The 57,204-nt window shown below is 43.7% G+C and carries 65 protein-coding genes (1 of these 65 only partly in view); 63 read left to right on the top strand and 2 right to left on the bottom strand.

The genetic code is table 11. The annotated features are described in order from the left end of the window. From MOB98_RS17695 to fni, 9 genes are all read left to right on the top strand, one after another. A protein-coding gene (locus MOB98_RS17695; protein ID WP_268359844.1) for a YpdA family putative bacillithiol disulfide reductase crosses the window boundary here: on the top strand, nt 1–379 show its final stretch. The gene continues 596 nt to the left of window position 1, outside the view; only the last 379 of its 975 coding nucleotides appear in the window; the start codon falls outside the window, past its left edge; the stop codon is at nt 377–379. 119 nt (nt 380–498) lie between these two features. Then, nucleotides 499–1,155 carry a glutamic-type intramembrane protease PrsW gene (gene prsW, locus MOB98_RS17690; RefSeq protein WP_014114228.1) on the top strand — a complete coding sequence of 219 codons (657 nt, stop codon included), beginning with the start codon at nt 499–501 and terminating at the stop codon, nt 1,153–1,155. A 150-nt stretch (nt 1,156–1,305) separates the two neighbouring features. After that, nucleotides 1,306–2,217, top strand: a complete 912-nt coding sequence (gene sleB, locus MOB98_RS17685) for a spore cortex-lytic enzyme (protein ID WP_268359846.1) — start codon at nt 1,306–1,308, stop codon at nt 2,215–2,217. Nucleotides 2,218–2,252: 35 nt separating this feature from the next. Continuing rightward, nucleotides 2,253–3,605, top strand: coding sequence for a germination protein YpeB (gene ypeB / locus MOB98_RS17680; RefSeq protein WP_268359848.1), 1,353 nt, complete (start codon nt 2,253–2,255; stop codon nt 3,603–3,605). Nucleotides 3,606–3,701: 96 nt separating this feature from the next. Next, nucleotides 3,702–4,355 carry a flagellar brake domain-containing protein gene (locus MOB98_RS17675; RefSeq protein ID WP_268359849.1) on the top strand — a complete coding sequence of 218 codons (654 nt, stop codon included), beginning with the start codon at nt 3,702–3,704 and terminating at the stop codon, nt 4,353–4,355. Between the two features lie 44 nt (nt 4,356–4,399). Next, nucleotides 4,400–4,576, top strand: coding sequence for a YpfB family protein (locus MOB98_RS17670; RefSeq protein ID WP_268359850.1), 177 nt, complete (start codon nt 4,400–4,402; stop codon nt 4,574–4,576). 78 nt (nt 4,577–4,654) lie between these two features. After that, the gene (gene cmk / locus MOB98_RS17665; protein WP_268359851.1) at nt 4,655–5,329 is read left to right on the top strand and encodes a (d)CMP kinase; all 675 of its coding nucleotides are present in this window, start codon (nt 4,655–4,657) and stop codon (nt 5,327–5,329) included. A gap of 231 nt (nt 5,330–5,560) precedes the next feature. Next, nucleotides 5,561–6,709, top strand: a complete 1,149-nt coding sequence (gene rpsA / locus MOB98_RS17660; protein WP_268359853.1) for a 30S ribosomal protein S1 — start codon at nt 5,561–5,563, stop codon at nt 6,707–6,709. Nucleotides 6,710–6,721: 12 nt separating this feature from the next. Next, nucleotides 6,722–7,771, top strand: coding sequence for a type 2 isopentenyl-diphosphate Delta-isomerase (gene fni, locus MOB98_RS17655; RefSeq protein ID WP_268359854.1), 1,050 nt, complete (start codon nt 6,722–6,724; stop codon nt 7,769–7,771). A 41-nt stretch (nt 7,772–7,812) separates the two neighbouring features. Here fni and MOB98_RS17650 read toward each other — a convergent pair whose 3' ends face one another. Further along, complete coding sequence (locus MOB98_RS17650) at nt 7,813–7,944, bottom strand: YpzI family protein (RefSeq protein ID WP_268359855.1); 132 nt, start codon at nt 7,942–7,944, stop codon at nt 7,813–7,815. Between the two features lie 77 nt (nt 7,945–8,021). Here MOB98_RS17650 and MOB98_RS17645 point away from each other — a divergent pair, with 77 nt between their 5' ends. From MOB98_RS17645 to ypjB, 36 genes are all read left to right on the top strand, one after another. Further along, complete coding sequence (locus MOB98_RS17645) at nt 8,022–8,621, top strand: hypothetical protein (RefSeq protein ID WP_268359856.1); 600 nt, start codon at nt 8,022–8,024, stop codon at nt 8,619–8,621. Next, nucleotides 8,618–9,511 (top strand): YIEGIA family protein, encoded by an 894-nt coding sequence (locus MOB98_RS17640; RefSeq protein ID WP_268359857.1) that lies wholly within the window; start codon nt 8,618–8,620, stop codon nt 9,509–9,511. Before MOB98_RS17645 ends, MOB98_RS17640 begins: the two co-directional genes overlap by 4 nt. Beyond that, nucleotides 9,508–9,702, top strand: coding sequence for a capping complex subunit for YIEGIA (locus MOB98_RS17635; RefSeq protein ID WP_268359858.1), 195 nt, complete (start codon nt 9,508–9,510; stop codon nt 9,700–9,702). Before MOB98_RS17640 ends, MOB98_RS17635 begins: the two co-directional genes overlap by 4 nt. A 154-nt stretch (nt 9,703–9,856) precedes the next feature. Then, complete coding sequence (der, locus tag MOB98_RS17630) at nt 9,857–11,167, top strand: ribosome biogenesis GTPase Der (RefSeq protein ID WP_268359859.1); 1,311 nt, start codon at nt 9,857–9,859, stop codon at nt 11,165–11,167. Nucleotides 11,168–11,184: 17 nt separating this feature from the next. Next, nucleotides 11,185–12,222, top strand: a complete 1,038-nt coding sequence (locus MOB98_RS17625; RefSeq protein WP_268359860.1) for an NAD(P)H-dependent glycerol-3-phosphate dehydrogenase — start codon at nt 11,185–11,187, stop codon at nt 12,220–12,222. A 336-nt stretch (nt 12,223–12,558) separates the two neighbouring features. Next, entirely contained in the window at nt 12,559–12,762 is a 204-nt protein-coding gene (locus MOB98_RS17620; protein WP_268359861.1) for a DUF2768 domain-containing protein, read from the top strand. Between the two features lie 21 nt (nt 12,763–12,783). Beyond that, complete coding sequence (locus tag MOB98_RS17615) at nt 12,784–13,518, top strand: hypothetical protein (RefSeq protein ID WP_268359862.1); 735 nt, start codon at nt 12,784–12,786, stop codon at nt 13,516–13,518. A 182-nt stretch (nt 13,519–13,700) separates the two neighbouring features. Further along, nucleotides 13,701–15,179, top strand: coding sequence for a stage IV sporulation protein A (gene spoIVA, locus MOB98_RS17610; RefSeq protein ID WP_010330503.1), 1,479 nt, complete (start codon nt 13,701–13,703; stop codon nt 15,177–15,179). Between the two features lie 373 nt (nt 15,180–15,552). After that, nucleotides 15,553–15,831 carry a non-specific DNA-binding protein Hbs gene (gene hbs / locus MOB98_RS17605; RefSeq protein WP_003153447.1) on the top strand — a complete coding sequence of 93 codons (279 nt, stop codon included), beginning with the start codon at nt 15,553–15,555 and terminating at the stop codon, nt 15,829–15,831. Between the two features lie 188 nt (nt 15,832–16,019). Further along, complete coding sequence (gene folE / locus MOB98_RS17600) at nt 16,020–16,592, top strand: GTP cyclohydrolase I FolE (RefSeq protein ID WP_173614163.1); 573 nt, start codon at nt 16,020–16,022, stop codon at nt 16,590–16,592. Nucleotides 16,593–16,613: 21 nt separating this feature from the next. Then, nucleotides 16,614–16,841, top strand: coding sequence for a trp RNA-binding attenuation protein MtrB (mtrB, locus tag MOB98_RS17595; protein ID WP_003225517.1), 228 nt, complete (start codon nt 16,614–16,616; stop codon nt 16,839–16,841). A 163-nt stretch (nt 16,842–17,004) separates the two neighbouring features. Continuing rightward, nucleotides 17,005–17,760: a heptaprenyl diphosphate synthase component 1 gene (gene hepS / locus MOB98_RS17590; RefSeq protein ID WP_268359864.1), complete on the top strand. Its 756-nt coding sequence runs from the start codon at nt 17,005–17,007 to the stop codon at nt 17,758–17,760. Nucleotides 17,761–17,766: 6 nt separating this feature from the next. Further along, complete coding sequence (gene menG / locus MOB98_RS17585) at nt 17,767–18,468, top strand: demethylmenaquinone methyltransferase (protein ID WP_268359865.1); 702 nt, start codon at nt 17,767–17,769, stop codon at nt 18,466–18,468. Nucleotides 18,469–18,493: 25 nt separating this feature from the next. Next, entirely contained in the window at nt 18,494–19,456 is a 963-nt protein-coding gene (gene hepT, locus MOB98_RS17580; protein ID WP_003246013.1) for a heptaprenyl diphosphate synthase component II, read from the top strand. Nucleotides 19,457–19,571: 115 nt separating this feature from the next. Next, complete coding sequence (gene ndk / locus MOB98_RS17575) at nt 19,572–20,021, top strand: nucleoside-diphosphate kinase (protein WP_079287909.1); 450 nt, start codon at nt 19,572–19,574, stop codon at nt 20,019–20,021. 235 nt (nt 20,022–20,256) lie between these two features. Continuing rightward, nucleotides 20,257–21,027: a protein-glutamate O-methyltransferase CheR gene (gene cheR / locus MOB98_RS17570; RefSeq protein ID WP_268362826.1), complete on the top strand. Its 771-nt coding sequence runs from the start codon at nt 20,257–20,259 to the stop codon at nt 21,025–21,027. Nucleotides 21,028–21,101: 74 nt separating this feature from the next. Continuing rightward, nucleotides 21,102–22,274, top strand: coding sequence for a chorismate synthase (gene aroC / locus MOB98_RS17565; protein ID WP_268362825.1), 1,173 nt, complete (start codon nt 21,102–21,104; stop codon nt 22,272–22,274). Then, nucleotides 22,274–23,362: a 3-dehydroquinate synthase gene (aroB, locus tag MOB98_RS17560; RefSeq protein WP_268362823.1), complete on the top strand. Its 1,089-nt coding sequence runs from the start codon at nt 22,274–22,276 to the stop codon at nt 23,360–23,362. The genes aroC and aroB overlap by 1 nt, the downstream gene beginning before the upstream one ends. Then, on the top strand, nt 23,359–23,742 hold the full coding sequence (aroH, locus tag MOB98_RS17555) for a chorismate mutase (RefSeq protein ID WP_268362822.1): 384 nt from the start codon (nt 23,359–23,361) through the stop codon (nt 23,740–23,742). Before aroB ends, aroH begins: the two co-directional genes overlap by 4 nt. A gap of 212 nt (nt 23,743–23,954) precedes the next feature. Continuing rightward, nucleotides 23,955–25,502 carry an anthranilate synthase component I gene (gene trpE / locus MOB98_RS17550; RefSeq protein ID WP_268360312.1) on the top strand — a complete coding sequence of 516 codons (1,548 nt, stop codon included), beginning with the start codon at nt 23,955–23,957 and terminating at the stop codon, nt 25,500–25,502. Then, nucleotides 25,474–26,490 (top strand): anthranilate phosphoribosyltransferase, encoded by a 1,017-nt coding sequence (gene trpD, locus MOB98_RS17545; protein WP_268360313.1) that lies wholly within the window; start codon nt 25,474–25,476, stop codon nt 26,488–26,490. The genes trpE and trpD overlap by 29 nt, the downstream gene beginning before the upstream one ends. Further along, entirely contained in the window at nt 26,483–27,235 is a 753-nt protein-coding gene (trpC, locus tag MOB98_RS17540; protein WP_268360314.1) for an indole-3-glycerol phosphate synthase TrpC, read from the top strand. Before trpD ends, trpC begins: the two co-directional genes overlap by 8 nt. 4 nt (nt 27,236–27,239) lie before the next feature. Beyond that, on the top strand, nt 27,240–27,887 hold the full coding sequence (locus MOB98_RS17535) for a phosphoribosylanthranilate isomerase (protein ID WP_268360315.1): 648 nt from the start codon (nt 27,240–27,242) through the stop codon (nt 27,885–27,887). Further along, nucleotides 27,868–29,070: a tryptophan synthase subunit beta gene (trpB, locus tag MOB98_RS17530; RefSeq protein WP_268360316.1), complete on the top strand. Its 1,203-nt coding sequence runs from the start codon at nt 27,868–27,870 to the stop codon at nt 29,068–29,070. The genes MOB98_RS17535 and trpB overlap by 20 nt, the downstream gene beginning before the upstream one ends. Beyond that, nucleotides 29,063–29,866, top strand: coding sequence for a tryptophan synthase subunit alpha (trpA, locus tag MOB98_RS17525; protein WP_268360317.1), 804 nt, complete (start codon nt 29,063–29,065; stop codon nt 29,864–29,866). Before trpB ends, trpA begins: the two co-directional genes overlap by 8 nt. 10 nt (nt 29,867–29,876) lie before the next feature. After that, the gene (gene hisC / locus MOB98_RS17520; RefSeq protein ID WP_268360318.1) at nt 29,877–30,959 is read left to right on the top strand and encodes a histidinol-phosphate transaminase; all 1,083 of its coding nucleotides are present in this window, start codon (nt 29,877–29,879) and stop codon (nt 30,957–30,959) included. Nucleotides 30,960–31,007: 48 nt separating this feature from the next. Further along, nucleotides 31,008–32,123, top strand: coding sequence for a prephenate dehydrogenase (locus tag MOB98_RS17515; protein WP_268360319.1), 1,116 nt, complete (start codon nt 31,008–31,010; stop codon nt 32,121–32,123). Nucleotides 32,124–32,134: 11 nt separating this feature from the next. Then, complete coding sequence (gene aroA, locus MOB98_RS17510) at nt 32,135–33,421, top strand: 3-phosphoshikimate 1-carboxyvinyltransferase (RefSeq protein ID WP_268360320.1); 1,287 nt, start codon at nt 32,135–32,137, stop codon at nt 33,419–33,421. A 349-nt stretch (nt 33,422–33,770) separates the two neighbouring features. Next, nucleotides 33,771–35,042 (top strand): tetratricopeptide repeat protein, encoded by a 1,272-nt coding sequence (locus MOB98_RS17505; RefSeq protein WP_268360321.1) that lies wholly within the window; start codon nt 33,771–33,773, stop codon nt 35,040–35,042. A gap of 71 nt (nt 35,043–35,113) precedes the next feature. After that, complete coding sequence (locus MOB98_RS17500) at nt 35,114–35,653, top strand: ReoY family proteolytic degradation factor (protein ID WP_003225551.1); 540 nt, start codon at nt 35,114–35,116, stop codon at nt 35,651–35,653. Between the two features lie 54 nt (nt 35,654–35,707). Continuing rightward, nucleotides 35,708–36,154, top strand: coding sequence for a YpiF family protein (locus MOB98_RS17495; protein WP_268360322.1), 447 nt, complete (start codon nt 35,708–35,710; stop codon nt 36,152–36,154). Between the two features lie 142 nt (nt 36,155–36,296). Then, the gene (locus MOB98_RS17490; RefSeq protein ID WP_004398062.1) at nt 36,297–36,800 is read left to right on the top strand and encodes a ubiquinol-cytochrome c reductase iron-sulfur subunit; all 504 of its coding nucleotides are present in this window, start codon (nt 36,297–36,299) and stop codon (nt 36,798–36,800) included. Nucleotide 36,801: 1 nt separating this feature from the next. Continuing rightward, nucleotides 36,802–37,476, top strand: coding sequence for a menaquinol-cytochrome c reductase cytochrome b subunit (gene qcrB / locus MOB98_RS17485; RefSeq protein ID WP_003225560.1), 675 nt, complete (start codon nt 36,802–36,804; stop codon nt 37,474–37,476). 34 nt (nt 37,477–37,510) lie between these two features. Next, nucleotides 37,511–38,278 carry a c-type cytochrome gene (locus tag MOB98_RS17480; protein WP_268360323.1) on the top strand — a complete coding sequence of 256 codons (768 nt, stop codon included), beginning with the start codon at nt 37,511–37,513 and terminating at the stop codon, nt 38,276–38,278. Nucleotides 38,279–38,389: 111 nt separating this feature from the next. After that, on the top strand, nt 38,390–38,983 hold the full coding sequence (locus tag MOB98_RS17475) for a DUF1405 domain-containing protein (protein ID WP_268360324.1): 594 nt from the start codon (nt 38,390–38,392) through the stop codon (nt 38,981–38,983). Between the two features lie 68 nt (nt 38,984–39,051). Then, nucleotides 39,052–39,846, top strand: a complete 795-nt coding sequence (ypjB, locus tag MOB98_RS17470; protein WP_268367307.1) for a sporulation protein YpjB — start codon at nt 39,052–39,054, stop codon at nt 39,844–39,846. Between the two features lie 36 nt (nt 39,847–39,882). Here ypjB and MOB98_RS17465 read toward each other — a convergent pair whose 3' ends face one another. Then, nucleotides 39,883–40,755, bottom strand: coding sequence for a YitT family protein (locus MOB98_RS17465; RefSeq protein WP_268360325.1), 873 nt, complete (start codon nt 40,753–40,755; stop codon nt 39,883–39,885). A 139-nt stretch (nt 40,756–40,894) separates the two neighbouring features. On the opposite strand from MOB98_RS17465, the gene MOB98_RS17460 reads away from it, so the two are divergent. From MOB98_RS17460 to MOB98_RS17375, 18 genes are all read left to right on the top strand, one after another. Beyond that, on the top strand, nt 40,895–41,230 hold the full coding sequence (locus MOB98_RS17460) for a nucleotide pyrophosphohydrolase (RefSeq protein ID WP_004398044.1): 336 nt from the start codon (nt 40,895–40,897) through the stop codon (nt 41,228–41,230). An 11-nt stretch (nt 41,231–41,241) separates the two neighbouring features. Next, on the top strand, nt 41,242–42,045 hold the full coding sequence (gene dapB / locus MOB98_RS17455; protein ID WP_268360326.1) for a 4-hydroxy-tetrahydrodipicolinate reductase: 804 nt from the start codon (nt 41,242–41,244) through the stop codon (nt 42,043–42,045). A gap of 20 nt (nt 42,046–42,065) precedes the next feature. Beyond that, complete coding sequence (gene mgsA / locus MOB98_RS17450; RefSeq protein WP_268360327.1) at nt 42,066–42,479, top strand: methylglyoxal synthase; 414 nt, start codon at nt 42,066–42,068, stop codon at nt 42,477–42,479. After that, nucleotides 42,472–43,182, top strand: coding sequence for a bacillithiol biosynthesis deacetylase BshB1 (gene bshB1 / locus MOB98_RS17445; RefSeq protein WP_268360328.1), 711 nt, complete (start codon nt 42,472–42,474; stop codon nt 43,180–43,182). The genes mgsA and bshB1 overlap by 8 nt, the downstream gene beginning before the upstream one ends. Then, nucleotides 43,179–44,312, top strand: a complete 1,134-nt coding sequence (bshA, locus tag MOB98_RS17440; protein WP_268360329.1) for an N-acetyl-alpha-D-glucosaminyl L-malate synthase BshA — start codon at nt 43,179–43,181, stop codon at nt 44,310–44,312. Before bshB1 ends, bshA begins: the two co-directional genes overlap by 4 nt. A 4-nt stretch (nt 44,313–44,316) precedes the next feature. Next, a complete protein-coding gene (locus MOB98_RS17435) occupies nt 44,317–45,510 on the top strand; it encodes a CCA tRNA nucleotidyltransferase (protein ID WP_268360330.1) in 1,194 nt (397 codons plus the stop codon). Continuing rightward, the gene (locus MOB98_RS17430; RefSeq protein WP_268360331.1) at nt 45,495–46,472 is read left to right on the top strand and encodes a biotin--[acetyl-CoA-carboxylase] ligase; all 978 of its coding nucleotides are present in this window, start codon (nt 45,495–45,497) and stop codon (nt 46,470–46,472) included. The genes MOB98_RS17435 and MOB98_RS17430 overlap by 16 nt, the downstream gene beginning before the upstream one ends. Nucleotides 46,473–46,716: 244 nt before the next feature. Further along, complete coding sequence (panB, locus tag MOB98_RS17425; protein ID WP_268360332.1) at nt 46,717–47,550, top strand: 3-methyl-2-oxobutanoate hydroxymethyltransferase; 834 nt, start codon at nt 46,717–46,719, stop codon at nt 47,548–47,550. A gap of 1 nt (nt 47,551) precedes the next feature. Next, nucleotides 47,552–48,409 carry a pantoate--beta-alanine ligase gene (gene panC / locus MOB98_RS17420; protein WP_268360333.1) on the top strand — a complete coding sequence of 286 codons (858 nt, stop codon included), beginning with the start codon at nt 47,552–47,554 and terminating at the stop codon, nt 48,407–48,409. A gap of 1 nt (nt 48,410) precedes the next feature. After that, nucleotides 48,411–48,794, top strand: a complete 384-nt coding sequence (panD, locus tag MOB98_RS17415; RefSeq protein WP_268360334.1) for an aspartate 1-decarboxylase — start codon at nt 48,411–48,413, stop codon at nt 48,792–48,794. A 125-nt stretch (nt 48,795–48,919) separates the two neighbouring features. Then, nucleotides 48,920–51,715, top strand: coding sequence for an ATP-dependent DNA helicase DinG (gene dinG / locus MOB98_RS17410; protein ID WP_268367308.1), 2,796 nt, complete (start codon nt 48,920–48,922; stop codon nt 51,713–51,715). A 143-nt stretch (nt 51,716–51,858) separates the two neighbouring features. Next, entirely contained in the window at nt 51,859–52,029 is a 171-nt protein-coding gene (locus tag MOB98_RS17405) for a YpmA family protein (RefSeq protein ID WP_003225588.1), read from the top strand. An 8-nt stretch (nt 52,030–52,037) separates the two neighbouring features. After that, the gene (gene tseB / locus MOB98_RS17400) at nt 52,038–52,523 is read left to right on the top strand and encodes a cell wall elongation/penicillin-binding protein regulator TseB (protein ID WP_268360337.1); all 486 of its coding nucleotides are present in this window, start codon (nt 52,038–52,040) and stop codon (nt 52,521–52,523) included. 22 nt (nt 52,524–52,545) lie between these two features. Continuing rightward, nucleotides 52,546–53,727 carry an aspartate transaminase AspB gene (aspB, locus tag MOB98_RS17395; protein ID WP_268360338.1) on the top strand — a complete coding sequence of 394 codons (1,182 nt, stop codon included), beginning with the start codon at nt 52,546–52,548 and terminating at the stop codon, nt 53,725–53,727. A gap of 143 nt (nt 53,728–53,870) precedes the next feature. Beyond that, entirely contained in the window at nt 53,871–55,163 is a 1,293-nt protein-coding gene (gene asnS / locus MOB98_RS17390; protein ID WP_268360339.1) for an asparagine--tRNA ligase, read from the top strand. 94 nt (nt 55,164–55,257) lie between these two features. Further along, entirely contained in the window at nt 55,258–55,956 is a 699-nt protein-coding gene (dnaD, locus tag MOB98_RS17385) for a DNA replication protein DnaD (protein WP_268367309.1), read from the top strand. 18 nt (nt 55,957–55,974) lie between these two features. Beyond that, nucleotides 55,975–56,634 carry an endonuclease III gene (gene nth, locus MOB98_RS17380; protein WP_003225594.1) on the top strand — a complete coding sequence of 220 codons (660 nt, stop codon included), beginning with the start codon at nt 55,975–55,977 and terminating at the stop codon, nt 56,632–56,634. Continuing rightward, a complete protein-coding gene (locus MOB98_RS17375) occupies nt 56,631–57,125 on the top strand; it encodes a YpoC family protein (protein WP_268360341.1) in 495 nt (164 codons plus the stop codon). The genes nth and MOB98_RS17375 overlap by 4 nt, the downstream gene beginning before the upstream one ends. Nucleotides 57,126–57,204 lie beyond the last annotated feature (79 nt).

Genomic DNA, 57,204 nt, shown 5'->3' with positions numbered 1-57,204 from the left:
GATTTTGCCGGAATTTGAATCGCTCGTCAGAAACGGAACAATCCGTATGGAATTTGGCGCTTGTGTCGAAAAAATCACCGAGGATGAGGTTGTCTTCCGCTCAGGCGAGAAGGAGCTCATCACCATTAAAAATGATTTTGTATTTGCCATGACAGGCTATCATCCTGACCATCAATTTCTTGAAAAAATAGGAGTTAAAATTGATAAAGCAACAGGGCGTCCGTTTTTCAATGAAGAAACGATGGAAACGAACGTTGAAGGTGTTTTTATCGCCGGGGTTATTGCGGCGGGGAACAATGCAAATGAGATATTTATTGAAAACGGCAGATTTCACGGGGGACATATCGCAGCGGAAATCGCAAAAAGAGAAAATCATTGAAGAAGGAGAGCATATGATGAATTCGTATGCTCTTTCTGTTTTTTTAAGTGCAGACAGATGTAAAATCATAAACAACATGGTAGGATAGACTTAGGAATATAAAGGAAAGAGGTTGCCTGATGTTTGCAATCATCTCTGCAGGAATTGCTCCCGGCATCGCGCTGTTAAGCTATTTTTATTTAAAAGATCAGTATGACAATGAACCTGTACATATGGTGCTTCGCTCGTTTTTTCTAGGGGTTGTTCTTGTATTTCCCACGATGTTTATCCAGTACGTGCTTGAAAAAGAGAATGTGGGAGGCGGAAGCTTTTTCGTTTCTTTTTTATCGTCAGGGTTTTTGGAGGAATCGTTAAAATGGTTTATTCTGATGGTCAGTGTATATCCGCACGCCCATTTTGATGAGCATTATGACGGGATTGTGTACGGGGCAAGTGTATCCCTCGGTTTCGCAACCCTTGAGAATATTTTATACTTAATCGGCCACGGTGTGGAGCATGCGTTCGTCAGAGCTCTGCTGCCTGTTTCATGTCATGCTTTGATAGGCGTTATTATGGGATTTTATCTTGGGAAAGCCCGTTTTTCCGCTGATAAGGCGCGTGTGAAGTGGCTTATTCTTTCTTTAGCTCTCCCGTCACTTTTGCATGGATCGTATGATTTTATTCTGACAGCCCTCAGCAATTGGATTTATTATATGTTTCCATTTATGTTATTTTTATGGTGGTTTGGTTTACGTAAAGCGAAAAAAGCCCGTTCCGTTAATATGATGCAAGTCTAGAAGCCGCACAGAAACCGTGCGGCTTTTTTGTGCTGATTTTTCATATGAGATTTTATGCTCTGAGGGATAACAAGGAAAGAGTGTATAAAAATAACCTCGTTACAGAAAATACGATTACACTTAAAAATTTGCAGTAGGAGGCTTGAAAAGATGAAGTCCAAAGGATCGATTATGGCATGTCTCATCCTTTTTTCCTTTACAATAACGACGTTTATCAATACTGAAACCATTTCTGCCTTTTCGAATCAAGTCATTCAAAGAGGGGCAACAGGGGATGATGTGGTCGAACTTCAGGCGCGTCTTCAATACAACGGATATTATAACGGAAAAATTGACGGGGTTTATGGATGGGGAACGTACTGGGCAGTTCGAAATTTTCAGGATCAATTCGGGTTAAAAGAGGTTGACGGCCTTGTAGGAGCTAAAACAAAGCAAACCTTAATATCTAAATCAAAATACTATCGTGAATATGTCATGGAACAGCTCAATAAAGGGAATACATTCACGCATTACGGAAAAATTCCGCTGAAGTATCAGACGAAACCGTCAAAAGCAGCAACACAAAAAGCTAGGCAGCAAGCGGAAGCGCGGCAGAAACAGCCTGCAGAAAAAACAACGCAGCAGCCTAAAGCAAATCAACAGCAAAACAATACACCTGCAAAAGCGAGAAAGCAGGATGCGGTAGCAGCTAACATGCCCGGCGGATTTTCCAACAATGATATCAGGCTGCTTTCTCAGGCGGTTTATGGCGAAGCCCGGGGCGAACCGTACGAGGGCCAGGTTGCGATTGCAGCAGTCATTTTGAACCGTTTGAACAGCCCTTTATTTCCAAATTCAGTGGCGGGAGTTATTTTTGAGCCGCTTGCCTTCACAGCAGTAGCAGACGGGCAAATTTACATGCAGCCGAATGAAACGGCCAGAGAAGCAGTGATGGATGCCATCAATGGCTGGGACCCATCAGAGGAAGCGCTGTACTACTTTAACCCGGATACAGCTACAAGTCCATGGATTTGGGGGCGTCCGCAGATTAAAAGAATCGGTAAACACATTTTCTGTGAGTAGCAGGACATGAGAAAGCATAAAAAGAGGTGTGATAAATGATCAGAGGAATTTTAATCGCCGTGCTCGGTATTGCAATTGTCGGTACAAGCTACTGGGGATACAAAGAGCACCAGGAAAAAGACGCAGTTCTTCTGCATGCTGAAAATAACTATCAGCGGGCGTTTCATGAACTTACCTATCAGATGGATCAGCTTCATGATAAAATCGGAACAACACTTGCTATGAACAGCCAAAAATCACTGTCACCTGCATTGATTGATGTGTGGAGGATTACATCTGAAGCACATAACAGTGTCAGTCAGCTGCCGCTTACATTAATGCCGTTTAACAAAACTGAGGAGCTCTTATCTAAGATCGGAGATTTCAGTTATAAAACGTCAGTCAGAGATTTAGACCAAAAGCCGCTTGATAAACAAGAGTATACATCATTAAATAAGCTATATCAGCAATCCGAAGATATACAAAATGAACTGCGTCATGTTCAGCACCTTGTCATGAGCAAAAACCTTCGCTGGATGGATGTAGAAATGGCGCTGGCTTCTGACGAAAAACAAAGTGATAATACGATTATCAACAGCTTTAAAACGGTCGAAAAAAATGTCGGTGCATTCTCCACTGGAACAGATCTCGGCCCGAGTTTCACCAGCACCAAAAAAGAAGAGAAAGGCTTCGGCCACCTGAAAGGAAAAGAAATTTCTGAACAGGAAGCCAAACAAATTGCTGAGCGCTTTGCTCCGGATGACAATTATTCAATTAAAGTGGTAAAGAGCGGTAAAAAAACCAATCGCGATGTATATAGCATCAGCATGAAAGACCCGGACCATAAAGCAGCAATTTATATGGATATCACCAAAAAGGGCGGGCATCCGGTATATTTGATCCAAAACAGAGAAGTGAAAAATCAGAAAATCAGTTTGAATGACGGATCGAACCGCGCACTCGCCTTTTTAAAGAAAAATGGATTTGAAACAGAGGATTTGGAAATTGATGAAAGTGCCCAATATGATAAAATCGGCGTCTTTTCATATGTTCCTGTTGAAAATAATATCCGGATGTACCCAGAGGCGATTCGCATGAAAGTGGCCTTAGATGACGGGGAGGTTGTCGGTTTTTCAGCAAGAGACTTTCTAACATCCCACAGAAAAAGAAACATAGCTAAGCCAGCCATTAGGGAAGAAGAAGCAAAATCTAAATTAAATAAAAATGTGCAAGTGAGAGAAACAAGGCTCGCTTTAATTACAAATGAAGTTGGCCAAGAAGTGTTGTGCTATGAAATGCTCGGCACCATTGAAAATGACACATTCAGAATGTATATAAATGCCAAAGATGGATCGGAAGAAAAGGTTGAAAAACTAAAAAATGCCGAACCTATATATAAAGACCTATAAAAAACGGGAGGAAAGGACTAAATGTCTTTTCCTTTTTTTCATTACATGATTTAATAAAAATGTGAGTTGTATATTGAATACGAAAGAGTGAAGTCAATGATAGAGATTGGGGAAAATGTACATTTAGAATATATAGAAGATCATGAAATAAAAAAGACAAAGAGTAAGGCAGTAAGCATCGAGAACAATGAGCTTTTGATTGCGTACCCTGTAGATGTACTTACGGGGCGTACTGTGATTTTACATAATGATATGGAAGTAACAGTAGAGTTTGTGGGCAAAGACGAAGTTCCTTACCGCTTTACAAGCCGCGTAAAAGGCAAAGTGAAGGACAAACTTCAAATGGTCTGTCTTGAAGTGCCTCCCCGTGAAAAAATGAAACGAATCCAGCGCCGCCAGTATGTAAGAATTGATGCGGTATTGGATGTGAAAATTCAGCCGGAAAATGAACAAGAGTTCCGCACACTTTCTTATAACATCAGTGCAGGCGGCATTGCCGTGATTTTAGCTGATCAACGTTCTTTTCAACCTGGGGAGTCATTGCGCCTTATCATCAGTCTTTCTGAAGAGGAAAACACTCGTCAAGTAGAAGCCCAAGCCGTTATCAGACGAGTCTTTGATGATCCGAAATCAGGGAAACGAAAAATGACTCTCGAGTATACTGGAATTGCAGCAGGTGACCAGCAGTTCCTGCTGCAATATTGCATCCGTCGCCAATTAAATAAGAGAAGAAAGGCACGTATGGAATAAACATCGGCAAACACTTCCATACTATTTGTGATGGAGGTGCTCCGATGAAAACATTTGAAAGGCTGTTGATCAAATTATTGTTCATCCAGGCCATCATTTTACTTGGTGTCCAGTTTCTTTTTCACTACCAGCATATTGAACCTTATGTATCAAAGGTGATTCAATACGAAGGGGTGGATAAAATGAAGGGGAACGATAGAATTGAAACCTTCAAGCATTAATTATTCATCAATTTTTCACCCTTTTTCATAAAGTTCGTGATACAATCCATAGAGGAGAAAAGAGCAAGGAGAGGAATTATGGAAAAGAAATTATCGATTGCAATCGACGGCCCGGCAGCCGCGGGGAAAAGCACTGTTGCCAAAATTGTGGCTGAGAAAAAATCGTACATATATATTGATACAGGAGCGATGTATCGGGCGATAACGTACGCGGCTTTGCAAGAAAACGTTGATCTGACAAATGAAGAAAAACTGGCTGAACTGCTAAAGCGAACAGACATTGAACTGATTACAACAAAAGAAGGACAAAAAGTGCTCGTTAACGGTACTGATGTTACCGAAGCTATTAGAACTGATGAAGTCAGCAACCAAGTTTCAATAGCGGCTAAGCACAGAAGCGTCAGAGAAGAAATGGTGAAGCGCCAGCAACAGCTTGGGGAAAAAGGCGGCGTCGTCATGGATGGACGTGATATCGGGACTCACGTGCTGCCGAATGCGGAAGTGAAAATTTTTCTTTTGGCATCTGTTGAGGAGAGAGCGAAACGCCGTTATGAAGAAAATGTGAAAAAAGGCTACGATGTCAACTATGAAACATTGATTGAGGAAATTGCAAGAAGAGACAAGCTTGATTCAGAGCGCGAAGTATCTCCGCTGCGCAAGGCAGAAGACGCTCTTGAAATCGACACAACATCTCTTTCAATTCAAGAGGTGGCTGAAAAAATCCTCGAGGCTGTGGAGCAAAAGTCCCGCTGATATGGCGAATGCCACTTTTTTTGAATTTTTCAACGAAGAAAGAATGTTATTGCTTGACAAACCTGTCCTTTTATTAGAAGTTAATACTAATAAAACTTTTTATTGATCATTCAAAAAACTTTTTTGGATGATTCTTTAATACATATTCGGCTAAAAGCGGGCATGTTATATGTTCAGCTTTCAAACCGTTTTAATTAAGCTGTGTAGGTTTGGACCAAGGAGGTTATTCAAATGACAGAGGAAATGAATCAAATTGATGTTCAAGTGCCAGAGGTTGGAGATGTGGTAAAAGGGATTGTGACAAAGGTAGAGGACAAGCATGTGGATGTTGAAATTATCAATGTCAAACAGTCCGGCATTATTCCAATCAGTGAATTATCTAGTCTTCATGTAGAGAAAGCATCGGATGTCGTAAAAGTAGACGATGAGCTTGACCTGAAAGTAACGAAAGTGGAAGACGATGCTTTGATTTTATCTAAACGTGCTGTTGATGCAGACCGCGCTTGGGAAGACCTTGAGAAAAAGTTTGAAACAAAAGAAGTGTTTGAAGCTGAAGTGAAAGATGTCGTGAAAGGCGGGCTTGTCGTTGATATCGGCGTTCGCGGCTTTATTCCGGCATCACTTGTTGAAGCGCATTTCGTTGAAGATTTCACTGACTATAAAGGAAAAACACTGTCTCTGCTCGTTGTAGAGCTTGACCGTGATAAAAACCGCGTGATCCTTTCACACCGTGCCGTTGTTGAAAGTGAACAAGCGAATAAAAAACAAGAACTTCTTCAGTCTCTTGAAGTTGGAAGTGTGCTTGATGGAAAAGTACAGCGTTTGACTGACTTTGGCGCGTTTGTTGATATCGGCGGTATCGACGGTCTTGTGCACATTTCACAGCTTTCCCACTCCCATGTAGAGAAACCGTCTGACGTTGTCGAAGAGGGACAGGAAGTGAAAGTGAAAGTATTATCGGTTGACCGTGATAATGAACGTATTTCATTATCAATCAAAGATACACTGCCTGGGCCATGGAGCCAAATCGGCGAGAAAGTGAAACCTGGCGATGTGCTTGAAGGAACCGTGCAGCGTCTTGTGAGCTTCGGGGCTTTTGTTGAAATCTTTCCAGGTGTTGAAGGTCTCGTTCATATTTCTCAAATTTCCAATAAACACATCGGCACGCCGCATGAAGTCCTTGAAGAAGGACAGACTGTAAAAGTGAAGGTTCTTGATGTGAATGAAAATGAGGAGCGCATTTCGTTAAGCATGCGTGAACTTGAAGAAGCGCCTAAAGCCGATCAGGAAGATTACCGTCAATATCAGGCGAAGGAAGAAACAAGCACTGGCTTCCAGCTTGGAGATCTGATTGGAGATAAGCTGAATAAACTAAAATAATTGGTGATAAACGTGACTCGAGCAGAACGGAAAAGACAACACATCAATCATGCCCTTTCCACCGGCCAAAAGCGGGAAACGGGGCTTGATGATATTACGTTTGTTCATGTCAGTCTGCCCGATCTTGCATTAGAACAAGTAGATATATCCACAAAAATCGGCGAACTTTCAAGCAGTTCGCCGATTTTTATCAATGCAATGACAGGCGGCGGCGGACAACTTACATATGAAATTAATAAATCGCTTGCGCGGGCGGCTTGTCAGGCTGGAATACCTCTTGCTGTCGGATCCCAAATGTCAGCGTTAAAAGATCCCTCAGAGCGTTTTTCGTACGAAATCGTTCGAAAGGAAAATCCTAACGGGCTGATTTTTGCCAACCTGGGAAGCGAGGCGACAGCTGATCAGGCAAAGGAAGCCGTTGAGATGATTGGAGCAGATGCGCTGCAAATTCATTTGAATGTAATTCAGGAAATTGTGATGCCTGAAGGGGACAGAAGCTTTAGCGGCGCTCTGAACCGCATTGAACAAATTTGCAGCCAAATCAGTGTGCCGGTCATTGTGAAAGAAGTCGGCTTCGGGATGAGCAAAGAGTCAGCAGGGAAGCTGTATGAAGCTGGTGCTGCAGCTGTTGATATTGGCGGTTACGGGGGGACAAATTTCTCGAAAATCGAAAATCTCCGAAGACAGCGGCAAATCACCTTTTTTAATTCATGGGGCATCTCGACAGCTGCAAGTTTGGCGGAAATCCGCTCTGCATTTCCCGCAAGCACAATGATTGCGTCCGGCGGCCTGCAGGATGCGCTTGACGTGGCAAAGGCAATTGCGCTAGGAGCATCCTGCACCGGAATGGCAGGACATTTTTTAAAAGCCCTGACTGACAGCGGGGAGGAAGGACTGTTTGAGGAGATTCAGTTCATTCTTGAGGAATTAAAAATGATTATGACCGTGCTGGGCGCCAGAACCATTGCTGATTTGCAAAAAGCGCCTCTCGTGATCAAAGGTGAAACCCATCACTGGCTTACAGAGAGAAGGATCGATACGTCCGGCTATAGTGTGCGATAAATGAAAAAGCCCAAAACCTTATGCGTTTTGGGCTTTTTGTTTTATGATTTTCGCTTTTTGAATCTTCCGTTTTGTTCAAGACTTGTCGCTCCGTCATAGTGAATAGACTGGTCACGGTCTGATTCGACTCTGCCAGAAGCTCTGAGTTTTTTCTCCTGTCTGTCTTTTCCCATAATCATGCTCCTTAATGTAAGATGAATTGTTTAAAAAAAGCGCTCGGGCTCCATACTGGGAGTATGGAGGAAGCAAAATGGAACAATTTTATTACTATTGGTCAATGTGGTTTCTGTGGATTCTGACAACCTTTATTTTTGAAAAGACGAAAAGGCGATTTGCCGTTTCTGTCTTTATTTTGACTAATATGATCCTAAGCATACATGACATCACTTTATCTTTTTCATTGAATGCTGCTTATATGATGTTTTTCATCTGCGGGTGTATTTATGCCGGGCATTTGGGGATGTATCGTTTTCGTTATCTCATGGTCTTTCTGACGCTAGTTGCCGGGTATGCGTTTGTTTATCTTTTTGCATTATATGATCCGGTTTGGTTCATTATAAAACCTGAGTGGGTTGCCGTTATATTAATAGTGCTTTTGACAGCTTCAGTTGAAAGGGATTTTGAGAAGCAGCTTACCTTGTTTGTGCTGGGGATGTGCCAAGGCGAACTGGTATATTCGTTTGTGATTCAGAAGTTGGCCGGGACTTTGGCTGTCGGCGGCTTTCAATGGTTGAGTGCGTGTTCTGCAGGCATGATATTGCTGTTTGGCATATTCAAATACGAACAGCTTGCAAGCCAGATTGGTCAAAAAAGCAAAAGATCAAACAAAGGAGCTACCAAAATGTCATGAGTGATTACATCTATCCGATTATTGCTGGGGTCATTGCCGGTGTCGCAACACGGCTTTATATGCTGAAAACGGACTATCGCCAGTACCCGACCTATGTTCATGGGAAAGTCATTCATATCGCACTAGGGCTGATAGCAGCCGGTTTAGGGGCGATTATTATGCCGGCGCTTTTGCAGGAGGAATTTACGGCCATCACATTTTTAACGTTGGCTGCGACGCAATTTAGAGATGTCCGAAACATGGAGCGGAACACGCTGACGCAAATGGATTCGTATGAGCTTGTCTCAAGAGGAAGCACATATATTGAGGGAATTGCCATTGCGTTTGAAAGCAGAAATTATATCGTGATCTTTACAGCGCTTTTGACAACCTCTGCGTATGTGTTTTTATCCATTTGGGCCGCAGTTGTAGCGGCTGTTGTTTGTTTTTTACTGGCAATGAAATTTATGTCGGGCAGTGTGTTGAAGGATATTGTAGACATCGAGTACATAAAGCCGCACTTTGACGGACCGGGACTGTTTGTTGATACTATTTATATGATGAATATTGGGCTTCCGGAGAAACAGGAGCTGATTTTAAAGCATGGCATGGGATTTATTTTAACGCCAAAAAACTTTAATTCAGCAGCGACGATTGCCAACTTAGGGCAGCGCCAGGCCATATTATTTGATGTTTCTAATGTGCTCGGGGTTTATCGGGACTCAGGCGAGCCGTCTCTGACACCTATTGCCAAACGGGATCTAAATGACGGGAGGGTGGCAGTCTTTGTTCTGCCGCAAATTCACCACCCCGAAACGGCTGTTCAGATTATCAGCAATGTTCCAACTTTAGAAAACGCGATCAGAATGCCGACGGAGTTTATCAAAAAACAGGATAAGGTGATAGGATGAGCGAGTCTCTCTCAAAAGTGATTTTGTCTGTGATCACGACGAACCGAAACCGGGCTGGGGGAGGAGCTCCCGTCTTTTTTTGCAATGACCAAAAGGAGATGGAGCTATTCGCTAAAAACCTTGAGGCAATCCTTGACGGAATAGCGCACAGAATCGGGGATGACGTATATTTGATCGTGAAACATTTTTAAGAATAGTTGTGATCCCAGTAAAAACTGATATAATAAATGAGTTAAGCCCTTCCTCTGAAGGGTTTCTTTTCATAAACGTGAATGAAATGATTTTAATTAACCGGTTGAAAATTTATGTAAAAATGAAAGCGGCTGGATCGAAAGGAAGGGTACTATGGGTAAACCTGTCGTAGCCATTGTCGGGAGACCAAATGTAGGAAAGTCCACAATCTTTAACCGGATTGCGGGAGAAAGAATTTCAATAGTAGAAGATACCCCTGGTGTGACAAGGGATCGGATATACAGCTCGGCTGAATGGCTGAATTATGATTTTAATTTGATTGATACTGGCGGTATTGATATCGGTGATGAACCGTTCTTAGCGCAGATTCGCCAGCAGGCTGAAATTGCCATGGATGAAGCGGACGTCATTATTTTTATGGTGAACGGCCGTGAAGGCGTCACAGCTGCTGATGAAGAAGTAGCAAAAATTTTGTACCGCACAAAAAAGCCTGTTGTTTTGGCAGTTAATAAACTGGATAACACAGAAATGAGAGCGAATATTTATGATTTTTATTCGCTTGGCTTTGGCGAGCCATATCCAATATCGGGAACACACGGACTCGGGCTGGGGGATTTGCTGGATGCTGTTGCAGAGCATTTTAAAAACATTCCTGAAACGAAATATGATGAGGAAGTTGTTCAATTTTGTTTGATCGGACGCCCGAATGTCGGAAAGTCCTCACTTGTGAATGCAATGCTCGGCGAAGAGCGCGTCATTGTCAGCAACGTGGCAGGAACGACGAGAGATGCGGTTGATACGTCATTTACGTACAACCAGCAGGAGTTTGTCATTGTCGATACTGCCGGTATGCGAAAAAAAGGAAAAGTCTATGAAACGACTGAAAAGTACAGTGTGCTGCGAGCGCTGAAAGCAATCGACCGCTCCGAAGTCGTTGCAGTTGTGCTGGATGGCGAAGAAGGGATTATTGAACAGGATAAGCGCATCGCCGGTTATGCACACGAAGCGGGCAAGGCTGTCGTGATTGTCGTAAACAAATGGGATGCTGTTGACAAAGATGAAAGCACGATGAAGGAATTTGAAGAAAATATCCGCGATCATTTTCAATTTCTTGATTATGCGCCAATTCTATTCATGTCAGCCTTAACGAAAAAACGGATTCATACGCTAATGCCTGCAATTATCAAGGCAAGCGAAAACCATTCACTTCGAGTTCAAACGAATGTTTTAAATGATGTCATCATGGATGCTGTGGCAATGAACCCAACGCCGACTCATAACGGTTCTCGTTTGAAAATTTATTATGCGACTCAAGTGTCAGTGAAGCCGCCAAGCTTCGTTGTGTTTGTAAACGATCCGGAATTGATGCATTTTTCGTACGAAAGGTTTTTAGAAAACCGAATCAGAGACGCATTCGGTTTTGAAGGGACACCAATCAAAATATTTGCAAGAGCTAGAAAATAAAAAGGTGTGAAGCAAATATGAAAAGAGTCACAATGCTCGGAGCGGGAAGCTGGGGGACGGCACTGGCTTTAGTGTTAGCTGATAATCATCACGATGTAACCATGTGGGGGCACCGTGCAGATTTGATTCATCAAATCAATGATCTGCATGAAAATAAGGATTATTTGCCGAACGTCAAGCTTCCTGAATCAATAGAGGCAACAACGGATATTGGAAAAGCTGTTTCGGATGCAGATTTCATAATCGTTGCGGTTCCGACAAAAGCGATTCGGGAAGTGCTGAGACAGGCTGTGCCTTTTATAACGAAAAAGGCAGTCTTTGTTCATGTCAGCAAGGGCATAGAGCCTGATTCGCTCCTGCGCATTTCTGAGATTATGGAAATTGAGCTCCCAAGCGGTGTCAGAAAAGATGTTGTTGTCCTTTCCGGACCGAGCCATGCGGAAGAAGTGGGGCTGCGGCATCCGACGACCGTTACTTCATCTTCAAAAAGCATGCGGGCAGCAGAAGAGGTGCAGGATTTATTTATTAATCACAATTTCCGGGTATACACAAACCCTGACATTATCGGAGTTGAAATTGGCGGGGCATTAAAAAATATTATAGCCCTTGCCGCAGGAATTACAGATGGTTTAGGGTATGGCGACAATGCCAAGGCTGCTTTGATTACACGCGGGCTTGCCGAAATCGCGAGACTCGGAACGAAAATGGGCGGGAATCCCCTGACGTTTTCCGGATTGACAGGAGTAGGCGATCTGATTGTTACATGCACAAGTGTTCATTCAAGAAACTGGCGTGCCGGCAATCTGCTCGGAAAAGGGTACAAGCTTGAAGACGTTCTTGAAGAGATGGGAATGGTAGTCGAAGGCGTCCGCACGACAAAAGCGGCTTACCAGCTTTCGGAGAAATATGATGTGAAAATGCCGATAACAGAAGCCCTTCATCAAGTTTTATTCAACGGACAAAAGGTGGAAACGGCTGTTGAATCTTTAATGGCAAGAGGGAAGACCCACGAGATGGAGGATCTGGTAAATACGTTTGAAAATCAAGTGAAGTAAAAGTGTCAATCGTATGCAAGGACGCATATCTTAATTGAACGTAAGCCCGAAAAACAGAAGAACACCCAAGTCTGGGATCTCCTGAAACATTTTGCCGATTTAGGCAATAGAGGATGCATCTGTATGCCAAGTCGCATACTATAGCATCGAAGTCCAAGAGAGTGTTTCTTAAACGTGCAGGTGAATATAGTCAATTTGACTGAAGCGAAGGTCCCCCTCTTTGCTTCAGTTTTTTTGTTCTATCAAAGGATGGAAAAACTGGTTGATCTTTTCCGGCGCTGTATATTAAAATAAAATATAACGCTTACATCATACATATCGGGGAGGCGCAGGTCATTGAGTCTGGCATTGATGAAAATGTGGTTTGCACTTGGGTCCATGGGTCTGATGTTTCTGGCTGTTGCTTCCATCTATTTAAGCCGGTTTAAGTTCAAAAACCGTTTTTTGAAGATTGCTGTTTCGTCGTTCGCTTACATATGTATGCTCATATCTGGAATCATTGTGTTTGTCGTTGTATTCAGCGGCCCTGTCAATGAATAAAGCTGTAAAAGGAAGTGCTGTATGGGTAAACTGAAGTGCGCTATGATTTTTGCGGCAGTCGTGTTTTTATCGGGATGTTTATATCCAAATGAGTGGAAAAGCAGTGTACATGCCATTCCTTATCAGGATCAGCTGAAGCAGGTCCAGTCAGCTGTTGATGAATTTCAAAAGGCAAATGGAGGGCTGCTTCCCATTCAAACAAAAGATATGTCGACACCGTTATATCAAAAATATCCGATAGACTTTAACCGTTTAGCGCCTAGATATATGGCCGAACCCCCAAGCACGGCATATGAAAGCGGGGGAGACTATCAATACGTGCTTGTAGACGTAGAGAACTATCCAACTGTTAAATTGATTGACCTAAAAATGGCTGAAAAAATCCGCGATGTGAAATTACGCGTTCAAATGTACCGCCAGGAGCATCGATATCCGCCTTACAAGGATGTGCTATCACGCGATTTATTTACACTCGATGAGAAGAAGCTCGGGGATGGAAGCTCTCTTACTGTGACAAGCCCAATCTCAGGGAATTCCTTGCCGCTTATGATAGACGGAGACGGAGAAATATATGCTGATTACCGGACTGAGCTGGCTTCCTGCCTCAAAAAAAGCAACAAAACGTTTAAACCCGGATCTCAAATCCAGGATATGATTTGGCAAGAAACTCCCTTTGTCCCCGCGTTTTCTGTGAAATATACGGTAAATGACAAACAGGAACCTGTTTTTTTAGAAAATGATATGAAAAAGGAATGAACCTTTCTCCCTTGCATACAAATAGGGAGAAAGGTTTTTTTATACTTTAATAGATTGAGGCTGGGAAATTTTCTAAAGATGTCATATTGAAATAGGACAACGTCATACACATATAGTGTCCTGTGTTTGATTGAAAGAGCTTAATAAAATTGATAAGGATAGGAAGTCCGGGAGGGGATCACTTGGAAAAGGTCGATATTTTCAAGGATATCGCTGAACGAACAGGAGGCGATATATACTTAGGAGTCGTAGGTGCTGTCCGTACAGGAAAATCCACGTTTATTAAAAAATTTATGGAGCTTGTGGTGCTCCCGAATATCAGTAACGAAGCAGACCGGGCCCGTGCGCAGGATGAACTGCCGCAAAGCGCGGCCGGCAAAACGATTATGACTACAGAGCCTAAATTTGTTCCGAATCAGGCGATGTCTGTTCATGTATCAGACGGACTCGATGTCAATATAAGATTAGTAGATTGTGTAGGCTACACAGTGCCCGGCGCCAAAGGCTATGAAGATGAAAACGGGCCGCGGATGATTAATACGCCTTGGTACGAAGAACCGATCCCATTTCATGAGGCTGCTGAAATCGGCACGCGAAAAGTCATTCAAGAACACTCGACCATCGGTGTTGTCATTACAACAGACGGCACCATTGGAGATATTGCCAGAAGCGACTATATAGAGGCTGAAGAAAGAGTTATTGAAGAGCTGAAAGAGGTTGGCAAACCCTTTATTATGGTCATCAACTCAGTGAGGCCGTATCACCCGGAAACAGAAGCGATGCGCCAGGATTTAAGTGAAAAATATGATATCCCGGTTTTGGCCATGAGCGTGGAAAGCATGCGGGAATCAGATGTGCTGAGTGTGCTCAGAGAGGCCCTCTACGAGTTTCCGGTGCTTGAGGTAAATGTCAATCTCCCAAGCTGGGTAATGGTGCTGAAAGAAAACCATTGGCTGCGTGAAAGCTATCAGGAATCTGTGAAGGAAACCGTTAAGGATATTAAACGTCTCCGGGATGTAGACCGGGTTGTCGGCCAATTCAGCGAGTTTGAGTTCATTGAAAGTGCCGGGTTAGCCGGAATCGAGCTGGGCCAAGGGGTTGCTGAAATTGATTTGTACGCGCCGGACCATTTATATGACCAAATCCTGAAAGAAGTGGTGGGCGTTGAGATCAGAGGAAGAGACCACCTGCTTGAGCTCATGCAGGACTTTGCTCATGCGAAAACAGAATATGATCAAGTGTCCGATGCCTTAAAAATGGTCAAACAGACGGGATACGGAATTGCAGCGCCTGCTCTAACTGATATGAGCCTGGATGAGCCAGAAATTATACGGCAGGGCTCACGATTCGGTGTGAGGCTGAAAGCTGTCGCTCCGTCGATTCATATGATCAAAGTAGACGTCGAAAGCGAATTCGCGCCAATTATCGGAACGGAAAAACAAAGCGAAGAGCTTGTACGCTATTTAATGCAGGACTTTGAGGATGATCCGCTCTCCATCTGGAACTCCGATATCTTTGGAAGATCGCTGAGCTCAATTGTGAGAGAAGGGATTCAGGCAAAGCTGTCACTAATGCCTGAAAACGCCCGGTACAAATTAAAAGAAACATTAGAAAGAATTATAAACGAAGGCTCAGGCGGCTTAATCGCCATCATCCTGTAGTACCGAAAGACCTCTTTATATAATGGGAGGTCTTTTTTCTTTGCTCTTAATAATGGAAAAGGATCAAGGAATAGGATGAAAAAAGGAAAAAAAGGAATATTTGTTCGATAAATCTCGTTAAATCCTTGACGAGCAAGGGATTGACGCTTTAAAATGCTTGATATGGCTTTTTATATGTGTTACTCTACATACAGAAATTCTTCACTTTGTTGGACAAACATTCCTCAAGGTGCAGTTTTTCTTAAAAGCCGTTTAATTGTCTTTCTCTTGCCTGCTCTGATTTTTTTCTGGGACAGGTTTAGAATCAGACTGAACTGTGAAGAAATGATAATAAACGAACTGAATGTATTCCTTTTGGGAGGAGGTGAAAGGCATGAACAAAACAGAACTTATCAATGCGGTTGCAGAAGCAAGCGAATTGTCTAAAAAAGACGCTACAAAAGCAGTTGACTCTGTTTTTGATACGATCTTAGATGCACTTAAAAACGGTGATAAAATCCAACTGATCGGTTTTGGTAACTTCGAGGTGCGTGAACGTTCTGCACGTAAAGGACGCAACCCTCAAACAGGTGAAGAAATCGAAATTCCAGCAAGCAAAGTACCTGCTTTCAAACCAGGTAAAGCGCTTAAAGACGCAGTTGCCGGAAAATAATTGTGAATATAGATCGTGTATGCATCTAGCTTACATACACTTTTATTTCTTCACAGAAAAGCCCCTTTCCAAGGGGCTTTTCATATTTCAAGAGCATGGGCTTCCTGACAGGGCATTCACTTTGCTTTTAGCGGGGCATGTGTGCTAGAATCGAAATTAAATGTATTCATTGGTGGAGGACATAGAACATGAAAGAAGTTAATAAAGAGCAAATCGAACAAGCTGTTCGTCAAATTTTAGAAGCGATCGGAGAAGACCCGAATAGAGAAGGGCTTCTTGATACTCCGAAAAGAGTCGCAAAGATGTATGCCGAAGTATTCTCCGGCTTGAATGAAGATCCAAAAGAACATTTCCAGACTATCTTCGGTGAAAACCATGAGGAGCTTGTTCTTGTAAAAGACATCGCGTTTCATTCTATGTGTGAGCATCACCTCGTTCCCTTTTATGGAAAAGCACACGTTGCATATATACCGCGAGGCGGAAAGGTCACAGGGCTCAGCAAACTGGCACGTGCCGTGGAAGCCGTTGCAAAGCGTCCGCAGCTTCAGGAACGCATTACTTCTACAATTGCCGAAAGCATCGTAGATACGCTTGACCCGCATGGCGTAATGGTAGTGGTTGAAGCAGAACATATGTGCATGACGATGCGCGGTGTAAGAAAACCAGGTGCAAAAACTGTCACTTCAGCAGTCAGAGGCGTTTTTAAGGATGATGCGGCTGCAAGGGCTGAAGTATTGGAACATATTAAACGCCAGGACTAATAAAGATAGAGGGTGCTATAAATGAACGAAAAGCATTCAAGTGATTTTGTTGTCATTAAAGCGGTTGAGGATGGAGTGAATGTGATTGGCCTGACGAGAGGAACAGACACAAAGTTTCACCATTCCGAAAAACTTGACAAGGGAGAAGTAATCATCGCTCAGTTTACAGAGCATACTTCTGCCATTAAAGTCAGAGGAGAGGCACTCATTCAAACCGCTTACGGAGAAATGAAAAGCGAAAAAAAATAAGCTGGCTGTCCCCGCTGTTAATAGCAAATGCTCGCAAACAGCGGGAGGATACAGCCAATTTCTTTTTTTTATGCTATAATGATACCTGCGTAAGTGAATGAAAAGATAAAACTCATACATAGATTAAGAAATAAATGTGAATTTGGGGACAAGGGTGATATTTTTGCAAGACATCTACGGAACTTTAGCCAATCTGAACACGAAATTAAAACAAAAGCTGTCTCATCCTTATTTAGCGAAACATATTTCTGCGCCAAAAATTGATGAGGATAAGCTTCTTCTTTTTCATGCTTTATTTGAGGAAGCTGACATAAAAAACAATGACAGAGAAAATTATATTGTAACAGCGATGCTTGTACAAAGCGCCCTTGATACCCATGATGAAGTGACGACAGCAAGAGTCATCAAACGAGACGAAAACAAAAACCGCCAATTGACTGTTCTCGCGGGCGATTATTTCAGCGGGCTGTACTACTCTCTGCTATCTGAAATGAAGGATATCTATATGATCCGGACGCTTGCTACAGCCATCAAAGAAATCAATGAACATAAAATTCGTCTCTATGACCGTTCTTTCAAGGATGAACACGATTTCTTTGAAAGTGTCGGCATCGTTGAATCAGCCTTATTCCATCGGGTGGCGGAACACTTCAACCTCCCGCGGTGGAAAAAGCTGTCGAGTGATTTTTTTGTATTTAAGCGGCTTATAAATGGAAATGATACATTTCTGGATGTGATCGGCAGTTTTATACAGCTGGGAAAAACAAAAGAAGAGATACTAGAAGATTGTTTTAAAAAAGCGAAAAACAGCATTGAGTCACTTTTGCCTCTAAATTCACCTATTCAGCATATTTTATTAAACCGCCTGAAGACAATCAGTCAAGATCAAACTTATCATCAGAAAGTGGAAGAAGGGTAAACCATTATGCAGGACTCAAAAGAACAGCGCGTACACGGAGTATTTGAAAAAATATATAAAAACTACGACCAAATGAACTCTGTCATCAGTTTTCAGCAGCATAAAAAATGGCGTGATAAAACGATGCGCATTATGGATGTAAAAGAAGGCGCCAAGGCACTTGATGTATGCTGCGGTACGGCTGACTGGACAATCGCTCTTGCTAAAGCAGCCGGCAAAAGCGGCGAGATCAAGGGATTGGATTTCAGTGAGAATATGCTGAGTGTCGGCCAGGAAAAAGTAAAAGACGGCGGTTTCAGCCAAATTGAATTGCTGCATGGAAATGCGATGGAGCTTCCTTTTGAAGATGATACGTTTGATTATGTCACGATCGGCTTCGGACTCCGCAATGTTCCTGATTACTTGACTGTACTGAAAGAGATGAGACGTGTGGTGAAGCCGGGCGGACAGGTGGTTTGTCTGGAAACGTCCCAGCCGGAAATGTTCGGATTCAGACAGGCTTACTTCATGTACTTTAAGTATATTATGCCGTTTTTCGGAAAACTGTTTGCGAAAAGCTATAAAGAATATTCATGGCTTCAAGAATCAGCCAGAGAGTTCCCTGGAATGAAGGAGCTGGCAGGCCTGTTTGAAGAGGCGGGCTTGAAAAATGTCCAATATCATTCGTTTACTGGCGGAGTCGCTGCCACGCATATCGGATGGAAATGAAAACACAGATGTTTGGGTGAATGATATGAAATTTAAAATGGCCTACTCTTTTTTAAATGACGATATAGATGTGATCGAAAGAGAACTTGAACAAACCGTACGTTCCGATTATCCGCTTTTAAGCGAGGCAGGTCTTCACCTGCTGCAGGCAGGAGGAAAGCGTATTCGGCCTGTCTTCGTGCTGCTTTCCGGTATGTTTGGCGATTACGATATTAATAAGATTAAATATGTCGCCGTCACTTTGGAGATGATTCACATGGCATCTTTGGTTCATGATGATGTCATTGACGATGCGGAACTTCGGAGAGGGAAGCCGACAATCAAAGCAAAGTGGGACAATCGCATTGCGATGTACACTGGAGATTATATGCTTGCGGGATCTCTAGAAATGATGACGAGAATTAACGAACCGAAAGCCCATAGGATTTTGTCACAAACCATTGTTGAAGTTTGTCTAGGGGAAATCGAGCAGATCAAAGACAAATACAACATGGAACAAAATCTCAGAACATATCTCCGCCGTATCAAAAGAAAAACGGCGCTTCTGATCGCGGTCAGCTGCCAGCTCGGTGCTATTGCCTCCGGAGCTGATGAAAAGATCCATAAGGCGCTTTACTGGTTTGGGTATTACGTCGGCATGTCTTATCAAATTATTGATGATATTCTAGATTTTACTTCAACTGAGGAAGAGCTGGGCAAACCGGTTGGAGGGGATTTGCTTCAAGGGAATGTCACATTGCCCGTGCTGTATGCCCTGAAAAATCCAGCATTAAAAAATCAGCTTAAATTGATAAACAGCGAGACAACGCAGGAACAGCTTGAACCGATCATTGAAGAAATCAAAAAAACAGATGCAATTGAAGCATCTATGGCAGTAAGCGAAATGTATCTTCAGAAAGCATTCCAGAAATTAAACACGCTTCCGAGAGGGCGTGCACGTTCGTCACTTGCAGCCATCGCAAAATATATCGGTAAAAGAAAATTTTAATTTTTGTAGATATTAAGAAATTTCTCCACCCCGGATTGATTAATTATCAGAAAGATGTTACGATTTCGGTGAGCAGTGTGAAAGCCTATACATACATAATGATGGGGTGGAGAATGTGATGGAAAAAACGTTTATCATGGTGAAACCAGACGGAGTCCAACGTCAGCTCATTGGAGACATTTTATCCAGATTTGAACGTAAGGGCTTACAATTAGCTGGCGCCAAGTTAATGAGAGTGACTGAACCAATGGCTGAGAAACACTACGCCGAACATCAAGGGAAGCCTTTCTTCGGAGAGCTCGTTGAGTTTATTACTTCAGGACCTGTATTTGCAATGGTTTGGGAAGGCGAAAATGTCATTGAAGTAACGAGACAGCTAATCGGAAAGACAAATCCTAAAGAAGCTTTGCCTGGTACGATTCGGGGAGATTACGGCATGTTTGTCGGAAAAAACATCATTCACGGCTCTGATTCTCTCGAAAGTGCTGAACGCGAGATTAACATTTTCTTTAAGAATGAAGAATTAGTATCATATCAACAGCTCATGGCAGGCTGGATCTATTAATCATTGAGAAATAAGCAACAGAGCCGGCACCAAGTAACGCCGCCGGTTTTCGATTTATTTTGTAAAGGTTTACATTGAAGTGAATAAAGGGTTTATTGGCAGTATGCATCTGTATTCTGCCTTTCCCGACGATCTGAAATCAGCTGAAAAGCTGATTTTTTTATTGAAACAATACAATTTCCTGATAAAACAAGCTATACTAGGACAAAAAGACAGCGAGACTGGGAGAGTAGAGATGGATACATACAGCGTATTTACAACGAAGTGGAAACAATTAACCGGAGTCGATTTGACATTATATAAAGAAGCGCAAATGAAAAGAAGACTGACTTCGCTTTATGAGAAAAAGGGGTTTCAAAGCTTTAAGGATTTTGCGGCAGCATTGGAAAAGGATCAAGCCCTCTTAAATGAAACATTGGACAGAATGACAATCAATGTTTCAGAATTTTATCGTAATTATAAAAGATGGGAAGTTCTTGAAACTGCTATTCTGCCGTTAATCAAGCATTCTAAGCCTTTAAAGATATGGAGTGCCGCCTGTTCGACAGGGGAGGAGCCTTATACACTTGCCATGCTTTTGGATCAGCAAAAAGGTCTTCCCGGTTTTCAGATTCTGGCGACTGATATTGATGACAAAGCATTGGAGAAGGCGAAAAAAGGCGTTTACCAGGAGCGGTCTTTACAGGAAGTGCCATCATCTGTGAAAAATCGTTATTTTACTCAAAATGCAAATGGGAGTTATGAAGTAAAACCGGATATCAAAAAGCATATAACATTTAGAAAGCACAATCTGCTGGCGGATCGATATGAACAAGACTTTGACTTAATCGTGTGCCGAAATGTATTTATTTATTTTACAGAAAGCGCAAAGGAAGAGCTTTATTTAAAAATGGCACATAGTCTGAAAAAGAATGGAGTACTGTTTGTCGGGAGCACCGAGCAAATCTTCAATCCTGAGAAATTTGGCCTGGCACCAGCTGATACATTCTTTTATCAAAAAAGATAGACTGACTTTTTGCTGAAAAATATGTTATAGTAGTCTTACTTAAAAGCGTTAATGCGATGAAGGGAGAAGAAGTCATGAGATATTTAACAGCCGGAGAATCACACGGCCCCCAACTGACAACTATTATTGAAGGTGTGCCTGCCGGGCTTTACATAACGGAGGACGATATCAATTTTGAGCTTGCCAGACGCCAAAAAGGCCATGGCCGCGGCCGCCGTATGCAGATCGAAAAAGACCAGGCCAAAATTATGAGCGGTGTCCGCCATGCCCGTACACTTGGTTCACCAATTGCTCTCGTAGTAGAAAACAATGATTGGAAACACTGGACAAAAATCATGGGTGCGGCTCCGATTACAGAAGATGAAGAAAAGGAAATGAAACGCCAAATTTCCAGACCAAGGCCTGGGCACGCTGACTTAAACGGTGCGATTAAATATAATCATCGTGATATGAGAAATGTGCTTGAGCGCTCTTCAGCAAGGGAAACCACTGTCAGAGTGGCTGCAGGGGCTGTTGCTAAAAAAATTCTTTCCGAGCTTGGCATTAAGGTGGCGGGCCATGTATTGCAAATCGGCGCAGTTAAAGCGGAAAAAACTGATTATACGTCAATTGAAGACCTGCAGCGTGTAACGGAGGAGTCTCCGGTCAGATGCTACGATGAAGAAGCAGGCATAAAAATGATGGCTGCCATTGATGAAGCAAAAGCAAACGGAGATTCTATCGGCGGAATTGTAGAAGTCATTGTCGAGGGAATGCCGGTAGGCGTTGGCAGCTACGTCCATTATGACCGCAAGCTGGACAGCAAGCTTGCTGCTGCGGTGCTGTCAATTAACGCATTTAAAGGTGTGGAATTCGGCATCGGGTTTGAAGCGGCCGGCAGAAATGGAAGCGAAGTCCATGACGAAATCATTTGGGACGAGGAAAAGGGCTATACTCGCGCCACCAATAGACTTGGAGGACTGGAAGGCGGCATGACGACAGGAATGCCGATTATCGTCCGCGGAGTTATGAAGCCGATTCCGACATTGTATAAACCGCTGAAGAGTGTGGATATCGAAACGAAAGAACCGTTTTCTGCCAGCATTGAACGGTCAGACAGCTGTGCAGTGCCTGCAGCAAGTGTAGTAGCTGAAGCTGCTGTTGCATGGGAAATTGCGAATGCAGTCGTTGAACAATTCGGCTTAGATCAAATCGACCGTATTAGAGAAAATGTGGAGAATATGAGAAAACTGTCGAGGGAATTTTAATGAGAACACTGCATGTTCAAACCGCTTCCTCGTCGTATCCTGTTTTTATCGGTCAGGGCATCAGAAAAGAGGCTTGTGATCTATTAACCTCTCTAAACAGGCCTTTAACACGGATTATGCTTGTCACAGATGAAGAGGTGGACCGCCTGTATGGTGATGAAATGCTTCATTTGCTCCAAGAAAAATGGCCCGTAAAAAAAGTGACGGTTCCGAGCGGAGAGCAGGCGAAATCCATGGACATGTACACGAAACTGCAAAGTGAAGCGATTCGTTTTCATATGGATCGCTCCTCATGCATCATCGCATTCGGAGGCGGTGTTGTAGGAGATCTTGCCGGTTTTGTGGCTGCCACTTTTATGCGCGGCATTGATTTCATTCAAATGCCTACGACGCTTTTGGCGCATGATAGCGCAGTCGGAGGAAAAGTAGCTGTGAATCATCCGCTCGGAAAAAATCTAATTGGTGCGTTTTATCAGCCGAAAGCCGTGCTCTATGATACGGATTTCCTGCGTTCTCTGCCCGAAAAAGAGCTTCGGTCTGGAATGGCAGAAGTGATTAAACACGCGTTTATCTATGACAGAGCGTTTCTGGAAGAGCTGCTGAACATCCGCTCACTAAACGATATCACTAGTGATCAGCTGAATGACATGATTTTTAAAGGGATTTCAATTAAAGCGTCTGTCGTTCAGCAGGATGAAAAAGAAGAGGGAATCAGAGCTTACTTAAACTTCGGACATACGCTCGGCCATGCTGTTGAAGCGGAATATGGATACGGACAGATCACTCACGGTGATGCTGTAGCCCTTGGAATGCAGTTTGCTTTATATATAAGCGAAAAAACTGCTGGCTGTGAAATGGATAGAAACCATCTGGTCAGCTGGCTACAAAGCTTGGGGTATCCAAGTCAAATCAAAAAAGAGACGGAAACTTCGGTTCTTTTAGACCGTATGATGAATGATAAAAAAACCCGCGGCGGGAAGATTCAGTTTATCGTGCTCAACGAACTAGGAAAAGTTGCTGATCACACATTTTCCAGAAATGAACTTGAGAGCTGGCTGAACAAATGGCGATTGGAGGAGACATCATGATGATTCGCGGAATTCGCGGAGCAACTACAGTTGAACAAGATACTGAAGAAGAAATTTTACAAAAAACAAAACAGCTGCTGGAGAAAATCATAGAAGAAAACAATACAAAACCGGAAGATGTTGTTCAAATGCTTCTTTCGGCGACACCTGATTTGCACTCCGTTTTCCCGGCAAAAGCTGTTCGCGAGCTTTCAGGCTGGCAATATGTGCCGGTAACCTGTATGCAGGAAATGGACGTAACCGGCGGTCTGAAAAAGTGCATAAGAGTCATGATGACCGTCCAGACAGATGTCCCTCAAGATCAGATCAGACATGTATATTTAGAAAAAGCCGTCGTTTTAAGACCTGATTTATCATTGACAAAAAATACTGAATTGTAATACGATAGGAACAGCTTAGAAATACACAAGAGTGTGTATAAAGCGATTGAAGAGTTGAGTTAGAGAATAGGGTAGCAGAGAATGAGTGTAGTTGAGCTGAGACACGTATGTTTATTCTACCCAAAAGAGCCTTTCTTTTGGGTTTATTTGTTATATCATTTTTTTCCTCTCATGCCATCTTCTCATTCTCCTTGCCATAAGGAGTGAGAGCAATGAATTTCCAATCAAACATTTCTGCGTTTTTGCGGGACAGCTTGTCCCACCACACCATACCGATTGTGGAGACCTTCACAGTCGATACGCTGACACCCATTCAAATGATAGAGAAGCTCGACAGGGAGATCACGTATCTTCTTGAAAGCAAGGATGATACATCCAAATGGTCAAGATATTCATTTATCGGTTTGAATCCATTTCTCACAATTAAAGAAGAGCATAGCTGTTTTTCAGCCGCTGATCAGGACGGCAGATCTCTTTACACAGGAAATGAACTGAAAGAAGTTCTGAACTGGATGAAGACCACGTACAAAATCAAAACGCCAGAACTGGGCATTCCTTTTGTAGGCGGAGCTGTCGGGTACTTAAGCTATGATATGATCCCGCTGATTGAGCCATCTGTTCCACCGCATCCAAAAGAAACAGAAATGGAAAAGTGTATGCTTTTTGTTTGCCGGACATTAATTGCGTATGATCATGAAACCAAAAATGTCCACTTTATCCAATATGCAAGGCTCAATGGACAGGAAACAGAAAACGAAAAAATCGATGTATTTAACCAAAGTCATCAAGAGCTGCAAGTTCTCATTGAAAAAATGATGAATCAAAAAAACATCAAAGAACTGTTTCTCTCTGCTGATTCATATCAGACGCCCAGCTTTGAGACAGTCACTTCTAATTATGAAAAAGCGGCTTTTATGGCTGATGTAGAAAAAATCAAAGAATATATAAAAGCGGGAGATATCTTCCAAGGCGTTTTGTCACAAAAATTTGAGGTTCCGGTAGCAGCAGATGCCTTTGAGTTATACAGAGTGCTGCGCATCGTCAATCCTTCTCCGTACATGTATTATATGAAACTCCAAGACAGAGAAATCGTCGGCAGCTCTCCTGAACGTTTAATCCACGTTCAGGACGGGCACTTGGAAATCCATCCGATTGCCGGAACGAGAAAACGGGGCGCAGACAAAGAGGAAGATGAAAAACTCAAGATTGAGCTGATGAAGGATGAAAAGGAAAAAGCTGAGCACTACATGTTAGTTGATCTAGCCCGGAACGATATCGGCCGAGTGGCAGAGTATGGATCTGTGTCTGTGCCTGAGTTCACAAAAATTGTCTCCTTTTCGCATGTGATGCACATTATCTCAGTAGTTACGGGACGATTGAAAGAAGGCGTCCATCCTGTTGATGCACTGATGTCCGCATTCCCGGCGGGAACGTTAACTGGCGCTCCAAAAATCCGTGCTATGCAGCTTTTGCAAGAACTGGAGCCGACACCGAGAGAGACATACGGTGGCTGCATCGCCTACATCGGATTTGATGGAAACATCGACTCTTGTATTACGATTCGCACAATGAGCATAAAGAACGGTGTTGCATCAATACAGGCAGGTGCTGGCATTGTTGCGGATTCTGTTCCGGAAGCCGAATACGAGGAAAGCTGTAATAAAGCAGGTGCTCTGCTGAAAACGATTCATATTGCAGAAGACATGTTCCATAGCAAGGAGGATGAAGCTCATGAACAAATTTCTACAATTGTGCGTTGACGGAAAAACACTTACTGCAGGTGATGCTGAATCGCTAATGAATATGATGATGACAGCGGAAATGACTCCTTCTGAAATGGGCGGTATATTATCTATCCTTGCTCATCGCGGAGAAACACCCGAAGAGCTCACAGGCTTTATGAAAGCGATGCGGGCACGCGCTCTAACAGTAGATGGACTTTCTGATGTGGTTGATACCTGCGGAACCGGGGGAGACGGTATTTCCACTTTTAATATCTCAACCGCATCGGCAATTGTTGCCTCGGCAGCAGGTGCGAAAATCGCTAAACACGGCAATCGCTCTGTCTCTTCTAAAAGCGGAAGCGCTGATGTTTTAGAGGAGCTAGAGGTTCCAATTCAAACTACTCCCGAAAAAGTCAAAAGAAGCATTGAAACTAACAACATGGGATTTCTTTTTGCACCCCTTTATCATTCATCTATGAAACATGTAGCAGGTACTAGAAAAGAACTAGGATTCAGAACGGTATTTAATCTGCTCGGGCCGCTCAGCAATCCTTTGCAGGCGAAGCGTCAGGTGATTGGGGTTTATTCCGCTGGAAAAGCAAGACTGATGGCAAGCGCACTGGAAACGTTTCAGCCGAAGCATGTCATGTTCGTATCAAGCCGTGACGGTTTAGATGAGCTTTCAATTACAGCACCGACTGATGTGATTGAATTAAAGGACGGAGAGCGCCGTGAATATACGGTTTCACCCGAAGAGTTCGGTTTCACAAATGGCAGACTTGAAGATTTACAGGTGCAGTCACCGAAAGAGAGTGCCTGTCTCATTCAGAATATTTTTAAAAATAAAAGCAGCAGTTCCGCTTTATCTATTACTGCTTTAAATGCAGGTGCGGCGATATACACGGCGGGGATAACCGCCTCACTGAAGGAAGGAACGGAGCTGGCGTTAGAGACAATTACAAGCGGAGGCGCTGCCGCGCAGCTTGAGCGACTGAAGCTGAAAGAGGAAGAGATCTATGCTTGAAAACATCATTAAACAAAAGAAAGAAGAAGTGAAAACACTGGTTCTGCCGGAAGAGCAGCCTTTCGAAAAACGTTCTTTTAAAGAGGCGCTGGCAAGTCCGAATCGGTTTATCGGGTTGATTGCCGAAGTAAAGAAAGCGTCGCCGTCAAAAGGGCTTATTAAAAAGGATTTTGTCCCTGAGCAGATTGCAGCAGACTATGAAACTGCGCAGGCAGATGCGCTGTCTGTTTTAACAGACACCCCGTTTTTTCAAGGGGAAAACAGCTATTTATCAGACGTAAAGCGAACTGTTTCAATTCCGGTACTCAGAAAAGATTTTATTATTGATTCTCTCCAAGTGGAGGAATCGAAAAGAATCGGAGCGGATGCCATATTGTTAATCGGCGAGGTGCTTGATCCCTTACACCTCCATGAATTATATCTTGAAGCAGGTGAAAAGGAGCTGGACGTGTTAGTGGAAGTTCATGATGCATCCACGCTAGAACAAATATTGAAAGTGTTCACGCCTGATATTCTCGGCATAAACAATCGAAACCTAAAAACATTTGAAACATCTATTAAGCAGACAGAACAAATCGCATCTCTCGTTCCGAAAGAATCACTGCTTGTCAGCGAAAGCGGAATCGGTTCTTTAGAACATTTAACATTTGTCAAAGAACAAGGGGCACGAGCTGTGCTTATCGGTGAATCATTGATGAGACAAACATCACAGCAAAAGGCAATCCATGCTTTGTTTGGAGAGTGATAATGTGAAGAAGCCGGCATTAAAATATTGCGGCATCCGGTCACTGCAGGATCTGCAGCTAGCAGCGGACTCACAGGCTGATTATCTGGGCTTTATTTTTGCTGAAAGCAAACGAAAAGTATCTCCGCAAGATGTGAAAAAGTGGCTGAGTCAATTTCATGTCGAAAAACAGGTTGCAGGTGTTTTTGTTAATGAGTCGATAGAGACGATGACACGCATTGCTGAAGACTTGAATCTTGACGTCATTCAGCTTCACGGTGATGAGGAACCGGCGGATGCCGATGCGCTTCGTATGCTGACAGGTTGTGAAATATGGAAGGCGCTGCATCATCATGAGAAAACAACTCAAGAAATAGCTCGCTTTAAAAATGCTGTGGACGGTTTTGTCATTGATTCATCTGTAAAAGGGGAAAGAGGCGGCACTGGTGTTTCTTTTTCTTGGGACTGTGTGCCGGAATATCAGCGGGCAGCTATAGGTAAACGCTGCTTTATCGCAGGCGGCGTGAGTCCGGACACCATCACAGACCTATTGAAATGGCACCCGCTGGGAATTGATCTTGCCAGCGGAATCGAAAAAAACGGACAAAAAGATCAGAAACTGATGAGGCTTTTAGAAGAAAGGATGAACCGATATGTATCCATACCCGAATGAAATAGGAAGATACGGCGATTTTGGCGGGAAATTTGTTCCGGAAACACTCATGCAGCCGTTAGAAGAGGTTGAAACCGCATTTAAAGAGATCAGGGATGATCCTGTTTTTCGTCATGAATATTACAAGCTGTTACATGACTATTCCGGAAGGCCGACTGCATTAACATATGCTGATCGAGTCACTGAATATTTAGGCGGCGCGAAAATCTATTTGAAACGTGAAGATTTAAACCATACTGGTTCACATAAAATCAATAATGCGTTAGGGCAAGCGTTGCTTGCAAAAAAAATGGGCAAAACGAAAATCATTGCTGAAACCGGCGCCGGACAGCACGGCGTTGCCGCTGCAACGGTCGCAGCCAAGTTCGGTTTTTCCTGCACTGTGTTTATGGGCGAGGAGGATGTTGCCCGCCAATCTTTGAACGTTTTCCGCATGAAGCTTCTTGGAGCGGAGGTTGTGCCTGTAACAAGCGGAAACGGCACATTGAAGGATGCCACAAATGAGGCGATCCGATACTGGGTTCAGCATTGCGAGGATCATTTTTACATGATTGGATCAGTTGTCGGACCGCACCCTTATCCGCAGGTCGTCCGTGAATTTCAAAAAATGATCGGAGAGGAAGCGAAGGATCAGCTGAAACGCATTGAAGGCGTTCTGCCTGATAAAGTGGTGGCGTGTGTTGGCGGAGGAAGCAATGCGATTGGCATATTTCAGGCGTTTTTAGATGAAGATGTTGAATTGATCGGCGCTGAAGCAGCCGGAAAAGGAATTGATACCCCTCTTCATGCCGCTACTATTTCGAAAGGAACCGTAGGTGTCATACACGGTTCATTGACTTATCTTATTCAAGATGAGTTCGGGCAAATTATTGAGCCCTACTCCATTTCAGCAGGACTCGACTATCCTGGAATCGGACCGGAGCACGCTTATTTGCATAAGAGCGGCCGAGTCACTTATGACAGTATCACAGATGAAGAAGCAGTGAAGGCTTTAAAACTCTTATCAGAAAAAGAGGGGATTTTGCCGGCAATCGAGTCTGCCCATGCGTTAGCGAAAGCATTCAAACTCGCCAAAGAGATGAATCGCGAGCAAGTGATCCTGGTCTGTTTATCAGGACGGGGAGATAAGGACGTCAACACATTAATGGATGTATTGGAAAAAGAGGTGAAAACGCATGTTTAAAGTGGACCTTCAAGCATCAGAAAAATTGTTTATCCCGTTTATTACAGCGGGGGATCCATCGCCTGAGGTTTCGATTGAACTGGCGAAGTCTCTCCAAAAAGCGGGTGCTACAGCACTGGAGCTTGGTGTTGCATACTCAGACCCGCTTGCAGACGGTCCGGTGATCCAGCGGGCTTCGAAGCGTGCGCTGGATAATGGAATGAATATCGTAAAGGCAATCGAATTAGCCGGAAAAATGAAAAAAAACGGAGTGTATATTCCGATTATCCTCTTTACGTATTATAATCCTGTGTTACAATTGAACAAAGAACACTTTTTCGCTTTACTGCGGGAAAATCATATTGACGGACTGCTTGTTCCGGATTTGCCATTAGAAGAAAGCGCCAGCCTTCAAGCGGAATGCAAAGACCATGAGGTAACGTATATTTCTTTGGTAGCGCCGACAAGCGAAAGCCGTTTGAAAACCATTATTGAACAAGCCGAGGGTTTCGTCTACTGTGTATCTTCTCTAGGTGTAACCGGTATCCGCAATGAATTTAATTCATCCGTGTATCCGTTCATCCGGACAGTGAAGGATCTTAGCACTGTTCCGGTTGCTGTAGGGTTCGGTATATCAAACCGTGAACAGGTCATGAAGATGAATGAAATTAGTGACGGTGTCGTTGTGGGGAGTGCACTCGTTAGAAAAATAGAAGAACTGAAGGACCGGCTCATCAGCGTGGAAACAAGAGAGCAAGCGCTGAAGGAGTTTGAAGATTACGCAACGGCGTTTGGCGGCTTGTACAGTTTAAAATGAGGTGACTGATTTGCGTATTAAAGAACACTTAAAACAGCTGAAGCCTTATCAGCCCGGTAAGCCGATTGAAGCAGTGAAATCAGAATATGGTTTGGATAAAGTTGTGAAGCTTGCTTCAAATGAGAATCCGTACGGCTGTTCAGAAGCTGTAAAAGAGGCGATTCACCTTGAGATTCAACAGCTTGCACTTTATCCTGATGGGTATAGCGCTGCTTTACGGACAAGGCTCAGTGAGCACCTCAATGTCAGCGAAACATCACTTATTTTCGGAAACGGTTCAGATGAAATTATTCAGATCATCTGCCGGGCATTTTTAAACGATAAAACCAACACAATAACTGCTGCCCCGACTTTTCCGCAATATAAACATAATGCGGTCATTGAGGGCGCTGAAGTTCGTGAAGTTGCACTTCGTCCTGACGGCTCACATGATCTAGACGCCATGCTTGAAGCGATTGACGAACAGACACAAATCGTTTGGATATGCAGCCCAAATAATCCGACAGGCACTTATACATCAGAAGGGGAATTACTCGCATTCCTCGAGCGCGTTCCTTCTCGTGTCCTCGTGGTTCTTGACGAAGCATATTATGAATATGTTACAGCAGAGGATTACCCGGAAACCGTGCCGCTTTTAAACAAATACTCCAATCTGATGATCTTGCGGACATTTTCAAAGGCCTACGGTCTGGCAGCGCTCAGAGTCGGATACGGAATTGCTGACGAGAACCTGATTCGCCAGATTGAGCCGGCAAGAGAGCCGTTTAACACGAGCCGTCTAGGCCAGGCTGCAGCAATCGCCGCGCTTGATGACCAAGCGTTTATTGCCTCCTGTGTCGAGCAAAATAATGCAGGTCTTCAGCAATATTATGATTTTGCAAAGACGCATGGTTTAAAGTGCTACCCTTCACAGACCAATTTTGTGTTAATTGACTTTAACCGTCCGGCCGATGAACTGTTTCAGGCTCTGCTGGAAAAAGGCTATATTGTCCGGTCAGGAAATGCATTAGGTTTCCCGACTTCACTCCGGATTACGATCGGTACAAAAGAGCAAAATGAAGAAATTCTTGCAACTTTAGCTGAAATTTTATAAGAGGTGATCAAATATCACCTCTTTAGTCTATAAACCAGGTGATGACGTATGAATCAAATGAAAGATACAATATTGCTCGCCGGTCTCGGATTGATAGGCGGTTCGATTGCGTTAGCGATCAAAAAAATGCATCCCGGCAAACGGATTATCGGAATCGACATCTCTGATGAACAGGTGGTAGCCGCATTAAAATTAGGTGTAATTGACGAGCGTGCTGATTCGTTTATTAGCGGTGCGAAAGAGGCAGCTACAGTAATTATTGCGACACCTGTCGCGCAAACGCTTCTTATGCTTGATGAGCTGGCCCAATCGGGAATTGAACATCAGCTTTTGATTACCGACGTAGGGAGCACAAAGCAAAAAGTGGTTCATTACGCTGATCAAGTGCTGCCCAGCCGCTATCAATTTGTCGGAGGGCATCCGATGGCAGGCTCACACAAATCAGGAGTGACAGCTGCGAAGGAGTTCCTGTTTGAGAATGCATTTTATATTTTAACGCCAGGCCAGAAAACGGACAAACAAGCTGTAGAACAGTTAAAAAACCTGCTGAAGGGAACCAATGCCCACTTTGTAGAAATGTCGCCGGAAGAGCATGATGGCGTGACAAGCGTGATCAGCCATTTTCCGCATATTGTCGCAGCAAGCCTTGTTCACCAAACCCATCAGTCGGAAGAGCTTTATCCGTTTGTTAAGCGCTTTGCTGCCGGCGGGTTTAGAGATATTACAAGGATTGCATCAAGCAGTCCGGCAATGTGGCGGGATATTCTATTACATAATAAAGATAAAATTCTGGATCGTTTTAATGAGTGGACTTGTGAAATTGAGAAGATCCGTACATATGTAGAACAAGAAGATGCGGTAAATTTATTTCGTTATTTTAAAGCGGCCAAGGATTATCGCGATGGGCTGCCGCTTCGGCAGAAGGGCGCCATACCTGCGTTTTATGACTTATACGTTGATGTTCCCGATCATCCGGGTGTGATTTCCGAGATAACGGCTATCTTAGCTGCGGAGCGCATCAGTATCACGAATATCCGCATTATTGAAACACGAGAAGATATTAACGGGATTTTAAGGATCAGTTTTCAGTCTGATGACGACCGCAAACGGGCTGAACAATGCATTGAAGCCCGGGCGGAATATGAAACTTTTTATGCTGATTGAGGTGGAAAATGATGAAAAGAGAAAAGGTGCAGGCCTTAAACGGAGAAATACACATTCCTGGTGATAAATCGATTTCTCACCGCTCCGTCATGTTTGGTGCGCTGGCGAAAGGCACAACAACTGTTAAAAACTTTCTGCCGGGAGCAGATTGTCTGAGCACGATCGATTGCTTTAGAAAAATGGGTGTTCAAATTGAGCAAGACGGCAGCGATGTAGTGATTCATGGAAAAGGAATCGATTCCCTGAAGGAGCCAGAAAGCCTGTTAGATGTCGGAAATTCAGGTACAACGATTCGCCTGATGCTCGGAATTTTGGCAGGCCGCCCTTTTTATAGTGCGGTAGCTGGAGATGAGAGCATTGCGAAGCGTCCGATGAAACGTGTAACGGAGCCTTTGAAGCAAATGGGAGCTAAAATTGACGGCAGAGCCGGCGGAGAGTTTACACCGCTGTCAGTGAGCGGCGCTTCACTAAAAGGGATTGATTTTGTATCACCTGTTGCGAGCGCGCAAATTAAATCTGCTGTTTTGCTGGCGGGTTTACAGGCTGAGGGTACAACAACCGTTACAGAGCCTCATAAATCTCGGGATCATACTGAGCGAATGCTTTCGGCTTTTGGCGTAAAGCTTTCTGAAGATCAAACAAGCGTTTCCATTGAAGGCGGCCAAAAGCTGACAGCTGCCGATATTTTTGTTCCCGGAGACATATCTTCAGCGGCGTTTTTCCTTGCTGCGGGCGCAATGGTTCCAAACAGCAGCATTGTATTGAAAAACGTAGGGTTAAATCCGACTCGGACAGGTATCATTGACGTCCTTCAAAATATGGGGGCAACACTTGAGATTAAACCGTCTGCTCACAGCAGTGCAGAGCCTTATGGAGATTTGGTCATAAAAACATCATCTCTAAAAGCAGTTGAAATCGGTGGTGATATCATTCCGCGTTTAATTGATGAAATCCCTATCATCGCGCTTCTTGCGACTCAAGCGGAGGGAACCACCGTTATTAAGGACGCGGCAGAGCTTAAAGTAAAAGAAACAAACCGCATTGATACCGTGGTTTCTGAGCTTCGTAAGCTAGGTGCTGAGATTGAACCGACAGCAGATGGAATGAAGGTTTATGGAAAACAAACACTGAAAGGCGGCACAGCTGTGTCAAGCCATGGGGATCATCGGATCGGTATGATGCTTGGCATCGCTTCCTGTATAACAGAGGAGCCAATTGAAATCGAGCAGACAGATGCCATTCACGTTTCTTATCCAACCTTCTTCGAGCATTTAAATAAGCTTTCAAACAAATCCTGAAGTTTTTGCTTCAGGTTTTTTTATGCAGATTGACTGTAAGAATCATAATTTGACGCAAAAAAACATAGCTTGTCTTATAGACGGAAAAGAAAAACGAAAAGGGGGGATGCGCTTTACTTACAAGCCGGCAGGTCTGAGAGCTGCTTTACTGTACAGAGGGCGATCTTCCTTTTTTCATTTTCTATCTCAAGATCTTTTGGTAAACTAATAAGACTCAATAATTCCCTGCCGTACAGCAAGCATCTTATTTGCCGAGGGCATTCGTCTGAATTATGATAAGATTAACCCGAACAAATAAAGCTTTTTTGTATGGTTGATGTTGTATAGGAAAAGAAAGGACCGGTCCGATTTGAATACATTGATTCAAGAAGCCATAAAATTAGTTGAAGCAGGAGAAACAGAAAAGGGTCTCAATACTCTCTCGAAGGCCGAAAAACAGCTGCATGATGAAGATAAAGCCATTGCAGCCCAGCTTTATTACGAGTGGGGCAATGTGGAAAAAGCAATATCACTGATCAGTGATTTACATGACTTATATCCAAATGAAACAGAACTGACGAATTTTTACGCTGAACTTTTAATAGATATTGACGAAGAAGAAAAAGCTCTCGCTGTGCTGGAAACCATTCCGGAAACAGATCCATCATATCCGGAAAGTTTGCTGCTGATGGCGGATCTTTATCAGATGCAGGGGCTATTCGAAGTCAGTGAACAAAAGCTTTTACAGGCTAAGTCCATTCTGGACAATGAACCCGTTATTGACTTTGCGCTGGGCGAACTTTACTTTACTCAGGGAGCCTATGCAAAAGCGGTTCAATATTTTAAATCAACGGCTGAGGAGCAGAGTGAGATCGGAGGCGTTAATGTCCATCAAAGATTGGCAGAATCGTTAAGTGCCTCAGGTGAATTTGAAGATGCCATTCCATGGTACGAGAAAGCGGTTGATGAGAATCCTGAACCTAATACGATTTTCGGCTATGGGTTTACAGCCTTACAGGCGGGGCTTGTTAAAACAGCGATTAAGCAGCTGTCTGATTTAAAAGGGCTGGATCCATCTTATTCTTCACTTTATATGCCGCTTTCGAAAAGCTATGAAGCTGAAGGAATGTATGAAGAGGCATTAGAAACGGCAAAAGAGGGTATCAGATATGATGAATATAACAAAGAACTTTTCCTCTATGCTGCAAAAATGGCCTTAAAAATCGGAAAGTCAGAAGATGGGAAGAAGCTGCTCCAAGAGGCGCTTGCGCTTGATCCGGGTTTCGTCGAGGCACTTCATACGCTTCTTGCCGTGTATCATAAAGAAGAGGATTATGAACAGATCATTGATCTTATTCAAGAGGTGCGCGGCTATGGAGAAGAAGATCCGAAATACAATTGGTATCTTGCGAGCGCATATACCGAATTAGAGCAGTACGAAAAAGCAAAACAATCCTTTGAGGCTGCCTTTCTTCACTACCGGGAGGACAGAGATTTCTTATATGAATACGCAAGCTTCCTATTAGAAGAAGGCCTTCAGCAAGAAGCACTGCCGCTTTTGAAAAAGGTTCTGGAAATGGACGGAGCCAATGAAGAGCTGGAAGAAACGATTTTGCGAATCGAGGATGAATTTTCTAGATAAGCAGGAATATTCACCTTTCATGTGGAACATATAAGTATATAGATTATACGAACGATAGAGGAGGGAATTACATGCAGACCCCTGTTTCTGTCAATGAGAAAAAGGATTTTATCCGTTGGTTTTTAAACCATTATCAGTTAAAGCGCCGAGAGTGCGTTTGGATCTTGAACTACTTAATGAGCCATGATTCTCTCATGGAGAAGGTTCATTTTGTAGAGCAGGCAGAATTTTGCCCGAGAGGCATTATCATGTCAACACATTGTGTTGAAGAAGTTCCGTTTCGGTTCTATAAAGAGAATGTCATGACAACCGACGCGGAAAAATCTTTTCATGATATTCGATTAAATAAACAGCAGGATTTGTTTATCCAGCTTAATTTCCGATCAGCATACAGCTCTCCTGAGTATGCCGCAGTGCTGGAGTCCAACCCTCATATTCCGAAGGATCTGTTTGAAAACAAAAAAGATCAGGGCTTGGCTGAACAAATTTTAGAGCACGCTATTTCCACATTCCAAAGAGAAAAATTATTAAAAGACATTGACGATGCGCTTGATCGTCATGATAAAGAAGCATTTGAACAATTATCGCGGCAATTGAATCAGCTCACATAATATAACCAGCCTTGCAATGTATTGCAAGGCTTGCTGTCGTAAAGGGGGAGAACAATGAGGTGGAGAATCACTGATGCCAAGGACTATTTACAAGCTAAAGATTACATTGATACCGCTGTCATTCCATTAATTAACATAAGGGCGGGGAGCCATTTCAAAATGGCTGCGGAGAAAGGCGAATTTACGCAGCTTCTGTCAGAAGAACTGGAAAGGCAGTTAAAGGGACGGGTATATTTACTGCCCCCTTATACATATGTTGATAGAAATGAAAATACCGTTCAAGGGCTTAAAGATTTGTGGGAAGAGCTTATATCAGAATTTCCGCATGTTGTGATGCTCACGTCTGATGATAGTTGGAATCGTGAGGATGCGTTAGGCAAAATCATTGTTACACCGTCTGTTCCGTTAGAGCATTTAAATGACTCTTTAAAAAGAAAAATATTAGATGAACGCACTGCTGAAATTTTGAACGTTTTGTTACAGTTGTGGAGCACATCATAAAAACACTTACATTTCCTTATGAACAATATTTTGGCTATATTGACCTTGCTGAGAGATTCATATATTATGAGGGTGTCTAGAGTTATTGTAATATTTTCTATTTTAGTCAGTTTGCAGGGGTGACCTAGAGGGGGGAGAAGAGATGGGCGGAAAACATGATATATCCAGACGTCAATTTTTAAATTATACGCTTACAGGCGTAGGGGGTTTTATGGCGGCTAGTATGCTCATGCCTATGGTTCGCTTTGCACTCGACCCGGTATTAAAATCGACTGGAAAGCAGGATATGGTTCAGGTTGTCAGCGTAGATGAGTTGACAAAAGAGCCTCAGCGCTTTGATTTCAAAATTAATCAAGTCGATGCCTGGTATGAGTCGGAAGAGTCGAGATCAGCCTGGGTCTTCAAAAACGGGGATGAAATTGTAGCACTTTCGCCAATTTGTAAACATTTGGGATGTACGGTGAACTGGAATAGTGATCCTAAAAATCCGAATAAATTCTTTTGTCCATGCCATTACGGACTGTATGAAAAGGACGGCACCAATGTCCCTGGCACGCCGCCGCTTTCGCCTCTTGATCATTATGAGCAAGAAGTAAAAGACGGCTTCCTGTATCTTGGAAAAGCAAAGCCTAAGGGGGAAGGGTGACATGCTGAACAAAATTTATGATTGGGTAGATGAGCGGCTTGATATTACACCGATGTGGAGGGATATTGCCGATCACGAAGTGCCGGAACATGTAAATCCCGCCCATCATTTCTCTGCGTTTGTGTATTGCTTTGGGGGACTGACGTTTTTTGTAACCGTTATCCAAGTGTTATCTGGAATGTTTTTAACGATGTATTATGTGCCTGATATCAAAAATGCCTGGGAATCAGTCTATTATCTGCAAAATGAAGTGGCTTTCGGCCAGATTGTCAGGGGAATGCACCACTGGGGTGCGAGTCTGGTCATTGTAATGATGTTTTTACATACGCTGAGGGTCTTTTTCCAGGGGGCGTATAAAAAGCCGCGCGAGCTGAACTGGATTGTCGGTGTGCTGATCTTTTTTGTCATGCTCGGGCTTGGCTTTACAGGCTATTTGCTTCCTTGGGACATGAAGGCTCTGTTTGCAACAAAAGTCGGGCTGCAGATCGCTGAAGCCACGCCTTTGATCGGGACGCAAGTCAAAACACTCCTTGCGGGGCACCCGGATATTGTAGGCGCCCAAACGCTGACTCGGTTTTTTGCGATCCATGTATTCTTTCTTCCTGCCGCATTGTTCGGGCTGATGGCTGCACATTTTATTATGATTCGGAAGCAGGGGATTTCAGGACCGCTTTAAACTCTTGATCTGCGAATAAAAGGGAGGGGATGACATGCACCGGGGCAAAGGGATGAAATTTGTAGGCGACTCAAGGATACCGGCTGAAAAAAAGCCGAATATACCAAAGGATTATTCGGAGTATCCCGGTAAAACAGAGGCTTTCTGGCCGAATTTCTTGTTGAAGGAATGGATGGTTGGAGCTGTCTTTTTAATCGGTTTTCTTGTTTTGACAATTGTGCATCAGCCGCCTTTGGAGCGGATGGCGGACCCGACTGATACTGGTTATATTCCGCTGCCGGATTGGTATTTTCTATTCTTATACCAGCTGTTGAAGTATGAATACGCCGCTGGAAGTTTTACGGTGGTCGGTGCCATGATTATGCCGGGGCTCGCTTTTGGCGCCCTGCTTTTGGCGCCGTTCCTTGACAGAGGAACAGAAAGAAGGCCGTGGAAGCGTCCTGTCGCTGTCGGTATGATGCTTCTGGCCATTTCCGCCGCTGTGTTTTTAACATGGCAGTCAGTTGCTACTCACGATTGGGCGAAGGCAGAAGAACAAGGGAAAATCACAAAAGAAGCTGACATTGATACCAGTGCAGAGGGATATAAGATTTTTAAGGAGCAGGGCTGTATTTCTTGCCATGGGGATAACCTTCAGGGAGGAGCGGCTGGTCCTTCATTGGTTGACAGCGGACTGAAACCGGAAGAAATTAAAAAAATTGCTGTTGAAGGGAAAGGCCAAATGCCGGCGGGTGTGTTTAAAGGGAATGATAAGCAGCTCGAAGAACTTGCGAAATTTATTTCTGAAACAACCGCAAAATAACGTATTGTGAATTGTGAATTGGAAGGATATACTTTTATTATCAAAAGCTGACCAGGCGTCAGCTTTTTTATATGGACACATTATTTTTTACAGACTGAGAGTTGATATGATGTGAAATGGTTTCAATATGTGTTAGGACAGCGGCCGATGCTTATTCTAGTCTTAGCCATTAATTTTCTGGGAACGGTTTACGGATACTATTGGTACATGCCGCAGCTTCTGGAGACACCGGCCCGTTACCTTATTTTTGTTCCGGACAGCCCGACAGCAACGTTTTTCTTTCTGTTTGTGCTGCTCGCCTTTATCATGAAACGGAATGTACGATTGTTTGAGGCGCTAGCGCTAGTCACCCTCGTAAAGTATGGCCTGTGGGCGGTCGTAATGAATGTTCTTGTGCTGGCTGTAACAGGTGACCTGCCGTGGGAGGGCTATATGCTGATTGCCTCGCATTTTGCAATGGCAGTCCAAGGGGTGTTGTACAGTCCGTATTTTCGTTTTTCATTTTGGCATCTTGCAATTGCGGCCGTCTGGACGCTGCATAACGATGTGATTGATTACTTGTTTGGAATGATGCCGCGGTACTCCATGCTTTCAGATTATATGACTGACATCGGGTACGGAACATTTTGGCTGAGCATCTTTTCAATCGGGCTGGCTTACTTTCTTGTCGTTTCGAAAAAGCGAACGAAGCTTGATCTGATGTAAGGACAATGTTGGTCTATCCTTGTCCCTTTCTTCATATTCTGTAAGGAGAGAGAGTGGGAGGGACCTGCATGAAACGAAAGCTGACGATCTGTTTGTTGCTTGCTCTTATTTTTTATAATGGAAATGCCAAGGCTGCAGAGCGGGGAAGCCTCGAGGAATTGAATGATTTATCCGATACGGTCTTTCAAATGACCCGCCAGTCGAAATACGAAGAGGCGCTGCAAGTCCTTGCTTACTTTGAAAAAACTTTAAAATCCGCTGAAAAAAAACAGCAAGACCCCACACTAACCGGAGCCCAAATCCGTCAAATCACGCTGGGCTATAACGATATGGTACGGAGTTTGAAACAGGCTGACACGTCTGATACACAGAAACTCAGAGCAGCTGCGCAGTTTAGGATGCTGATGGATGCGGTTGACAATCAGTCCGATCCGCTTTGGGGCTCATTGGAAAAACCGATTATGGAAGCCTTTGCTGAACTGAAGAAGGATGTTCAAAAGAATGAAAGCATGAGCTTTCATGAAAAGTGGAATGAGTTTATCAGTTTATATGACTTGATTTATCCGAGTCTTACAATCGATGTATCAGAGGAGCAGCTTGAAACAGTCGGAAAACATATAGACGTCATTGAGCAAGATGAATTTCAGCAAATGACTGAGAGCACGAAGCTTGAACGGCTGTCCCTTCTTCAGCATGATCTAAAAAATCTTTTTGACAGGGTGGAGGAGGATGATGCCGATCCGTCTTTACTCTGGGTGATGATCACAACCGGCAGTATCATCATTACAGCTCTCTCCTATGTCGGCTACAGAAAATACAAAGCGGAGAAAAAAAAGCAGAAAAAACGGGACTACCCTAAATAAGCATGAGGGGCGGCAGCAGCCGCCTTTTTTCTCATGTCAGCGAGGAAGCGGATTCTTATTTTCATCAAGCGTAAATCCTTCTCCGAGCACATCGTGGACATCGCTTACCGCTACAAAGGCATGAGGATCAATGGAGTTAATCACACTTTTCAGCATCACCAATTCGTTTTTCGGCACCACACAATAAAGGACATCTATATTCTCTTTTGTATAGGAACCCTGCCCTTTCAAAATGGTGACGCCCCGTTCCATCTCTTCAAGAATCTTTTTCTGGATCAGGTCATTTTTCGAAGAAATAATGGTCGCCCCTTTAGCAGCGTATCCGCCTTCCTGAATAAAATCAATTAACCTTGCCGCTACAAATACTGCCACCAGAGTATACATCGCTTCTTTATAGGAGAGGTAAGTAAGCAAAGACAAAATGATGACGCAAGCATCAAAAGCAAACATCGTTCTGCCCATCGGAATCCCCAAATACTTATTGACCAAACGGGCGATGATATCAACTCCGCCTGTCGTACCGCCATACTTAAAAATAATGCCCAATCCGGCTCCGATAAACACGCCGGCAAATAAAGCAGCGAGCGCTAAGTCATGCTGAAGAGGCATATGTATTTCATATCGCTGAAAAATGCTGAGGAACACGGACAAGGCTACAGTGCCAACAAGGGTATAAACAAACATTGTCCTGCCAAGCAAACGCCAGCCAATAAAAAAGATCGGAATATTCAAAACCAGGTTCGAGATAGAGGGACTGATGTGGAAAAGGGCATAAAGCAAAAGTGTGATACCTGTAAAACCGCCCTCAGCCAGATTATTTTGCATATTGAAATGAACCAAGCCAAATGAAAAAACCGCCGCTCCGATTAAAATAAAAAATATGTTTTTTAATTTAATTTCTCCAAGCATCACACAAAACCCCTTTTCCTTCCATTAGATAGCATTTATATTATAGTGAATGAAAAAGAAAACAGCAAACGTGCTTAAACATTTGTCAAACGTATCTGAATTAGCTAACATGTAAGAGGATGATAGGAGGTTTCGTGCAGTGAGTGATAAAACAATGAAAGATATACAGGCTGAAGTAGACCGTTACATCGGGCAATTTAAAGAAGGATATTTCAGCCCGCTTGCCATGATGGCGAGGCTGACTGAAGAACTGGGCGAGCTTGCCCGGGAAGTCAATCATCGTTATGGAGAAAAACCAAAAAAAGCGACTGAAGATGATAAAAGCATGGAAGAGGAAATGGGAGATGTGCTGTTTGTACTGGTTTGTTTAGCCAACTCTTTGGATATTTCTTTAGAGGAAGCCCACGACCGAGTCATGCATAAATTTAATACAAGAGATAAAGATCGCTGGACCAGAAAAGAAGAAGGAAAGTAGAGGAGATCAAGATGTCAAACGAAACAATTAAAGTAGTCATTGCAGGACCGCGTGGTAGAATGGGGCAGGAAGCTGTTAAATTGGCGGAACGAACACCTCATTTTGACCTTGTTGGGGCCATAGATCATACATACGACCAGCAAAAATTATCTGATGTGATGTCTGTTGATTCAGATGCCCTGATATACACAGATATCCACGCCTGTTTTACTGAAACACAGCCGGATGTCTTGATTGATTTAACAACGCCTGAAATCGGAAAAGTACATACGAAAATTGCATTAGAGCACGGAGTTCGTCCAGTTGTCGGGACAACCGGTTTCTCCGAAGCAGATTTAAAAGAGCTCACCTCTTTAACAGAAGAGAAGGGAATCGGCGCCATCATCGCTCCAAACTTTGCGCTTGGTGCGGTGCTAATGATGAAATTTTCAAAAATGGCTGCCAACTACTTTGAGGATGTTGAGATTATTGAGCTTCACCATGACCAGAAGCTTGACGCACCAAGCGGAACGGCGCTTAAAACAGCGGAAATGATTTCAGAAGTTCGTAAAGAAAAGCAGCAAGGACATCCGGATGAAAAAGAAATTCTCCCAGGAGCACGTGGAGCGGAGCAAAATGGTATCCGTTTACACAGCGTCCGTCTTCCGGGACTGATTGCTCACCAGGAGGTTATGTTCGGCATGGATGGCCAAACGCTTCAAATCCGCCATGATTCCTATAACCGTGCTTCATTCATGTCAGGTGTTAAACTGTCAGTCGAGCAAGTCATGAAGATTGATCAGCTTGTATACGGATTGGAAAATATCATTGATTAGATGAGACAGGGGGATAAATGATGAAAATTGCTCTGATCGCGCATGACAAGAAAAAACAGGATATGGTTCAATTCACAACTGCCTATCGGGATATTTTAAGTCATCATGATCTATACGCAACCGGAACAACAGGGTTGAAAATTCAAGAGGCGACAGGTCTTCACATTGAACGTTTTCAATCCGGCCCTTTAGGGGGAGACCAGCAAATCGGGGCGCTGATCGCAGCCAATGCACTCGATCTTGTCATCTTTTTGCGCGACCCGCTGACCGCGCAGCCGCATGAACCGGATGTCTCGGCATTAATCCGGTTATGTGATGTGTATTCCATTCCGCTCGCCACAAATATGGGTACTGCGGAGATCCTTGTCCGCACACTTGATGAAGGTGCTTTTGAATTCCGCAATCTTCTTCGGGGAGAAGAGCCGAATGTATAATACTGACGTTCTTGCTTTTGGTGCCCACAGTGATGATGTCGAGATTGGAATGGGCGGCACAATTGCGAAGTTTGTCAAACAGGAAAAAAAAGTAATCATATGCGACTTAACAGAAGCGGAACTCTCTTCAAACGGAACAGTCAGTTTACGTAAAGAAGAAGCAGCGGAAGCAGCCCGTATATTAGGTGCAGATAAAAGAATTCAGCTGACGCTTCCTGACCGCGGCCTGATAATGAGTGATCAGGCAATTCGGGAGATTGTCGGTGTCATCAGAACCTGCCGGCCAAAAGCAGTCTTTATGCCATATAAAAAGGATCGCCATCCGGATCACGGAAATGCAGCTGCACTGGTTGAAGAAGCGGTTTTTTCCGCCGGAATCCATAAATATAAAGACAAAAATAGCCTTTCTGCGCATAAAGTAAGTAAGGTTTACTACTATATGATAAATGGTTTTCATCAGCCTGATTTTGTGATTGATATCTCGGAAACAATAGAGGCAAAGAAACAAAGCCTCAATGCCTATAAAAGCCAGTTTATACCTTCAAAGAATTCAGTTTCAACGCCTTTGACAAATGGCTATATCGAGATCATTGAAGCGAGAGAAAAGCTTTACGGCAAAGAAGCGGGTGTGGAGTATGCCGAAGGTTTCTTTTCCAAACGGATGCTAATGCTCGATCATGATGTGCTTGGGGGCGAACAATGAAAAAACTTAAAATAGGGATCACATGCTATCCGAGCGTCGGAGGCTCAGGTATCATTGCGACAGAACTGGGGAAGCAGCTTGCTGAAAAGGGACATGAAATCCATTTTATCACGTCAAGCATTCCGTTTAGACTGAATACATATCACCCCAATATTCATTTTCATGAAGTTGAGGTTAATCAATATGCTGTTTTTAAGTATCCTCCGTATGATTTGTCGTTGGCCAGCAAAATTGCTGAGGTGGCGGAGCGGGAGAATTTAGACATTATTCATGCACATTACGCTCTCCCGCATGCAGTTTGCGCTTATCTTGCAAAGCAGATGCTGAAACGCAATATCGGCATTGTGACAACTTTGCACGGCACGGATATCACGGTGTTAGGGTATGACCCGTCCTTAAAAGATCTTATCCGTTTTGCCATTGAGGCATCAGACAGGGTAACCGCTGTCTCCTCAGCGCTTGCAGCTGAAACGTACGATTTAATTAAACCGGAGAAAAAAATCGAAACGATTTATAACTTTATAGACGAGCGCGTGTATCTGAAGAAAAATACAGAGGCGATAAAAGAGAAACATGGTATTTTACCGGATGAGAAAGTTGTCATCCACGTGTCCAACTTCAGAAAGGTTAAACGTGTACAGGATGTCATCCGTGTATTCCGTAATATCGCCGGCAAGACGAAAGCAAAATTGCTTTTAGTCGGAGACGGTCCGGAGAAGTCGACAGCCTGTGAGCTTGTCAGAAAATATGGATTGGAAAACCAGGTCTTAATGCTTGGAAATCAAGACCGTGTTGAGGAGCTTTATTCCATTAGTGATTTGAAGCTGCTGCTGTCTGAAAAAGAAAGCTTCGGCCTTGTCCTGCTTGAAGCGATGGCTTGCGGGGTGCCTTGTATCGGAACGAACACTGGCGGTATCCCGGAGGTTATTAAGAACAATGTGAGCGGGTTTTTGGTGGATGTCGGCGATGTTGCAGCTGCAACAGCCTGCGCGATGCATATTTTAGAAGATGAACAGCTAAGCAAGCGGTTTACAGAGGCGGCAATGGAAATGCTGAAAAATGAATTTTCCTCACAAAAAATTGTCAGCCAGTATGAACAGATTTATGCCGATTTAGCAGAACCGGAGTGATCACATGGAACAAGTTTTTATCAAAGCGCTTCCCGTGCTCCGCACCTTAATCGAAGCGGGCCACCAGGCTTATTTTGTCGGAGGCGCAGTTCGTGACAGCTATATGAAACGAACGATCGGAGATGTCGATATCGCGACTGATGCAGCACCGGATCGAGTAGAACGGCTGTTTCAGCGGACAGTTGATGTAGGCAAAGAGCACGGGACCATCATTGTGCTCTGGGAAGATGAAACCTATGAAGTCACGACATTCCGGACTGAATCGGAGTATGAAGATTATAGAAGGCCGTCAGACGTACAATTTATCACATCTTTAGAAGAGGATTTAAAACGCAGAGATTTGACGATTAATGCGATGGCCATGACAGCGGACGGACAGGTGCTTGATTATTTTGGCGGCAAGAAAGATATTGATCAGAAGCTGATTCGAACTGTCGGAAAGCCTGAGGACAGATTTCAAGAGGATGCGCTTCGCATGCTGAGAGCCGTACGCTTTATGAGCCAGCTTGGCTTCACGCTTTCACGAGAAACACAAGAAGCGATCACGAAGGAAAAAGCACTCTTATCCCATGTTTCAGTTGAACGGAAAACAATAGAGTTCGAGAAGCTGCTGCAGGGAAGAGCGTCCCGTCAGGCGCTCCAAACACTGATTCAAACAGGGCTGTATGAGGAACTGCCTGGTTTTTACCATAAACGAGAAAACCTGATGGCTGCGAGCAGCTTTCCATTTTATGATTTAACATCCCGTGAGGAGCTTTGGGCTGCGCTTTTAATTGATCTGAACGTAGAATTAAAAGATGCGCCGCTTTTCCTGAAAGCCTGGAAGCTCCCAGGAAAAGTAATGAAGGAAGCCATTCACATTGTCCATACATTTGGCCAAAGCCTTGACGAAATGTCAATGTACAGAGCCGGGGAAAGAGCACTGCTTTCAGCGGCCAAAATATCGCAGCTGCGGCGAAACGAAAAACTGGATGAAGAAAAATTGAAGGACATTCAAAACGCTTATCAAAGCCTGCCGATCAAAAGCCTTAAGGATCTTGATTTCACGGGTAAGGATTTGCTTGCGCTGCGAAACCGGCCCGCCGGAAAATGGGTGTCGGAAGAATTACAGCGGATTGAGCAGGCTGTTGTGACAGGAAAGCTCTCCAATCAAAAGAACCACATAGAGGAGTGGCTGAAGACATGCGATCAACATTAAGAAAAGATCTTATTGAATTATTTTCTCAGGCCGGGAATGAATTTATTTCCGGCCAAAAAATCAGTGATGCCCTCGGCTGTTCCAGAACTGCTGTGTGGAAGCATATTGAAGAGCTTCGGAAAGAGGGCTATGAAGTAGAAGCCGTCAGAAGAAAAGGATACCGGCTCATCAAAAAACCCGGGAAACTCAGTGAAAGTGAAATTCGCTTTGGACTGAAAACGGAAGTGATGGGGCAGCATCTTATTTATCATGACGTTCTATCAAGCACGCAAAAAACAGCTCATGAGCTGGCGAATGATAACGCACCGGAAGGCACTCTCGTGGTGGCTGACAAACAAACGTCCGGCAGGGGACGAATGTCAAGGGTGTGGCATTCTCAAGAAGGAAACGGCATTTGGATGAGCCTGATTTTGCGGCCAGACATACCGCTTCAAAAAACACCGCAGCTCACCCTGCTTGCTGCAGTAGCTGTTGTGCAGGGAATAGAAGAGGCAGCAGGCATCCAGACGGATATAAAATGGCCTAATGATATTTTGATCAACGGAAAAAAAACAGTTGGCATCTTAACAGAAATGCAGGCCGAGGAAGACCGCGTACGCTCAGTCATCATTGGCATCGGCATTAACGTTAACCAGCAGCCGGAGGATTTCCCTGATGAACTGAGGGACATCGCCACAAGCCTCGGCCAAGCTGCCGGAGAAAAAATTGACCGGGCCGGCATCATCCAGCATATCCTGCTTTCCTTTGAAAAACGGTACCGGGATTATATGACGCACGGTTTTACACCGATTAAGCTTTTATGGGAAAGCTATGCGTTGGGAATCGGCACTCATATGAGGGCCAGAACATTAAACGGAACATTTTATGGGAAGGCGTTAGGTATAGATGATGAAGGCGTTCTTTTGCTAGAAACAAATGAAGGCATTAAAAAAATCTATTCTGCCGATATTGAATTGGGCTAATGTGTTGGTACAAGCCCGTTGATTTTGGTATACTTCCATTGGGCAGTATCGCCTGCGAACTGCACCTATTATAAATAGATAGACATTGCAGCAGTCTGCCTTGATCCAAAAAAGGACTGGGACAGAGGGATGAAACTCGCCGAACTTTAGAAAGTGAAGAATCCTTCTCGTTGTAACGGAAGGTTTTTTTGGCTTGCAGAAGAGAACGGCAGATCATCTCCTCTAAACTTGAGGAGGAGAAAACATGAAAACAAAACTGGATTTTCTAAAAATGAAGGAGTCTGAAGAACCGATTGTCATGCTGACCGCTTATGATTATCCGGCGGCTAAGCTTGCTGAACAAGCGGGAGTTGACATGATTTTAGTCGGTGATTCACTCGGAATGGTCGTCCTCGGCCTCGATTCAACTGTCGGTGTAACGGTTGCGGACATGATCCATCATACAAAAGCGGTTAAAAGAGGCGCACCGAATACATTTATCGTAACCGATATGCCGTTTATGTCTTATCACCTGTCCAAGGAAGATACACTGAAAAATGCAGCCGCTATCGTTCAGGAAAGCGGAGCTGACGCACTGAAGCTTGAGGGCGGGGAAGGCGTGTTTGAATCCATTCGCGCATTGACGCTCGGAGGCATTCCGGTTGTCAGTCACTTAGGCTTAACACCGCAGTCAGTCGGTGTATTAGGCGGATATAAAGTGCAGGGCAAAGACGAGCAAAGCGCCAAAAAATTAATAGAAGACAGTATAAAATGCGAAGAAGCAGGAGCAATGATGCTTGTGCTGGAATGTGTGCCTGCAGAACTCACAGCCAAAATTGCCGAGATGCTAAGCATACCGGTCATCGGAATCGGGGCTGGTGTGAAAGCCGACGGACAAGTTCTCGTTTATCATGATATTATCGGCCACGGTGTTGAGAGAACACCTAAATTTGTAAAACAATATACGCAAATTGACGAAACAATAGGAACAGCAATCAGCGGATATGTCCATGATGTAAGACATCGTGCTTTCCCTGAACAAAAGCATTCCTTTCAAATGAATCAGACAGTGCTGGACGGCTTGTACGGAGGAAAATAGGATGAGACAGATTACAGATATTTCACAGCTCAAAGAAGCCATAAGACAATATCAGTCAGAGGGAAAGTCAATCGGATTTGTGCCGACGATGGGGTTTCTGCATGAGGGGCATTTAACCCTGGCAGACAAAGCGAGACAAGAAAATGACGCAGTCGTTATGAGCATTTTTGTGAATCCTGCCCAATTTGGCCCTAATGAAGATTTTGAAGCTTATCCTCGCGATATTGAGCGGGATGCGGCTCTTGCAGAAAAGGCCGGAGTAGATATTCTTTTTACACCAGATGCTCGTGATATGTATCCTGAGAAGAATGTCACGATTCACGTTGAAAGGCGCACAGACGTTTTATGCGGCCGATCAAGAGAAGGACATTTTGACGGGGTTGCGATCGTACTGACGAAGCTTTTCAACCTTGTGCAGCCGACTCGCGCCTATTTCGGTTTAAAGGATGCACAGCAGGTGGCAGTTGTTGATGGCTTAATCAGCGATTTCTTCATGGATATTGAATTGGTTGCTGTCGATACGGTCAGGGAGGAAGACGGCTTAGCCAAAAGCTCCCGCAATGTATACTTAACTGCTGAGGAAAGAAAAGAAGCCCCTAAGCTGTATCAGGCCCTTCAATCAAGTGCAGAGTTGGTCAGAGCCGGTGAAAGAGACCCTGAAGCGGTGATAAACGCCGCTAAAGAAATCATTGAAACGACAAGCGGCACCATTGACTATGTGGAGCTTTATTCCTATCCGGAACTTGAGCCTGTGACCATCATAGAAGGTAAAATGATTCTGGCTGTTGCAGTTGCTTTTTCAAAGGCGCGTTTAATAGATAATATCATTATTGATATTCGAGAAATGGAGAGAATATAATATGTATCGCACGATGATGAGCGGCAAGCTTCACAGGGCAACTGTTACGGAAGCAAACTTAAACTATGTGGGAAGCATTACGATTGATGAAGATCTCATTGATGCGGTAGGAATGCTTCCTAATGAAAAAGTGCAAATTGTGAATAATAATAATGGAGCGCGCTTGGAAACGTATATAATCCCGGGCAAACGCGGAAGCGGCATCATCTGCTTAAACGGTGCAGCCGCACGCCTTGTGCAGGAAGGCGATAAAGTCATTATTATTTCCTACAAAATGATGTCTGATCAAGAAGCGGCAAGCCATGTGCCGAAGGTAGCTGTTCTGAATGATCAGAACAAAATTGAACAAATGCTGGGGAACGAACCGGCCGGCACAGTTTTGTAAAAGAAAAGCCCCCTTTATCGGGGGTTTTCTTTTAAGATTTTGAGAGTAAAACGGTTTTACCGCTCCATTTCCGCACAAAACGTGTTACACTTTTGTCGTATGCAAGAATTGAGGTGTCCATTTTAATGAAAAAGCAACGGTTCGTTGTTATAGATGTAGAAACAACAGGGAATTCGCCAAAGAAAGGCGATAAAATCATACAAATCGCAGCGGTTGTAATCGAAAATGGACAAATTACTGAGCGGTTTTCAAAATATATTAATCCAAATAAATCCATTCCTGCTTTTATTGAGCAGCTTACTGGAATCTCCAATCAAATGGTAGAGCATGAACAGCCGTTTGAAGCAGTGGCTGAAGACGTGTTCCATTTGCTTGACGGCGCTTATTTTGTCGCCCACAATATCCATTTCGATCTTGGATTTGTCAAGTATGAGTTACATAAGGCGGGCTTTCAGCTCCCGGATTGTGAAGTGTTGGATACTGTTGAGCTCTCCCGGATTGTTTTTCCGGGATTTGAGGGATATAAGCTGACCGAATTAAGCGAGGAGCTTCAGCTTCGGCATGATCAGCCGCATCGGGCTGACAGCGATGCTGAAGTCACAGGGCTTATTTTTTTGGAAATCCTTGAAAAGCTGCGGCAGCTGCCTTATCCGACATTAAAGCAGTTAAGAAGGCTTTCGCAGCATTTTATCAGTGATCTGACGCATTTGTTGGATATGTTCATTTATGAAAACAGACATACCGACATACCGGGTTATGTGCGTTTTTCTTCCTTTTCTGTCAGAGAGCCTGAATCGTTCAATGAACGTGTCAATGAAGACAGTGACTTCTCATTTGAGATTGAAAATTGGGAAGCGGGAAATGAAAAAGCTTTGTCTGAGTTAATGCCTGGGTATGAAAAAAGAGACGGCCAAATAATGATGATGAAAGAAGTGGCTGAAGCGTTTGACAATCGTGAGCACGCGTTGATTGAAGCTCCTCCGGGAATCGGAAAAACGATTGGCTACCTTATTCCGGCTGCGCTTTTTGCCAAGAAATCAAAAAAGCCGGTCATCATCAGCACGTATTCAACGCTCTTGCAGCAGCAGATTCTGACAAAGGATTTGCCGATTGTCCAAGACCTGTTTCCATTTCCGGTAACAGCGGCGATTTTAAAAGGGCAATCGCATTATTTATGCCTGTATAAATTTGAACAGGTGCTTCATGAAGATGATGATAATTATGATGCTGTACTGACAAAGGCACAGCTCCTTGTTTGGCTGACAGAGACAAACACAGGAGATGTAGCTGAACTGAATTTACCCTCAGGCGGAAAATTGCTGTGGGATAGGTTGGCTTATGACGATGAATCCAATAAAAGAAGTCGCAATGAGAGTGTGACCGGCTTTTATGAACGGGCTAAACAGATTGCCATGCATTCCGATTTGGTCATCACCAACCACTCTCTTTTGCTGACCGATGAAGGCAGCCGGAAAAAGAGACTCCCTGACAGCGGAACATTTATTATTGATGAAGCACATCATTTTGAACGGGCTGCAAGCGAACATTTAGGAAAAAGAGCCACCTACATAGAATTGCACTCTAAATTGAGCAGAATCGGCACCCTGAAGGAGCATGGGCTTCTAAAAAAAATGAGACAGCTATTCCAGCGAAACAGCCTGCCGGTTGATTCGTTTTTCGAATTGGAAGAGTGGATTCAGCATATTCAATTAGAAAGTGATGCTTTCTTCAGCTCTGTGCACTCTTTTGTCAAACGAAGAAAACCTAAAGAAGACTTAAACCGTCTAGTCTTTAAGGTGAACAAAGAAAGCCAGGATAAAAGCTGGCCGATTTTAACGGATGGAGCAGAGAGGCTTTGTTCCATGCTGGCACATTTACAGCAGCTCTTTGAGGCACAGTCTGCCCTCATGGAAAAACACCTTACCAGTATGAAGAGCAAAACTGCCTTTTTAACTGATGAATATCAAAGAAGCATGAAAGACTTACAGCGTTACTGTCAAACTTTACAGCAGCTGTTTTTTGAGTCTGATGACGATGAAGCGGTTTGGATTGAAATAGACGCGAAGGGAGCAAAAAATGCGGTGGCCATTTACGCACAGCCGCTTGAACCTGGTGAACTTCTGGCTGATCAGTTTTTCGCGCGCAAAAACAGTGTGGTGTTAACATCTGCAACCCTTACAGTCGAAGATTCTTTTCAATATATGATCGAACGGCTGGGGCTCGGTGACTTTTTCCCGCGGACCATGAGAATTGAGTCGCCTATTTCTTACGATGAGCGCATGCGGGTAATGATTCCAAAAGAAATGAAATCAATCCAAGATACGGGGCAAACTGAATTTATACAGGATACTGCCCGTTATATCGAACTGATGGCAAAAGAAAAACAGCCCAAAATCCTTGTGCTGTTTACATCGCATGATATGCTGAAAAAGGTTCATCAGGAGCTTAAGCACGGAATGAGTGCTACCGGCATTCAGCTATTAGCGCAAGGAATAACAGGCGGAAGCCCCGGCAAACTGATGAAAACTTTTAAAACATCCAATCAGGCAATCCTGCTTGGCACAAATCATTTTTGGGAAGGCGTTGATTTCCCAGGTGATGAGCTGACAACAGTCATGATCGTGAGGCTTCCATTCCGGTCTCCTGATCACCCGCTTCATGCTGCGAAATGTGAGCTTGCCCGCAAAAAAGGCCGGAATCCGTTTCAAACAGTTTCACTTCCGGAAGCGGTGCTGACCTTCCGGCAAGGAATCGGCCGCTTGCTGCGGACAGCAGGTGACAAAGGGACGATTGTCATATTGGACAGACGGATTAAAACCGCTGGTTACGGCAGGCTGTTTCTCGATGCCCTGCCGACAACCTCCGTATCCGAAATGACTGACAGTGAGCTTGAGGATTACGTTGCGGGGAAAAAAGAGTAAAAGCCGCATAAAGCGGCTTTTGCGGTGTGGGAGTAGGATGGTGTTTTATTTTAAAAGCGGTTTTGCCGCTCTGTGATACTAGTATGGCGTGTCCTGAAATGGAGTATGACTAACAATATTTGTTCAAAATGGAGGATGAAAAAATGGAAAGCAAAATCGAAATTCTTTCAACAATTAATGTAGAGCATTCTGATGATCTGTATAAAATTGTAGACACACTGAATCGCACACTGAAAAGAGACAATCTGATGTTCGGCCTTGCGCTGGATGAGGAAAACAAAAACCAAGCCGTTTTTACCATTTATCGTACGTAGGTGAGAAGATGAGAAAAAAAGCATTAATATTTACCGTCATTTTTGGTATTATTTTTTTAGCAGTACTTCTTGTCTCGGCAAGCATTTATAAATCAGCCATGGCACAAAAGGAAGAGGGGCACGAAGCAGCAGCTGCTGAAGCTAAAAAAGAAACCGATCTCACCAGCGTTGATCAAGTCGAAACATTTGTCGGAAAAGAAAAATATTATGTTGTAAAGGGAACAGACAAAAAAGGCAGCAAATTATATGTCTGGGTTCCTGCTGATAAAAAAGCAAAAATTCTCTCAAAAGAAGCAAAAGAGGGAATATCGGAAGACAAAGCGGCGAAAATCATACAGGATGAAGGGCTGGTTTCAAAGCAAAAAGAGGTTCACCTGGCAAGAGAAGGAAACGTCCTGCTTTGGGAAGTAACGTACTTAAACAAAGAAGGCCAATACAGTTTAAGTTATGTGGACTTTACAACTGGAAAGATTCTCAAAAATATCACGCCTTAAGACGAATTAGGGGGAGTTCAAGTTGAAACTGGCAAAAAGAGTATCCGCATTAACACCGTCTACTACACTGGCAATCACAGCGAAAGCAAAAGAACTGAAAGCAGCGGGCCATGACGTCATTGGTCTAGGGGCTGGGGAACCAGACTTCAATACACCGCAGCACATTATTGATGCCGCTGTACGTTCAATGAATGAAGGCCACACAAAGTACACGCCTTCAGGGGGTCTCGCTGAACTAAAAAACAGTATTGCAGAGAAATTTAAACGCGACCAGAAGATTGAATACAAACCGTCTCAAATTATTGTCTGCACTGGTGCCAAGCATGCTCTGTACACCCTTTTCCAAGTGATTTTGGATGAAGGAGATGAAGTCATTATTCCAACACCTTACTGGGTAAGCTATCCTGAGCAGGTGAAACTCGCTGGCGGAACGCCTGTTTATGTAGAAGGGCTTGAGGAAAATCATTTCAAAATTTCTCCTGAACAGCTGAAAAATGCGATCACAGAAAAAACAAAAGCGATCGTCATTAACTCTCCAAGCAACCCGACTGGTGTCATGTATACTGAAGAAGAGCTGGCAGCGCTTGGTGAAGTGTGCCTCCAACATGACATCCTGATTGTGTCTGACGAAATTTATGAAAAACTTACATATGGCGGAAAGAAACATGTTTCCATTGCACAGCTGTCTGACAGACTGAAAGAGCAAACGGTCATTATAAACGGCGTATCAAAGTCACACAGCATGACGGGCTGGAGAATCGGCTATGCAGCTGGAGCAGAAGACATTATAAAAGCGATGACGAACCTTGCAAGCCACAGCACGTCAAATCCGACATCCATCGCACAGTACGGAGCAATTGCTGCTTATAACGGGCCTTCTGAGCCGCTGGAAGAAATGAGAGAAGCATTTGAACATAGATTGAACACAATCTATGCAAAGCTCGTAGAAATCCCTGGATTCAGCTGTGTGAAACCAGAAGGCGCTTTTTACTTGTTCCCGAATGCAAAAGAAGCAGCTCAATCTTGCGGTTTTAAAGATGTAGATGAATTTGTTAAAGCGCTTCTCGAGGAGGAAAAAGTTGCGATTGTTCCAGGGTCCGGATTCGGCTCTCCTGAAAATGTCCGTCTTTCTTACGCAACCTCGTTAGATCTTCTTGAAAAAGCGATTGAAAGAATCAAGCGTTTTGTAGAAAAACATAGCTAACAGATCAAAAAGCGGCTGACAAAAAAGCCGCTTTTTATCTGCATTGACCCGGTTAGTTAAGAGCGGGTATAATAAAGTGATGATAAAAGAGTTCGCGGGGCAATAAGCTTCCGAATGTCTTTCTTGTTTTGGAGGGAAATATGTTGAAAACAACAATCAACCAAGTGTACAAGCACGTAGGTGAGGAAGTAACGATCGGAGCTTGGGTCGCTAATAAGCGTTCAAGCGGGAAAATTGCGTTTTTACAGCTGCGGGACGGTACCGGCTTTATTCAAGGTGTCGTAGTAAAAGCGGAAGTGGAAGAAAGCATCTTCCAAACAGCTAAATCAGTGACACAGGAAACGTCACTCTATATAAAAGGGATTGTCAAAGAGGACGAGCGTTCTCCGCTTGGATATGAACTAGCCGTGACAGATATTGAAGTTATTCACGAAGCGACTGATTATCCAATTACGCCAAAAGAACACGGTACGGAGTTCTTGATGGATCACAGACATTTATGGCTTCGGTCAAAACGCCAGCATGCGATCATGAAAATCCGTAATGAAATCATTCGCGCGACGTACGAATTCTTTAATAACGAAGGCTTCGTAAAAGTTGATCCGCCAATTCTGACTGGAAGCGCACCTGAAGGGACAACAGAGCTCTTTGCGACAAAGTACTTCGATGAAGATGCTTACCTGTCTCAAAGCGGCCAGCTCTACATGGAGGCTGCAGCTATGGCGTTAGGAAAAGTATTTTCTTTCGGCCCGACCTTCAGAGCGGAAAAATCTAAAACAAAACGCCACTTGATCGAATTCTGGATGATCGAACCGGAAATGGCGTTTGTCGAATTTGAAGAAAACCTTCAAGTACAGGAAAATTACGTTTCTTTCATCGTGCAATCGGTTCTTAAGAATTGCAAGATTGAATTAAACACATTGGGTAGAGACACGTCAAAACTCGAGCAAATCAAAGCTCCTTTCCCAAGAATTACGTATGATGAGGCGATTGAGTTCCTGAAAGAAAAAGGCTTTGACGATATCGAGTGGGGGGACGACTTTGGGGCGCCTCATGAAACAGCGATTGCTGAACACTATGACAAACCGGTATTCATCACCCGCTATCCAACGTCCTTAAAACCGTTCTATATGCAGCCTGCTTCTGACCGTGAAGATGTCGTGCTTTGTGCAGATCTCATTGCGCCGGAAGGCTATGGTGAAATCATCGGCGGATCTGAGCGAATTCACGATATGGAACTTTTGGAAGCGCGTCTTAAAGAACACGGACTGGATTCTGACGCATATAAATGGTATGCTGAACTTAGAAAATATGGATCAGTTCCTCATTCCGGCTTCGGCCTTGGATTAGAGCGGACAGTAGCTTGGATCAGCGGAGCGCCTCACGTTCGTGAAACCATTCCGTTCCCAAGACTGTTAAACCGTCTATATCCGTAATACATTCAAATGAAACAAGAAAAAGAGTCTCCTGCAAGGGAGACTTTTTACAGTAAAGGGGAAATCACAATCCTTTACAGTAAGAGGTGTGACGATGAAAAAACATCAGTTTATTGATATGCAGGAACAGGGAACGTCAACAATCCCTAATCTCCTGCTCACGCATTACAAACAGCTCGGGCTGAATGAAACAGAGCTTATTCTCCTGCTGAAAATCAAAATGCATTTAGAAAGAGGATCTTATTTTCCTACACCGAATCAGCTGCAGGAAGGTATGTCAATCTCTGTTGAGGAATGCACAAACAGACTGCGGATGTTTATTCAGAAAGGCTTTCTGTTTATTGAAGAATGTGAAGACCAAAACGGCATCAAGTTTGAGAAATACTCTCTACAGCCTTTATGGGGCAAGCTGTACGAGTATATACAGCTTGCACAGACTCAAACACAGGAAAGAAAAGCAGAAGGGGAACAAAAAAGCCTTTATACCATTTTTGAGGAAGAGTTCGCCAGACCCTTATCACCTTTGGAGTGTGAAACACTGGCCATTTGGCAGGACCAAGATCAGCATGACGCGCAGCTGATCAAACACGCGTTAAAAGAGGCTGTACTATCAGGGAAACTCAGCTTCCGTTACATTGACCGCATTTTATTTGAATGGAAGAAAAACGGGCTGAAAACTGTAGAGCAAGCTAAAGTTCACAGCCAAAAATTCCGGAAGGTACAACAAAAGCAGAATGAACCGCAAAAAGAGTATAAAAGGCAGGTTCCTTTTTACAATTGGCTTGAACAATAAAGTGAAAAGGTGACAATCGTGTTAAATCTAAAACAAATTGAATTCTGTTTAGACAAGATAGGCGACATGTTTCCCCACGCAGAGTGTGAACTGGTTCATTCCAATCCTTTTGAATTAGTGGTGGCAGTCGCTTTATCTGCGCAATGTACAGACGCACTTGTAAACAGAGTGACCAAAACATTATTTCAAAAATATAAAAGGCCGGAAGACTATTTGGCTGTTTCGCTGGAAGAGCTTCAGCAGGATATAAAATCAATCGGTTTGTATCGCAATAAAGCGAAAAACATCCAAAAACTGAGCAAAATGATTATTGAAGATTACGGTGGAGAAGTACCGAGAGACCGTGATGAGCTTGTCAAACTGCCAGGTGTCGGAAGAAAGACAGCCAACGTCGTGGTGTCTGTTGCTTTTGGCGTGCCGGCCATTGCCGTAGATACCCATGTGGAGAGAGTCAGCAAGCGTTTAGGAATCTGCCGTTGGAAGGACTCAGTCTTGGAAGTGGAAAAGACGCTGATGCGCAAAGTTCCAAAAGAAGACTGGTCCGTTACCCATCACCGGCTTATCTTCTTCGGCAGATATCACTGTAAAGCCCAATCTCCGCGCTGTGCGGAATGTCCGCTGCTTTCTCTGTGTAGGGAAGGGCAGAAGAGAGATAAAAAAGGACTGGTGAAACGATGATGCAAGCAAAAGAAGTGTTGGCTTCCTATGAAAAAGACTTGCGCAGTATCGGCCAGCTGAGCTTCTCGGATATGAAAGAGGCATTGCGGATCAACCCCCTGTATTTTGATTATTGCACTAAATCTGAAGGCGTTTTGCCATGGAAGGAAAGCGGCAAGTACGTTCCGATTTTATTTGAAGTGTGGGATGACATCAAAGCATCACTTCTCCCAGTCTTTCAAACACGAAAATCGAGATGTGACCAAAACGAAATGCTAAAGGGCATTGTATGTTTGCTGGCTTCGTTTCACTGGACAGCAGGTGAACGGGTAAGAACGCTTGATTGGCCAGAACTGACGAAGAAAACATTTCCCGCAAAGCCGATCAATTGGGCTGAACGAGTGGAATTTATTCTTCTAAAGCCGACCCAATACCATTGTTTTATTCAGCTTGATGAGCTGTTTACTGAAATGCAAAAGCATTTTTATAAATATCATGCGATGAATCGATAAAATCCTCCCCCTTAAAAGGGGAGGGTTTTTATTATGAAGAAAAAAGCCATCACCGATAAGGGACTGACCCCATAAGATG

This window comes from Bacillus sp. N13C7, assembly GCF_026790065.1.
Lineage (GTDB): Bacteria > Bacillota > Bacilli > Bacillales > Bacillaceae > Bacillus.
This window is presented reverse-complemented; position numbering and strand designations above follow the sequence as displayed.

Excerpts from the sequence above, each read along its gene's own strand:
- prsW (WP_014114228.1), top strand. The coding sequence starts at position 499 with ATGTTTGCAATCATCTCTGCAGGAATTGCTCCCGGCATCGCGCTGTTA.
- sleB (WP_268359846.1), top strand. The coding sequence starts at position 1,306 with ATGAAGTCCAAAGGATCGATTATGGCATGTCTCATCCTTTTTTCCTTT.
- ypeB (WP_268359848.1), top strand. The coding sequence starts at position 2,253 with ATGATCAGAGGAATTTTAATCGCCGTGCTCGGTATTGCAATTGTCGGT.
- MOB98_RS17675 (WP_268359849.1), top strand. The coding sequence starts at position 3,702 with ATGATAGAGATTGGGGAAAATGTACATTTAGAATATATAGAAGATCAT.
- MOB98_RS17670 (WP_268359850.1), top strand. The coding sequence starts at position 4,400 with ATGAAAACATTTGAAAGGCTGTTGATCAAATTATTGTTCATCCAGGCC.
- cmk (WP_268359851.1), top strand. The coding sequence starts at position 4,655 with ATGGAAAAGAAATTATCGATTGCAATCGACGGCCCGGCAGCCGCGGGG.
- rpsA (WP_268359853.1), top strand. The coding sequence starts at position 5,561 with ATGACAGAGGAAATGAATCAAATTGATGTTCAAGTGCCAGAGGTTGGA.
- MOB98_RS17650 (WP_268359855.1), bottom strand. The coding sequence starts at position 7,944 with ATGGGAAAAGACAGACAGGAGAAAAAACTCAGAGCTTCTGGCAGAGTC.
- MOB98_RS17645 (WP_268359856.1), top strand. The coding sequence starts at position 8,022 with ATGGAACAATTTTATTACTATTGGTCAATGTGGTTTCTGTGGATTCTG.
- MOB98_RS17640 (WP_268359857.1), top strand. The coding sequence starts at position 8,618 with ATGAGTGATTACATCTATCCGATTATTGCTGGGGTCATTGCCGGTGTC.
- MOB98_RS17635 (WP_268359858.1), top strand. The coding sequence starts at position 9,508 with ATGAGCGAGTCTCTCTCAAAAGTGATTTTGTCTGTGATCACGACGAAC.
- der (WP_268359859.1), top strand. The coding sequence starts at position 9,857 with ATGGGTAAACCTGTCGTAGCCATTGTCGGGAGACCAAATGTAGGAAAG.
- MOB98_RS17625 (WP_268359860.1), top strand. The coding sequence starts at position 11,185 with ATGAAAAGAGTCACAATGCTCGGAGCGGGAAGCTGGGGGACGGCACTG.
- MOB98_RS17615 (WP_268359862.1), top strand. The coding sequence starts at position 12,784 with ATGGGTAAACTGAAGTGCGCTATGATTTTTGCGGCAGTCGTGTTTTTA.
- hbs (WP_003153447.1), top strand. The coding sequence starts at position 15,553 with ATGAACAAAACAGAACTTATCAATGCGGTTGCAGAAGCAAGCGAATTG.
- folE (WP_173614163.1), top strand. The coding sequence starts at position 16,020 with ATGAAAGAAGTTAATAAAGAGCAAATCGAACAAGCTGTTCGTCAAATT.
- mtrB (WP_003225517.1), top strand. The coding sequence starts at position 16,614 with ATGAACGAAAAGCATTCAAGTGATTTTGTTGTCATTAAAGCGGTTGAG.
- menG (WP_268359865.1), top strand. The coding sequence starts at position 17,767 with ATGCAGGACTCAAAAGAACAGCGCGTACACGGAGTATTTGAAAAAATA.
- hepT (WP_003246013.1), top strand. The coding sequence starts at position 18,494 with ATGAAATTTAAAATGGCCTACTCTTTTTTAAATGACGATATAGATGTG.
- cheR (WP_268362826.1), top strand. The coding sequence starts at position 20,257 with ATGGATACATACAGCGTATTTACAACGAAGTGGAAACAATTAACCGGA.
- aroC (WP_268362825.1), top strand. The coding sequence starts at position 21,102 with ATGAGATATTTAACAGCCGGAGAATCACACGGCCCCCAACTGACAACT.
- aroB (WP_268362823.1), top strand. The coding sequence starts at position 22,274 with ATGAGAACACTGCATGTTCAAACCGCTTCCTCGTCGTATCCTGTTTTT.
- aroH (WP_268362822.1), top strand. The coding sequence starts at position 23,359 with ATGATGATTCGCGGAATTCGCGGAGCAACTACAGTTGAACAAGATACT.
- trpE (WP_268360312.1), top strand. The coding sequence starts at position 23,955 with ATGAATTTCCAATCAAACATTTCTGCGTTTTTGCGGGACAGCTTGTCC.
- trpD (WP_268360313.1), top strand. The coding sequence starts at position 25,474 with ATGAACAAATTTCTACAATTGTGCGTTGACGGAAAAACACTTACTGCA.
- trpC (WP_268360314.1), top strand. The coding sequence starts at position 26,483 with ATGCTTGAAAACATCATTAAACAAAAGAAAGAAGAAGTGAAAACACTG.
- trpB (WP_268360316.1), top strand. The coding sequence starts at position 27,868 with ATGTATCCATACCCGAATGAAATAGGAAGATACGGCGATTTTGGCGGG.
- trpA (WP_268360317.1), top strand. The coding sequence starts at position 29,063 with ATGTTTAAAGTGGACCTTCAAGCATCAGAAAAATTGTTTATCCCGTTT.
- MOB98_RS17515 (WP_268360319.1), top strand. The coding sequence starts at position 31,008 with ATGAATCAAATGAAAGATACAATATTGCTCGCCGGTCTCGGATTGATA.
- aroA (WP_268360320.1), top strand. The coding sequence starts at position 32,135 with ATGAAAAGAGAAAAGGTGCAGGCCTTAAACGGAGAAATACACATTCCT.
- MOB98_RS17500 (WP_003225551.1), top strand. The coding sequence starts at position 35,114 with ATGCAGACCCCTGTTTCTGTCAATGAGAAAAAGGATTTTATCCGTTGG.
- MOB98_RS17495 (WP_268360322.1), top strand. The coding sequence starts at position 35,708 with ATGAGGTGGAGAATCACTGATGCCAAGGACTATTTACAAGCTAAAGAT.
- MOB98_RS17490 (WP_004398062.1), top strand. The coding sequence starts at position 36,297 with ATGGGCGGAAAACATGATATATCCAGACGTCAATTTTTAAATTATACG.
- qcrB (WP_003225560.1), top strand. The coding sequence starts at position 36,802 with ATGCTGAACAAAATTTATGATTGGGTAGATGAGCGGCTTGATATTACA.
- MOB98_RS17480 (WP_268360323.1), top strand. The coding sequence starts at position 37,511 with ATGCACCGGGGCAAAGGGATGAAATTTGTAGGCGACTCAAGGATACCG.
- ypjB (WP_268367307.1), top strand. The coding sequence starts at position 39,052 with ATGAAACGAAAGCTGACGATCTGTTTGTTGCTTGCTCTTATTTTTTAT.
- MOB98_RS17465 (WP_268360325.1), bottom strand. The coding sequence starts at position 40,755 with ATGCTTGGAGAAATTAAATTAAAAAACATATTTTTTATTTTAATCGGA.
- dapB (WP_268360326.1), top strand. The coding sequence starts at position 41,242 with ATGTCAAACGAAACAATTAAAGTAGTCATTGCAGGACCGCGTGGTAGA.
- mgsA (WP_268360327.1), top strand. The coding sequence starts at position 42,066 with ATGAAAATTGCTCTGATCGCGCATGACAAGAAAAAACAGGATATGGTT.
- bshB1 (WP_268360328.1), top strand. The coding sequence starts at position 42,472 with ATGTATAATACTGACGTTCTTGCTTTTGGTGCCCACAGTGATGATGTC.
- bshA (WP_268360329.1), top strand. The coding sequence starts at position 43,179 with ATGAAAAAACTTAAAATAGGGATCACATGCTATCCGAGCGTCGGAGGC.
- MOB98_RS17435 (WP_268360330.1), top strand. The coding sequence starts at position 44,317 with ATGGAACAAGTTTTTATCAAAGCGCTTCCCGTGCTCCGCACCTTAATC.
- MOB98_RS17430 (WP_268360331.1), top strand. The coding sequence starts at position 45,495 with ATGCGATCAACATTAAGAAAAGATCTTATTGAATTATTTTCTCAGGCC.
- panB (WP_268360332.1), top strand. The coding sequence starts at position 46,717 with ATGAAAACAAAACTGGATTTTCTAAAAATGAAGGAGTCTGAAGAACCG.
- panC (WP_268360333.1), top strand. The coding sequence starts at position 47,552 with ATGAGACAGATTACAGATATTTCACAGCTCAAAGAAGCCATAAGACAA.
- panD (WP_268360334.1), top strand. The coding sequence starts at position 48,411 with ATGTATCGCACGATGATGAGCGGCAAGCTTCACAGGGCAACTGTTACG.
- dinG (WP_268367308.1), top strand. The coding sequence starts at position 48,920 with ATGAAAAAGCAACGGTTCGTTGTTATAGATGTAGAAACAACAGGGAAT.
- MOB98_RS17405 (WP_003225588.1), top strand. The coding sequence starts at position 51,859 with ATGGAAAGCAAAATCGAAATTCTTTCAACAATTAATGTAGAGCATTCT.
- tseB (WP_268360337.1), top strand. The coding sequence starts at position 52,038 with ATGAGAAAAAAAGCATTAATATTTACCGTCATTTTTGGTATTATTTTT.
- dnaD (WP_268367309.1), top strand. The coding sequence starts at position 55,258 with ATGAAAAAACATCAGTTTATTGATATGCAGGAACAGGGAACGTCAACA.
- MOB98_RS17375 (WP_268360341.1), top strand. The coding sequence starts at position 56,631 with ATGATGCAAGCAAAAGAAGTGTTGGCTTCCTATGAAAAAGACTTGCGC.